The sequence below is a fragment of the Rhodopirellula sp. UBA1907 genome (assembly GCF_002337565.1).
Classification (GTDB): Bacteria; Planctomycetota; Planctomycetia; order Pirellulales; family Pirellulaceae; genus Rhodopirellula; species Rhodopirellula europaea.
The window spans coordinates 58,111-108,016 of the sequence record NZ_DDGH01000013.1 but is presented as its reverse complement, the minus strand read 5'-3'; the positions used below and the strand labels follow the sequence as shown (position 1 = coordinate 108,016).

The 49,906-nt window shown below is 56.9% G+C and carries 29 protein-coding genes and 1 pseudogene; 18 read left to right on the top strand and 12 right to left on the bottom strand.

Features of this window, described 5'->3' with window-relative positions:
• Nucleotides 1-201 precede the first annotated feature (201 nt).
• The 8 genes from B2R17_RS03455 (at nucleotide 202) to B2R17_RS03420 (ending at nucleotide 8,407) form a co-directional block, all read left to right on the top strand.
• Nucleotides 202-453 carry an acyl carrier protein gene (locus B2R17_RS03455; protein ID WP_007325818.1) on the top strand — a complete coding sequence of 84 codons (252 nt, stop codon included), beginning with the start codon at nucleotides 202-204 and terminating at the stop codon, nucleotides 451-453.
• Nucleotides 454-564: 111 nt separating this feature from the next.
• A complete protein-coding gene (locus B2R17_RS03450) occupies nucleotides 565-1,959 on the top strand; it encodes a phytoene desaturase family protein (RefSeq protein WP_286762860.1) in 1,395 nt (464 codons plus the stop codon).
• A gap of 162 nt (nucleotides 1,960-2,121) precedes the next feature.
• Nucleotides 2,122-4,353 (top strand): NADP-dependent isocitrate dehydrogenase, encoded by a 2,232-nt coding sequence (locus B2R17_RS03445; RefSeq protein WP_286762859.1) that lies wholly within the window; start codon nucleotides 2,122-2,124, stop codon nucleotides 4,351-4,353.
• A gap of 114 nt (nucleotides 4,354-4,467) precedes the next feature.
• Nucleotides 4,468-5,475 carry a class I SAM-dependent methyltransferase gene (locus B2R17_RS03440; RefSeq protein ID WP_286762858.1) on the top strand — a complete coding sequence of 336 codons (1,008 nt, stop codon included), beginning with the start codon at nucleotides 4,468-4,470 and terminating at the stop codon, nucleotides 5,473-5,475.
• A gap of 191 nt (nucleotides 5,476-5,666) precedes the next feature.
• Nucleotides 5,667-6,080 (top strand): hypothetical protein, encoded by a 414-nt coding sequence (locus B2R17_RS03435; RefSeq protein WP_286762857.1) that lies wholly within the window; start codon nucleotides 5,667-5,669, stop codon nucleotides 6,078-6,080.
• Between the two features lie 197 nt (nucleotides 6,081-6,277).
• Nucleotides 6,278-6,712 (top strand): hypothetical protein, encoded by a 435-nt coding sequence (locus B2R17_RS03430; protein ID WP_286762856.1) that lies wholly within the window; start codon nucleotides 6,278-6,280, stop codon nucleotides 6,710-6,712.
• A 150-nt stretch (nucleotides 6,713-6,862) separates the two neighbouring features.
• Nucleotides 6,863-7,165 (top strand): hydrolase, encoded by a 303-nt coding sequence (locus B2R17_RS03425; RefSeq protein WP_286762855.1) that lies wholly within the window; start codon nucleotides 6,863-6,865, stop codon nucleotides 7,163-7,165.
• A 345-nt stretch (nucleotides 7,166-7,510) separates the two neighbouring features.
• A complete protein-coding gene (locus B2R17_RS03420; protein ID WP_286762854.1) occupies nucleotides 7,511-8,407 on the top strand; it encodes an isochorismatase family protein in 897 nt (298 codons plus the stop codon).
• Nucleotides 8,408-8,930: 523 nt separating this feature from the next.
• Here B2R17_RS03420 and B2R17_RS03415 read toward each other — a convergent pair.
• The 3 genes from B2R17_RS03415 to B2R17_RS03405 form a co-directional block, all read right to left on the bottom strand.
• Nucleotides 8,931-10,085 carry a DNA alkylation repair protein gene (locus tag B2R17_RS03415; protein WP_286762853.1) on the bottom strand — a complete coding sequence of 385 codons (1,155 nt, stop codon included), beginning with the start codon at nucleotides 10,083-10,085 and terminating at the stop codon, nucleotides 8,931-8,933.
• Nucleotides 10,082-10,744: a methylated-DNA--[protein]-cysteine S-methyltransferase gene (locus B2R17_RS03410; RefSeq protein WP_286762852.1), complete on the bottom strand. Its 663-nt coding sequence runs from the start codon at nucleotides 10,742-10,744 to the stop codon at nucleotides 10,082-10,084. Before B2R17_RS03410 ends, B2R17_RS03415 begins: the two co-directional genes overlap by 4 nt.
• A gap of 95 nt (nucleotides 10,745-10,839) precedes the next feature.
• Nucleotides 10,840-12,009 (bottom strand): serine hydrolase domain-containing protein, encoded by a 1,170-nt coding sequence (locus B2R17_RS03405; protein ID WP_286762851.1) that lies wholly within the window; start codon nucleotides 12,007-12,009, stop codon nucleotides 10,840-10,842.
• A 309-nt stretch (nucleotides 12,010-12,318) separates the two neighbouring features.
• On the opposite strand from B2R17_RS03405, the gene B2R17_RS03400 reads away from it, so the two are divergent.
• Nucleotides 12,319-13,944 carry an arylsulfatase gene (locus B2R17_RS03400; protein WP_286762850.1) on the top strand — a complete coding sequence of 542 codons (1,626 nt, stop codon included), beginning with the start codon at nucleotides 12,319-12,321 and terminating at the stop codon, nucleotides 13,942-13,944.
• A 610-nt stretch (nucleotides 13,945-14,554) separates the two neighbouring features.
• On the opposite strand, the gene B2R17_RS03395 is transcribed toward B2R17_RS03400, so the two are convergent.
• Nucleotides 14,555-17,380, bottom strand: a complete 2,826-nt coding sequence (locus B2R17_RS03395; RefSeq protein ID WP_286762849.1) for a hypothetical protein — start codon at nucleotides 17,378-17,380, stop codon at nucleotides 14,555-14,557.
• A 496-nt stretch (nucleotides 17,381-17,876) separates the two neighbouring features.
• Here B2R17_RS03395 and B2R17_RS03390 point away from each other — a divergent pair, with 496 nt between their 5' ends.
• Nucleotides 17,877-18,170 (top strand): transcription regulator, encoded by a 294-nt coding sequence (locus B2R17_RS03390; protein WP_008653083.1) that lies wholly within the window; start codon nucleotides 17,877-17,879, stop codon nucleotides 18,168-18,170.
• Nucleotides 18,171-18,442: 272 nt separating this feature from the next.
• Here B2R17_RS03390 and B2R17_RS03385 read toward each other — a convergent pair whose 3' ends face one another.
• The gene (locus B2R17_RS03385; protein WP_286762848.1) at nucleotides 18,443-19,465 is read right to left on the bottom strand and encodes a phosphatase PAP2 family protein; all 1,023 of its coding nucleotides are present in this window, start codon (nucleotides 19,463-19,465) and stop codon (nucleotides 18,443-18,445) included.
• A gap of 382 nt (nucleotides 19,466-19,847) precedes the next feature.
• Between B2R17_RS03385 and B2R17_RS03380 the strand changes: the two genes are divergently transcribed.
• The 6 genes from B2R17_RS03380 (at nucleotide 19,848) to B2R17_RS03355 (ending at nucleotide 26,649) form a co-directional block, all read left to right on the top strand.
• Complete coding sequence (locus B2R17_RS03380) at nucleotides 19,848-20,510, top strand: DUF502 domain-containing protein (protein ID WP_286762847.1); 663 nt, start codon at nucleotides 19,848-19,850, stop codon at nucleotides 20,508-20,510.
• Nucleotides 20,511-20,655: 145 nt separating this feature from the next.
• A complete protein-coding gene (locus B2R17_RS03375; protein WP_286762846.1) occupies nucleotides 20,656-21,654 on the top strand; it encodes an ROK family protein in 999 nt (332 codons plus the stop codon).
• A 47-nt stretch (nucleotides 21,655-21,701) separates the two neighbouring features.
• Complete coding sequence (gene lepA / locus B2R17_RS03370) at nucleotides 21,702-23,516, top strand: translation elongation factor 4 (protein WP_008653068.1); 1,815 nt, start codon at nucleotides 21,702-21,704, stop codon at nucleotides 23,514-23,516.
• Nucleotides 23,517-23,873: 357 nt separating this feature from the next.
• The gene (locus B2R17_RS03365) at nucleotides 23,874-24,464 is read left to right on the top strand and encodes a hypothetical protein (RefSeq protein WP_007329453.1); all 591 of its coding nucleotides are present in this window, start codon (nucleotides 23,874-23,876) and stop codon (nucleotides 24,462-24,464) included.
• A 278-nt stretch (nucleotides 24,465-24,742) separates the two neighbouring features.
• Nucleotides 24,743-25,864, top strand: coding sequence for a hypothetical protein (locus tag B2R17_RS03360; protein WP_286762845.1), 1,122 nt, complete (start codon nucleotides 24,743-24,745; stop codon nucleotides 25,862-25,864).
• Between the two features lie 35 nt (nucleotides 25,865-25,899).
• The gene (locus B2R17_RS03355; RefSeq protein WP_286762844.1) at nucleotides 25,900-26,649 is read left to right on the top strand and encodes a polyprenol monophosphomannose synthase; all 750 of its coding nucleotides are present in this window, start codon (nucleotides 25,900-25,902) and stop codon (nucleotides 26,647-26,649) included.
• A gap of 105 nt (nucleotides 26,650-26,754) precedes the next feature.
• Here the strand turns inward: B2R17_RS03355 and B2R17_RS03350 are convergent, their stop codons facing one another.
• The 5 genes from B2R17_RS03350 to B2R17_RS03330 form a co-directional block, all read right to left on the bottom strand.
• Nucleotides 26,755-28,443 carry an FAD-dependent oxidoreductase gene (locus B2R17_RS03350; protein WP_286762843.1) on the bottom strand — a complete coding sequence of 563 codons (1,689 nt, stop codon included), beginning with the start codon at nucleotides 28,441-28,443 and terminating at the stop codon, nucleotides 26,755-26,757.
• Nucleotides 28,440-29,441: a calcium/sodium antiporter gene (locus B2R17_RS03345; RefSeq protein ID WP_286762842.1), complete on the bottom strand. Its 1,002-nt coding sequence runs from the start codon at nucleotides 29,439-29,441 to the stop codon at nucleotides 28,440-28,442. The genes B2R17_RS03350 and B2R17_RS03345 overlap by 4 nt, the downstream gene beginning before the upstream one ends.
• A gap of 141 nt (nucleotides 29,442-29,582) precedes the next feature.
• Nucleotides 29,583-29,963: a hypothetical protein gene (locus B2R17_RS03340; RefSeq protein WP_286762841.1), complete on the bottom strand. Its 381-nt coding sequence runs from the start codon at nucleotides 29,961-29,963 to the stop codon at nucleotides 29,583-29,585.
• A 293-nt stretch (nucleotides 29,964-30,256) separates the two neighbouring features.
• Nucleotides 30,257-30,532: a membrane or secreted protein gene (locus B2R17_RS03335; RefSeq protein ID WP_231846166.1), complete on the bottom strand. Its 276-nt coding sequence runs from the start codon at nucleotides 30,530-30,532 to the stop codon at nucleotides 30,257-30,259.
• 267 nt (nucleotides 30,533-30,799) lie between these two features.
• Nucleotides 30,800-31,849, bottom strand: coding sequence for a hypothetical protein (locus B2R17_RS03330; RefSeq protein ID WP_286762840.1), 1,050 nt, complete (start codon nucleotides 31,847-31,849; stop codon nucleotides 30,800-30,802).
• 72 nt (nucleotides 31,850-31,921) lie between these two features.
• Between B2R17_RS03330 and B2R17_RS03325 the strand changes: the two genes are divergently transcribed.
• Both B2R17_RS03325 and B2R17_RS03320 read left to right on the top strand, forming a co-directional pair.
• Nucleotides 31,922-32,905 carry a Fe-S oxidoreductase gene (locus tag B2R17_RS03325; protein ID WP_286762839.1) on the top strand — a complete coding sequence of 328 codons (984 nt, stop codon included), beginning with the start codon at nucleotides 31,922-31,924 and terminating at the stop codon, nucleotides 32,903-32,905.
• The gene (locus B2R17_RS03320) at nucleotides 32,898-34,415 is read left to right on the top strand and encodes an NAD(P)/FAD-dependent oxidoreductase (RefSeq protein ID WP_286762838.1); all 1,518 of its coding nucleotides are present in this window, start codon (nucleotides 32,898-32,900) and stop codon (nucleotides 34,413-34,415) included. Before B2R17_RS03325 ends, B2R17_RS03320 begins: the two co-directional genes overlap by 8 nt.
• A 34-nt stretch (nucleotides 34,416-34,449) precedes the next feature.
• Here the strand turns inward: B2R17_RS03320 and B2R17_RS03315 are convergent, their stop codons facing one another.
• On the bottom strand, nucleotides 34,450-37,077 hold the full coding sequence (locus B2R17_RS03315; RefSeq protein WP_286762837.1) for a diguanylate cyclase: 2,628 nt from the start codon (nucleotides 37,075-37,077) through the stop codon (nucleotides 34,450-34,452).
• 253 nt (nucleotides 37,078-37,330) lie between these two features.
• Nucleotides 37,331-48,565, bottom strand: a pseudogene (locus tag B2R17_RS03310) (cadherin domain-containing protein); the annotation flags it as partial.
• Between the last annotated feature and the right edge of the window lie 1,341 nt (nucleotides 48,566-49,906).

The following is a 49,906-nucleotide window of genomic DNA, read 5'->3' as shown; positions in this document are numbered from 1 at the left end:
GGACCTGTGGACCTGTGGACCTGAGCCACTTTCCCCTTCCTGCGTCGATCTGTCCCAATTCAATTGGCACAGGCGCCAAGTGGTGCCCCTTGTGTCGAATCCCGTTGCCGTCGAAACTACTCCATCCCGCGGTGGCGGTTGCTCCACGGCGGAACACGGACGTTTCTTCTTCCCGTTTCTCTCGCATCCCTGCTTCCTTTCATGACTCCTGCCGAAATTCGCCAAGAAATCATCGATATCCTCGACGACATTTCTCCTGATGAGGACCTCGACAACCTGGACGATCAGAAGGCGTTTCGCGAGCAATTGGAACTGGATTCGATGGACTTTTTGGACATCGTGATGGAACTCCGCAAGCGTCACCGCGTGCAGATTCCAGAGGAAGACTACGGCCACCTCGCTAGCATGCACTCCACGGTCACTTACCTGGAACCCAAGATGAAGGATCTTTAGGACAAGCGGAAAGAATTACAGGGGCACAGAACCACAGGGTGTGCCTTCGGGAAACTGCTCTCGGTCGTGCCTGTGGTCCTGTGACACTGAGCCCCTTTCCACTTTCGCTGTATGTACGACACCATCATCATCGGCGCGGGGATGAGCGGGCTGGCAGCCGGCATTCGGCTGGCCCACTTTGACCAACGCGTTTGCATCCTCGAGAAGCATTACACGATCGGTGGGCTCAATTCGTTTTATCGAATGGGCGGTCGCGACTACGACGTGGGTCTGCACGCGATGACCAACTTCGCTCGGAAGGGTGACAAAAAAGGCCCGCTGGCAAAGCTGATTCGCCAACTGCGATTCGGTTGGGAAGATTTCAAGCTTGCTGAGCAAAACGGGTCGTCGATTCGTTTCCCCGGTGTCGAGTTGGACTTCAACAACGACATCGCGATGCTGGAAAGCGAAATCAAATCGCGATTCCCCGATCAGATCGACGGCTTCCGAAGTCTGTGCGGATCGCTGCTCGACTACAGCGACATGGACGGTGACTCGCCCGATTTCATGCGGTCAGCTCGCGAGGTCATGGCGGAACATCTGTCTGATCCGCTGTTGATCGAAATGTTGCTGTGTCCGTTGATGTGGTACGGCAACGCTCGCGAAAACGACATGGACTTTGGCCAGTTCTGCATCATGTTTCGCGCCTGTTACTTGGAAGGTTTTGGTCGGCCATACAAAGGTGTTCGGGTCATCCTGAAAAACTTGGTTCGCAAGTTCCGCGGCCTGGGCGGCGAGCTGAAATTACGAAGCGGCGTTGCCAACATCCACGTCGAAGACGGCAAAGCGGTCGGTGTTGTGCTGGACGACGGGACTGAATTGCAGGCCAAGCGGATTCTGTCGTCCGCGGGGACGGTCGAGACGATGCGGATGTGTGACGACATCACCGAACCAGACGTCGCGAAAGCGGGCAAGCTTTCGTTCATCGAGTCGATCAGCGTGCTGGATTGCAAGCCAAAAGAATTGGGCTTTGACCGGACGATCGTGTTCTACAACGACTCGCCCAATTTTCACTGGGAGCGGCCGGATGACTCGTTGTGCGATGCACGAACGGGAGTCATCTGCAGCCCGAACAATTACATCTACGACGCCGAAGAAGGCGAGTTGCCCGACGGTGTCGTTCGAATCACGACGCTCGCCAACCACGATTTGTGGTCCGATCTGCCGGAAGAGAAATACCGTGCCGCCAAGGTGACGCAGTATGACGAAGCCGTCGCGTCGGCCGTCCGGTTCATGCCCGATTTTCGTTCACGCGTGGTCGATACCGACGTCTTCACGCCAAAAACCATCCGCCGTTTCACTTGGCACGACAACGGTGCCGTTTACGGTGCGCCCGACAAACAGTTGGATGGGACCACGCATCTGCCCAATGTTTTCCTTTGCGGAACGGACCAAGGTTTCGTCGGAATCGTGGGTGCGATCGTCAGCGGCATCAGCATGGCAAACCGCCACTGCCTTCAAGTTTGACCGTTTCGGGCGATCATACGCCCGCGGATGCGGTTTTTGGATGCAGCCTGGCCATTGAGGTCGCGCCGGCATTGACAATTGAGCGGTCGGGCAGCAGGCTTTCCAGTCGGAAATTCTTCATGATTCCCGTGATTTGGGGGTCTTTGTCCAGACGAGGTTCGAATGCCCAGCGAAACTGCCGCGATTGTTTACACGCACACCGATGAAGCTCCCGCACTGGCGACCCGTTCGTTGCTGCCGATCCTGCAAGCGTTCACCAGCGGCAGCGGTTTGTCGTTCGAAACCAAAGACATCTCGCTGGCCGGCCGTATCCTGGCCGGATTCGCGGATCGTTTGCCGGCGGACAAGCAAGTCCCCGACGCACTGGCCGAACTTGGCGAACTGGTCACGAAGCCACACGCCAATGTGATCAAGCTTCCCAACATCAGTGCCTCGATCCCACAATTGGTCGAAGCGATCACCGAACTGCAGGCTCAAGGGTACGACATCCCTGACTTCCCGCAGGATCCCAAAACCGATGAAGAAAAATCGGTTCGAGCGATCTACGCCAAGGTGCTGGGAAGCGCCGTCAACCCGGTTCTTCGCGAAGGAAACTCGGATCGCCGCGTCGCCGCTCCTGTGAAAGCGTATGCCCAAAAGAACCCACACTCGATGGGCGATTGGTTGGCGGATTCGAAGTCGCATGTGGCTCATGTGAGCGAAGGTGACTTCTATGGAAGCGAGAAATCGGTGATCATCGATTCCGATGACACTCTGCGCATCGAGCATGTTGATCATGACGGAAACGTCACGGTTCTTCGTGATGGTTTGGCCGTCATCGCTGGCGAGATTGTCGACTCCGCTCGATTGAGCGTACGTCACTTGCGAGCTTTCTATGCGGAGCAAATTGCGGACGCAAAGTCGACCGGCGTTCTGTTCTCGTTGCATTTGAAAGCGACGATGATGAAGGTCAGCGATCCGATCCTGTTCGGACATTGCGTTGCCGTGATGTACGATCGCTTGTTCGAAGAACATGGTGATGTGTTGACCGCCGCGGGTGTTGATCCCGATCAAGGTCTCGCATCGGTATTCGCGAAGGTGCAAGATTTGCCTTCCGATCAGCGAGCATTGGTCGAAGGAACCCTGGTTGAGATTCAGTCGAGCCTGCCTGAAATCGCGATGGTCGATTCGGACAAAGGCATCACGAACTTGCACGTGCCCAGCGACGTGATCATCGACGCCTCAATGCCCGCCGCGATTCGCGCTGGTGGCAAAATGTGGGGAGCCGATGGCAAGTTGCACGATATGAAGGCGGTCATTCCTGATCGTTGCTATGCGGGCGTCTACCAAGCCACGATCGATGATTGCATCGCCAACGGAAAGTTCGATGTCACCAAGATGGGCAGCGTCGCCAACGTCGGATTGATGGCAAAGAAAGCCGAAGAATACGGCTCGCACGACAAGACATTCCGCGTTCCCGCCGACGGCAAAGTGCGCGTGGTCAACTCGGCCGGTACGGAGCTGATGATTCACGAAGTGGAAAAAGGCGACATCTGGCGAGCTTGCCAAACCAAAGACGTTGCAGTGAAGGATTGGGTCCGATTGGCCGTCGTCCGTTCGCGTGCCACCGGTTCCCCCGCGATTTTCTGGCTGGATGAAAATCGGGCTCATGATCAGAACCTGATTGGCAAGGTCAACGAGTATCTGAAAGACCATGACACGGCAGGTTTGGACATCCAGATTCTGGCACCCGCCGATGCGACCCGTCATGCTTGCGGTCGCGCTCGTGAAGGCAAGGACACGATCAGCGTCACCGGCAACGTGCTCCGTGATTACCTGACCGACTTGTTCCCAATTCTGGAGCTCGGAACCAGCGCCAAAATGCTTTCGATCGTTCCATTGTTGGAAGGCGGAGGTTTGTTCGAAACCGGAGCCGGCGGTTCGGCACCCAAGCACGTCGAACAAATCATGAGCGAGAATCACCTGCGTTGGGACTCGCTTGGCGAATTCCTCGCGTTGGCCGTTTCTCTGGAAGACTTGGCGGAAAAGACCGGCAATGAAGAATTCGCGGTCCTGGCAAAGACATTGGATGACGCGACCGGACGTTTCCTGGACAACGACAAATCGCCTTCGCGAAAAGTCGGTGAGCTCGACAATCGCGGCAGCCATTTCTATCTGGCGTTGTACTGGGCCGAAGCGTTGGCGAAATCTGGTCACGAAGGGTTGAAAGCACGCTTCGAACCGATCGCAAAGGCCATGGCTGAAAACGAGTCGAAGATCGTCGGCGAGTTGAACGATGCTCAAGGCGTCGAGGTTGATCTGGGTGGCTATTATCATCCCGATGAAGCAAAGGCCAGTGCCGCGATGCGTCCGAGCCCAACGCTCAACGCCATCATCGATGGTCTGGCTGGTTAAGCTGGCGTTCACGCGTCGTCAACACTCGCGACGGTCGCCCAAGCCCGTCTTCCACCGGTACGATGGCCTTCCAAGGCCGTCGAGCCCAACTCCCCTCGCCGTCCGCTGCCCATCATGCCAGTCGACCCCACGCCAGTCCTTCAGTACATCAACGGTTTTCGTTTCTCGAAAGTCATGTTTGCTGCGGTTGAGTTGGGTGTCTTTGATCGGCTGGACAAGCAACCTCGATCGGCGGAAGAATTGGCGGCGGATTTGAAGTGCGAGCCCACGGCGATGAACCGTTTGCTCGATGGGTTGGTGGGGATGCAGTTGCTCGCCCGTGAATCGCAGGATTATCGCAACACCGACCTCGCCTCGGAATTGCTGACGACGACCAGTCCCAATCGGATGACGGGCTATATCAAGTTCAGCAACGATGTGAGTTGGAAGTTGTGGTCGCATTTCGAAAACGCGATTCGTGAAGGTTCGCATCGTTGGAAAGACGCTTACGGTTGGGACCAGCCGATCTTCAGCAGTTTCTTTGCCGACGAAGCTGCCATGCGAGAGTTCTTGATGGGAATGCATGGCTACGGCGTGATCAGTTCGCCCAAGGTGGTCCGCGCCGTCGACCTGTCACCGTTTAAACACTTGGTGGATCTCGGTGGAGCAACCGGTCACCTGCCGATCGCGGCTTGTGAGGCATACGAGTCGTTGACTGCAACCGTGTTTGATCTGCCCGATGTGATTCCATTGACCAAAGAGATCGTTGCGCAGTCATCCGTTGCAGATCGGATTGATGTGACGGCGGGAGATTTCTTTGCCGACAAGTTGCCGGAAGCGGATTTGATGTCGTTGGGCAGGATTCTGCACGATTGGTCCGACGAAAAGATCGATCGTTTGCTCGCGAAGATCTTTGACCGATTGCCGGAAGGCGGCGGTTTGCTGCTCGCGGAAATTCTGATCCAAGACGACCGTGGCGGTCCGGACTGGGGACAAATGCAAGACCTCAACATGCTGGTTTGCACCGAAGGTCGTGAACGAACGTTGGCGGAGTACGAAGCGATTTTGCGTCGTGCAGGCTTCAGCAGCGTGACCGGTCAAGTCACCGGCGCACCCGTCGACGCGGTGCTCGCGATCAAGTGAGTGGCGAGACATGGAGATTCGAATGAAGTCGCCACCGGGCGTGCTCGCTGGAACAAAACGCAATTGATGGTGGATCGCCAGCCCGCTGCTGCACGGGAAGCCACTGTTGACGAAAACAATTTCGGCCGTTACTTAAAAACAAGCATGGACGACATCTTGTCGTCCAAAACTTCGTTATCCACCGCAGCGAAATGAGCCGCAAGCCGACATTTTCGATTCGCAGCCTGTTGGTGCTTACAGCCACCGTCGCGATTGCCGTTACGGCTCTCGCCGTTTTGCTTCGCCGCACACCGCGACCATACAAGACGCTGGAACGATTCGCGAACTCCTACGAGGCTCGCGGGTGGACTGTGGAGGTTGCGCCCGATTTGGACGGCCCGTATCGAACTGCTGGTGACGACTGGTCTGGTGCTGCCGCCGTTCAATGCAACTCTGGGCAACCCGTAAAAGGCTGGGTCGAATCTGGTGGAACGCGGCGAGCAATTCACTATCCCGCCCGTATCGGAGCGTCGTATATTGTCGAATTCCTTGAAACCCGCGACGACAGGCCGACCTATCTCATTCTATCGAAACCAGATGGTCTCCAAGCATCAAGCGGCGGATAACATGGTTTTTACGCTAGGCCTTCGGCACACCTTCGTTTGTTTTGCAACGGGCGCTGGCATTGGTACAATCTCTCGTGATTCAAACTCCACCGCTTCGTTTGGGGCGGTGTCGTAAAAACCTTCCGCTATCCGCCGCGGGTTGATCGTTGGCCAACCTAATCATCGAAAAATCGCCGTCGATCAAATGGTATTCCGACTTGTTTCCATTTTTCGCGTTGATTGAACCAACGATCCGCGAACACCGCTGGCTCTGGACCGAAGTGGACGTGAACGCCGCGTTGCCGATTCCGGATAATGACATCGGTCGATACCTAATTGACGGGGACGCACTGTTTGACTTCGCCGTCGACCGCCCGCAGTTCAGGTGGTCCGTTCTGTCGGCTCTGCCCCCTGAATACGAGGTCGACCCAACTGCCATCCCGCGTGAATCCGTCCCTTACGCTGACGGTAATCCTGATTTCTGGCACGGTTCTCCTCGTCCGCAATTTTCGGAAGCGCTATTTGAAATCGTCTGCTGGGATTCGTCCGCGACACTGCTGATTGGTACTGACAACCATCTGATATTGGACGCTTTTCGTGCTGCGTACCCCGGTGCCGTCGATCTCGACGCTGAGAATCGCTCACGGGCCTAGCGGCGGACAACATGGTTTGTGCGTAGTCTTTCGGAACCCCTTGGTTGGTCACGCTGGCTGGCACTGGTATAGTCTTTCGTAGTTCAAACATCGCTCGCATCTTTCAAGGCGGTGTCGTAGCAACCTTCCGTTATGTGACCGAGGCGCTCGTTGGATCGTAAACGCGTAATCTACATTGACGTCGATGACACGTTGATCCGCACTGTCGGCACCACCCAAATTCCGATGCCAGCCAGCGCGGATTACGTTCGGCGAATGCACGCGGCTGGTCATACGCTGTACTGCTGGTCTCGCGGCGGTGGCGACTACTCCCGCGATGTTGCTACTTTCCTCGGTATCGCTGACTGCTTTGTCGGTTTCCTGCCCAAACCTGACATATGTCTCGATGATCGCGGCGACCGACTGCTTGACTATTGTGACGTGATCCTTCCCGGCAACGCGTCAAACCACTGACCGCAACCAAAGTCGCGGTCACATAACATGGTTTTTGCGTTATTTCTTCGGTGCACCTTCCATGTTTGGTCACGCGGGCTGGTATCGGTACAAACTTTCGCCGATCAGACATCACTCGCTTCGTAGAGGACGGTGTCGTAAAAGTCTTCCTTTTCTTAAGGCAGCGAATGGGACGGTCAGGGGGAAGTTCGGTGCGATGAATGCAGGTTCGGGCGAACTGACGCGAGTGATTGTTGCTCGAAGCAAACGGGCGGCTTCTAGATCCGTCGGCATTCATTGCGGTGACACCCGGAGTGATTGATTCAGGTTAGGATAAAGACGATTCATCCCAACTTGGAGATTTGAATGATGAAGACTCTGGCAATCTTGTTCGTATTTCTTGGGTCGTTGATTGGACAAGACGCCAGTGGGCAATCGAGTCTGGATCTGAAACTGCAATCGAAATCGAATTCCGATTCAGGCGACGTTGTCATTCAGCACGTGGACGAGACTTGGGAGACATCGAGAACAGCCATTATCGTTTGTGACGTGTGGGACTATCACCATTGTTTCAACGCGGTCGGTCGCTTGAACGAGATGGCACCGAGGATGAATGAGGTCATCGTGGAGGCTCGGCGACGCGGGGTGACAATCATTCATTCACCGAGTGGCTGCGTTGATTTCTACGCGGACAGTCCGGCGCGGAAGCGTGCAATCGAGGCACCCGTCGCTGCGAGTTTGCCCAAAGAGATCGTTGCGTGGTGTGACAGCATTCCGTCGGAAGAAGAGGCTGAGTATCCCGTCGATCAGTCGGATGGTGGCGAGGACGATGATCCCGAAGAGCACGCGGCTTGGGCCGCGAAGCTGGAGTCGATCGGACGCGATCCGAAAAAGCCTTGGCAGCGGCAACTGAAAACGATCGAGATCGATGACTCGGTGGACTACATCACTGACCAAGGCGACGAGGTTTGGAATGTCCTGGAATCGAGGAACATTGACAATGTGATTTTGCTGGGCGTGCATACCAACATGTGCGTGCTCGGTCGCCCCTTTGGGCTTCGTCAAATGGCAAAGAACGGCAAGAACGTGGTGCTGATGCGTGACATGACGGACTCGATGTACAACCCAAAGATGTGGCCCTACGTCAGTCACTTTGAAGGGACCCGGCGAGTGATATCGCACATCGAGCGATACGTTTGCCCAACGATCACCAGCGACCAAATCATCGGTGGTACGCCATTTCGTTTTGAAGGTGATGAGTGATCGTTCAGGCTTTCGCTGGAACCAAACCCGGATGTCGCGCAACAAGTAGCCGACGGAGGCCCTCCGTCGGCAAAAAGGCGTTCTTGCTGGTGAGATTTCGCGTTTACTGTGATCGTGTGCGCTCTTGCCGACCGAAAGCCTCGGTCGGCTACATGGGATGCTGACTGGGGGCTTTTCGTGACTTCGCAAGTCGTGAGGTTTCATCCGTCCGACGTCTGGAGGCGGTTCTTTCACTCGTACCAGGCTTGAATGGGCACGCAAAGCCAATGCCGTGGGGCCCTGGAAGTGGCGCAATGACGTAGCCGACGGAGGCTCTCCGTCGGCAAAAAAGCGTTCTTGCTGGGGAGGTTGTGCGGTTGCTTTGATTGTTTGCGCTCATGCCGACCGAAAGCCTCGGTCGGCTACATGGGATGCTGTCTGGGGGCTTTTCGTGACTTTGCAAGTCGTGAGGTTTCATCCGTCTGACGTCTGGGCACGGTCGGTGTGGAGAATCAGCCGCTCGTTGCGTCGTTTGTTTCTGGCGTCATGCTTCGCTGCTGGCAAGCAATTCAAATGGAAGTGTTCCGAAAGGTTTTCCGTTGATCTGCAACGTGACCGCGTGCCGGCCGGGATAGAGTTTGTACGTGGTGGCGTTGGCGTGCAGTCGATGGCGTTTGTTCAGTGCAGCGGTTTCTCCCTTGCTGAGAGAAAGACGCTTGAGTTTATGAACTTTGGGGGCAGTGGTTCCATTGGCTTTGACGAAGTCGATGACGTAGTCGATCATCAGTTTTTCGGATCGCTCCGCTTGGACCAAGAAGGAAAGCTCCAGTGAGTCGCCCGGCTTCAGTTCACTGGTCTTGAGTTCAAAATCCGCGACTTCAATCTTGGGATTGTCTCGATAACCAAGAAACTTCAGTGCGGGTGCATGACCTTGTTTGATCAGCGTTCGCAAAGCATGGCGGCTGATCCAATCCAATTCCTTTGTTGTTTGACGTTTGGCTTTCTTCCATTCGCGAAGGAGTTTCAGGACGAGTTCAGGGTGTGACTTTGAAATGTCGTTCAGGTGATTGGCGACGGAACGAGTGACATAGCGAGTCGGGTCGGCGTGCAGTGTTTCGAGCAACGGGATCGGTGCTGTGACATCGATCGTGAGGCGGCGTGACCACGGCAGTTTGGGGCGTGTTCCCTCGCTGGCCAAACGCCGTACGTGGTAGTTGGAATCGGTGGACCACTGCGTGAGTTCGGCCAGAGTCGCGTCGGGATGGGCGTCAATGAAGGCGCGGATGGCATCCTCCATCGAGAACCGCATGGTGATTTGTTTGAGCGTCCGAAGCGAGTGTCGGAGTTGTTTGCGGTCGAGCCCATTGCGGACGACAAATTCGCCAAGAGGAGCAAAGATGAAATCGCCAAAGTCATCGTCGGTGCGTTTGGGATCCAGGGGTGGCGGCAGTGCCTCACGAATTTGTTTGGCAGCGGTAGAAAAGTCATCTGACAGATGTTTTTCGAGCACACGCGCGATGTGGACGATGCGCTGTTTCAGTTCGAGATCTTGGAGGCCTCGCATGCATTGTCGAGTGAAGGCTTTGCCATCGAAGCTTGCGTCGGCTTCTTGGAATAGTCCGCTCAGGTAGCTGATGCGTTCTCGATTGAAGAGTTGATCCTTGAGGCTGAAGCCGCTGCCGGTGGTCGTTTCACTCATGTCTGCGATTGTCTCAGTGGTGTCGAGCAGGAGTGTGTTGGGGACTTCGGATTGGGGAACGGTGCATCAAAACCAGCCAATTGGAGTTGATTCTTGCCAGTAGGAAGGCTCGGGCCGTTGAGCACTCGTTCTCGATTGAGGAGTTCGCGTTTGCGTTCCAAACCCCATCGAAAACCGGAGTCTTTGCCATCGGATCGAACCGCTCGGTGACAGGGGACAGCCAACGCAATTTGGTTCTGGCCGCAGGCAGCTCCAACCGCGCGGCTGGAACCCGGAGAGCCAATCCTTTCGGCCAATTCGCGATAGGTGATCGTTTCTCCTGGCGATGTTTGAACCAGGGCTTCCCACACTCGTTTTTGAAACGAGGTGCCGCGAAGGTCCAGAGGAAGGACCAAGGGTTGCGTCGGTTGCTCGACAAATTGCCGGACGTCGGCTAGTTCCGTTTGGAAAGACTCAGGTGCTTCGACAAGTTCATGGTGTGGGAATGCGGCGGCCAACTCGGATAACTGACTCGACGGATCGTCACCAAGGGAGAGAGAGCAGATTCCCTTCGCTGAGTTGGCTTCGCAAACCCGTGCGATCAAGACGTGTCCGAGGACGCATGCGTCGGTCGCGAAATGCAATGTTGATTCGTTTTGCTTGGGTGGCGACTGGCTCATGCTTCGCTTTTGAATCGGCGGGGTGGAAAGTATCGTGTGGTTGGGATCGCCGGGGACATTCTGACGTTTGCATTCAAACGATGGGGCTTCCGCGATCAAGGAGTTTTTGATGTGCGGAGTTCTTGTGTGGCCCAGTCCGCGGCGATGGTCCCGATTTCACCAGCGAGCGAGTTGACGGAGCCTTTGCCATTCGGATGAACGCGATTGCTGAGGAAGATGACGTACAGTTTTAGTTCAGGATCGATCCAAATCGCGGTGCCGGTGAAGCCGCCATGTCCAAAGGCCGACTCGCTCATCGATTTGCCTCGATTGGACGAGTAACCCGATTGCTTGTCCCACCCAAGGCTTCGCAACTGAATCTGATCTCTCGACGCGCTGGGGACTTCGACGCCGGTGATCATCGCATCAAAGGTTGATTGCGAAAACAGGCTCACGTGTTCGTTCTTTCCCGAGTTCAGCAGAACATTGGCGAGTTTGGAAAGATCCTCTGCGGTGCTGAACAATCCGGCGTGACCGGCGACACCACCCAACGCGTAGCACCGAGGGTCGTGGACTTCGCCTCGCATCCAGTGACCTTCACGTTGTTGGGTGGTCGCGCAGCGTTCGTCGTCTTGTCCGATCGATCGAAAGCCGGTGTCGGTCATCTTCAACGGTTCAAAGATGTTCTGCTTTGCAAATTCATTCAGCGGTTTGCCGGAGACTTGCTCGACCAGTTCGCCCAGAACCATGAAGCCAACATCGGAGTACCGGAATCGCGTGCCAGGTGGACTGCGAAGTTTTTGGTTCATCAAATTTTCGATCGACTCGGCATGCGCGCCTTTGTAGTCAGACATTCCGTTGTCAGGAATCAGTCCGGAGGTGTGCAGCAGCAGGTGGCGGATCGTGACGGTTTCCTTGTCGTGGCTGGCGAAGTCGGGAAGGTATTGGCTGACCGGATCTTCAATCGAGAGTTTGCCTTGATCGGCCAGAATCATCACGCTGGTTGCCGTCGCAATCGGTTTGGTCAACGAAGCCAGATCGAAGATGGTGTCTTCTGTCATGGGGACTTTGGTCGGTTCGACTTGGCGGTTGCCGAACGCATCTTGAAAGACGGTTTGGCCGTCGAAGCCGATCGCGATCACTGCTCCCGGGCATTTGCCGGCTTGGATGCCTTCCGTCACGACCCGCTGCACTTGGTCGGCTGGGAAGTCATCCGAGTGGCCAGTCGCGGCGGTTGAGAGAACGAGCAGGAAAGCGAAGGCGAGTCGCGCGAAGGTTTGGTTCATGGTGTCGGGACAGAGAATGAAAGAACAGCGGGCTGGTGACAAAGATTCTGAGTCGCCGTTAGTTTACAATGGCCGGCCGACCCAGATCGACTCGGACGGCTTGGATCAGTCGTTCGATGCAAAATGTTTTGCGATGCGACCTGGAAAGAACCGTTTGGTTTCGTTTGGCCTGACGCTTTTGGAAGCCGCTCGGAACCGGATCGACTTGGAACGTTTCGAGAAATTCTTGCCGAATGATTCGATTCGCGTGCATCGTCGGACAACGCTACCCGCTCCACCATCCCCTACCCACCTATTGATTGAGTCAGCATGAAACGTGTTGTGATGGGAGCCTGTTTCTCCCTCTTTGCTTGTCTTTTCGTTCTGATCGCGGCTTCGCAATCGAGTGCCGCGGAAACTTCGCCACCGAACATTGTCGTGGTGTTGGTCGACGACATGGGGTTCTCTGACCTGGGGTGTTATGGCAGCGAAATTGAAACGCCGCACATTGATTCATTGGCAGAGAATGGTTTGCGGTTCACGCAGTTTTACAACTCCGGTCGGTGCTGTCCGACTCGCGCGAGTTTGATAACGGGGTTGCACCCGCACCAAGTCGGGATTGGTCACATGACCGCACCTCCCGGTGAGACCCTCGTCGCTCCACCGGCGTACCAGGGACACTTGAATGAGACCTGCGTCACGATCCCGCAAGTGTTGAAGTCGAAGGACTATCACACGTTCATGACTGGTAAGTGGCACTTGGGTCATGCGAGCCAAGATGATTGGCCGATGCAGCGAGGTTTCGATCGCTTCTACGGCGGGATCAGCGGCGCCTTCAACTACTTCAAACCGGGCGGTGATCGTGGGATGACCGATGGAAACGAAGCGGTCGAGACCGAGGACGGCTTTTATGCGACCGATGCATTCACTAACGTCGCTTGTGAGTACATCAGCGACGCTACCCAAGCCGACGACAAACCGTTCTTTCTTTACCTCGCATACAACGCACCTCACTGGCCGTTGAACGCGAAGGTGAAGGACTTCGAGAAGTACCGAGGACGTTATACGGATGGCTGGGAAGCAGTGATGAAAGCCCGGCAGACCAAGCAACGTGAGATCGGGCTGTTCGGTGAATCATTGCAACCGGCGCCCCACGTCGGTCCGGCTTGGGATTCATTGAAGCCAAAGAAGCGTGATGATTTGGATGCGATCATGGCAGCGTACGCCGGATGCGTGGACAACATCGATCAGAACATTGGACGGCTGGTCGCTCATTTGAAATCAATCGACCAGTACGAGAACACGTTGATCCTTTTCTTGTCAGACAACGGTGCTTGTCAGGAGGGCGGGCGATTGGGATTCGGCGACGAGAACATGGTCCGGAATCCACCTTTGGAAACGACCAACGGCGTGCGTCAAGGTTTGGCTTGGGCAAACGCGAGCAACACTCCGTTTCGTTTGTACAAGCACTTCTTGCACGAAGGTGGTGCGAACACGCCGTTGATTGCTCATTGGCCAGGTGGCATTCCTGAGTCACGTCGCAACTCGTTTGTGAGACAACCGGCGTACTTGCCGGACATCATGGCGACCTGTGTTGAACTGGCCGGCGCAGAGATGCCCAGCGATGTTCCTCCGTGCGTGGGCAGTTCGTTTGTGAACGCATTGAAGGGCGACTCGGAAGTCGCGAATCGACCAATCCATCATTCACCGATGTTCTTCGAGCACGAAGGCAACGCGGCGATGCGTGATGGGGACTGGAAGCTGGTTCGCGAATACAAGAAGCCTTGGGAGTTGTACAACATTGCCGAAGATCGGACGGAGCTGAATGATTTGTCGACCGCGGAATCGGATCGGCGTGACCGGATGGTTGCGGCCTGGGAGGCTTGGGCGACGAAGACAGAAGTCGCGTTTCCCGAGCGATACAACATGTATCAAGAGATGAAGAAACACGAGTGAGAGCTTGTGTGCATCGCTTTCTTGTTCGCTACGACAGGCAGCCGTCTTGGCTTCACAAACGGTTGTTTCACTGACGGGCGATCAAGTAGCCGACGGAGGCTCTCCGTCGGCAAAACCGGATGTGTAATGCTGCAGACAGCCGGGTAGGTTCGTTGCCTCGTGTTGCTGGTGAGGCGAGTCGCTTGTTGCGATTGGGTGCGCTCGAGCCGACGGAGAGCCTCCGTCGGCTACGGGTTTGCTGCGAGTTGGTGATGGCGCTGAGGGATTGGTGGGCGTCACAAGTCGTTGGTCTCATTTGCGACGTTGCTGAATCAACATCTCACGTGAGCTGTTGACGCAGTATGTCCTTTAGAGCTCAATGGCTTCAGTGTGCCCGAACTACCTGTGGTTGCTACATGCCGTGTTTGGGATAGCAGCTACGTAGCCGACGGAGGCCCTCCGTCGGCAAAAACGGATGTGTGATGCTACAGACATCCGGGTAGGTTTGTTGCCTCGTGGTGGCTGGTGAGGCTGGTTGCTTGTTGCGATCGGGTGCGCTTGGGCCGACGGAGAGCCTCCGTCGGCTACGGGTTTGCTTCCGTTCTCCTGTGGGACGCTGGATAAGGGAGTTCTACTCGGTTTGATGCGAGATGGGACGCATGGCGGGGAGCGGGTTGGCGTCGGTTTCCCAGGCTCGGACTTGAATTTCGTCGATGATCGCTTCGCCACCGCCGAGGACTTCGAACATAACGTGAATGGGTTCGTCGCTTACGGTTTGACGGTAGAGCGTGACCGGTGTCCAGTCGGGGCGGTCTTGGATGAGCACTCCAAGTTCTTGCGTGCCCAGCGAGTCGTACATCAACAAGCCTTGGTGGGGGCCGCCAAATCCTAGCGTGCGAACGACTGCATCGATCCGGACGGCTCGATTGGGTTCGACAAAAATTGGTGGGCTGCGTACCAACAACGCAGTTCCTTCGTAGCCGCCAGGCAATGAGTCGTCTCGTTTGGGAATGACACGAACAGCCAATGCTCCCGTGCCATGAAAGACTCCGCGATCAACGCACTGAGCAGCCGTCTCCGCCCACTCGGAGTGGCGACGACCAAAGGTCCAGCCCTCGGTTTGCAGGGCGTCGGGACGGTCCATGCCACCACCGCTGAGCAGGTTCACTCCCCAACGCGAACGTCCGTGCACATCACCAATCGGCGGCAGCTTCAACACCGAAGTTGTTGACAAGCCAGAATTCAACAAGGGAGCCCATGCGATTTGGGTTTCGTAGTTGCCCGCGTCCATCGGTGGGCTGCTGACGATGCCATAGGGATCTTCTCGGAACGCGTCGCAAAGCATCCAGTTGGCTTTCATGCACCAAGCATCCGCTCGAGCTGCCAAACGCAATGCGGATTGGGCGTCGTTGCTGCGGACCATGCGTTCGGAATTGTTGATCGTGCTGCGAGCAACCTCGAGCAGGTCATTCGGTGCGTCACGTGAAACGGCGCGGGCGGCGACGGCTCGCGACCAAGCGGTGTTGGATTGTTCGATGGAATCGCGAGCCAGTTGCCAACGATCCAGTGATGCTTGTTGAGCGAACTTGGAGAGCGACGATGCCAGTTGACCGCCTTCGGTGAGCTGGTCGCTGATCGCGATGACTTCGACCACGTCTGGAGAAACGATCTCAATCGAGGTTCCTTGGGTGGTCGTTTCCGGTTCGATTCGTTCGGCGGCGAAATGAGTCAATCGCCACATCAGCTTGCCTTGTTCAAAGGCGGGCAAGTCAATGCGAAGCGTCTTGCCATCGCCGCCCATGATTCGAGTCCCGCGAACCATTGCGGACGTGCAAATCAAAAACGTGGTGGAGCCGCTGCTGAGTCGATGAGCGGTGTAGTACGGACCCACAGGAACTGACGTGACGTCGGGCGTCCCGGTCGAGATCCATTGTTCGAGCGATGCGACGAAGCGGTTGATGAAGCTGATCGCCATGCCGCGGTTCTGGTCAAGTGTTTCGCCAGAAGCCAGCGACCGAGTCGAACGCACGAGGATGGCAGATGGAGCATCCGCCATCGCATCGGCGACTTCTCGCCACATTGGTTGCCAGGCAAATGTTTCTGTGGGTGGAGTGCCAATGCGATTTGAGATTGCGTTGGACTGAGCGATCGCGGCGGCATTGGGCATTCCGAGCACGCTGACGGCGATCTGCTTGCCACCCAATCGCAATCGTTGCTGTGATCGTTCGCTGCGAATCGCTTCGCTCGACAAGGCACGAATGCGAGGCGGAGCGGTCAGCACGGCGGCGTCCAGCATCGCGCCATAGTGTCGGAAGTCTTCGACGGGCGAGCCAACGATCGGCCGTTGCCAACGTCGAGGCAAGGCACGCAGGCGAGCAATCTTTTGAGAGATCTCTTCCCGGTGGTGGCTGTCCATCGCCAAACCTGGCGCCGCAATCCATCCGGCGACTGGTTCGAGCAACGGTTCGAGTTTAGGATCGGGAATGGTAGGACACGGCGCGTAGATACGCATGCGGTGAGCGATCGCGTCGGACAGGATGGCTGCTGTGGGAGGTTCAGCCAACCAGATCGCATCAAACCCCAACGATCGTATCCAGCTAAGAGGCTCGTTGTTGTACTGAATGATTCGGGTGACGCGTCCAATGGGAAACGCGGGTTGGTCAGCTGGAGAAACCAACGACCGCGGATTGGAGGCGGATTCGGAAAGGCCCGCTCGACGTTCACCTTGTAAGAGCGACAGGTCAACGCTCATCCGCGAGGATGACTGCAGCGGCTTGCGATTGGCGTTGGCTGTTGAATGAGGTGAGCTGTCCAGTTCGGTTACCGGGACCATCGCGTTGACGCGAAGATCATCCAATCGCAAGGTTGCGTTGCCGGGTTTGCCGTAAGCGTTGACGACAACCGCATCGACATAGGGAGACGACACGTCGGCTTGGATGCCGTATTCGTTTCGCAGTGCGATGATCTTCAACCGCAACGGTGCGGTGATGTCGCTCACGCCAAGACGTTGAAACTCACCGACGCGTCGATATTGAGATCCAAAGATATTGACCGATGCGGGACGACGCGTTTCAGGGTCAATCAGATAGGGGAACCGAACTCGAAAGCCAATTTGGATTCCGGTGTTAAGTCCTTTGACCGACACCATGGCGGACAGTTCATCGATTGGTCGGACTGGTTCGATCGGGTAAACCAGGATGGCTTTCGTGCCATGCCCCATCACCAATGTAATGGCTTCGCAGACACCACCTTCGGCCGATGGATCGTTCTCATGACCTTGCTCAGCAACCTTTGCATCGCAATCACTTTCGTGAAGTGACCATCGCGGCGGATAGGCATCGAGCGAATCAATCAACTGCGCCGACGAGACGTTCATCATCCAAAGCGAACATGCAATCGCGACAAAGATGGAGGTGATGTTCGCCCAAGTGGCCGTTCCGAGGCAGCGTTTTTTCATCGCGATCTTCGTTTGAGATGTGTGCGCACGCGGTGGCCACACCCGATTCGATCGGGGCCGCATCGGAATACTTTTCCTAGCCGTTTCAGCCATCGCGGGAAGTTCTGCAAACGTGTCGGCGAGCCGGATTGAACGTTGACCATCTTCGGAGCCAAGGGAACAATCCCTTGCAAGTGACCGGGAGGCGAAAACGCAACATCGCGTTGCAAAACCTCCCCAACTACGGGTTGATCCCCCGAAACGCACCTAAGTGCTTGGGATACCAAGTCTTGGGCAGGAAAGCCAGATCGAAAGTGTGTTGCCAGAACGCCACGTTGCGAAAACGCAACACACATTAACAAAAACCGTAAGTGCTTTTCCCGTAATGACTTCGGGATCACAACGTCGTTCCGGCAGGCGGCCGGCACCGCAAGTGCAATGGATGGCTATCACCAAACAAGCAACCACTCGCTGGTTTGGTCCCACACCCTGACGCCCTCGAAGGAAAGTCACTTTTATGACCAAGATCGCTGCCAACAACACCGCCAAAATCAACGACGAAACTCCTGTTGAATTGCAAGAAATGGCTGCCGCCATTGATGCCCTTCCCGCTCGCTATCGGGACGCCGTCGCACCCGCTTTGGCTCGAGTCGTGGAATGCAGCACGCGTCGTCGTCGCATCCTGAACTTGGTCCAAGAAGCCCTGTCGCAACTGCGTTTGGATATGAAGTATCTGATCTTCGATTTGGAAGCGACCCGTCGGGAACGTGACCAGTACAAAGAAATGTTGGAACAAGACGGCTCGCTCTAAGCCGCAACGAATCAGGACGCTTGTTCTGACTCAACATGGATCCCGCTGAGCCGGGATCCTGACATTGGGTGTGTCGTCAGCTAGGACTGGCTCGGAGTTTTTTCGAGCCGACAGCTTCGACGGACATCACCACTTTCGATTCGCTAAACGGAGTCAATCGCGGTATTCGCGATGATGCACCGTGCCCCAACGCGAAAACGAACTTCATTCAACGGCGTTGCCGATCACGATTTGGTGATCCGCTTTCCATGAGCCCATCGCACGTCGCGAAACTAGGCCGCTCGTTCGCTCGCGTCGCCGTAATTTTGCCGGTCGACATTTTGTTGATGGGGCGTTTGCTCTTCGCTTTGATCGCCATCGTTCGAACTGATCGGACGCGATTGCGAAGCATGCTGCGACGACATTGTGGACTGCATCGCTTCGTATTGTTCGGTCGCGCTCATGTGCGATGCGTGCATTGGAGAAGCATGCATCGGGAACGAAGGCATCCGTGTCGATGAGTCAGCATCATGCTGAGGGATGGCTTCGGTGGAATGGCTGCTATCAACGCGAGTTCGTCGGCCAACATCAGGGACCATCTTGTCGAACAAGTTGCCCAGCAAACGTGGATGGAAGCAGACGTAGGACCAAAACAGTCCAAACGCGACACCGCCGCATACGTCGCTGGCAAAGTGGGAGCTCGTGTTGACCCGATTGATCAGCACACCCATCCAGATCATTGCGAAAAGAACGCGGCCGCGGGGAACGACCACCCACAAACCGATCAGCATGGCTGTCGCGGTCACGACGTGTCCACTTGGAAAGGCTCGCATGGCAGCATCGAAGGATGCGACTTCGCTGAGGTCCCAATCAAAAGCCCACAGCCACGCCGAATCGTGGCCGGCGTGATTTAGATTGAGGTTGCTGGGGCGAGGCCGGATCACAAACATCTTGGCAATCGTTGCGATGGCACCGCCACCCATAGCGAGAGTGGCCAGTCGCGGCAAATGCCAACGCCGTTTCGGTGCCATCAGCAAAATTGCCAGCAAGATCACGAAGACGCCGTAGCCGTGCGATAGCACCAACGAAAGCTCGAGTGCCGAATCCAATTCCGCAGGCAACGGTTCGGTGCGGAAATACGAGGCGATGTTCACGTCCACCAACGTCATCATCGGCACCAGCATCATTGTCATGGCTGCCATGTAGAGCAGCGTCACGGGACGATACAGCGTGACCGCATCGTTGGTCGTGCTGGATTTGGTGAACGTTTGGTTTTCGCGAGGTTGTGTTTCGCGAGGCGATTCGATTCGGTTCACGATGGCGTCCTGTATCGCGACTGGTTCAGATCGACGGTCTGGAGGCCGGATTCGCGATCGGACAATCGGGGCAAGATCGAAATCATTCGGTCAAGCGGTCCGCGTCGATTGATGTGAATCCTGGACGATCCAGACGCTACGAAATGCCGGTGAGCGATGGGAACCCCAGTCGGGTTGAAGTTCCATGCGAGCCGCGATGAGTTCCGCGAAATCTGAGGTTTTCCCAACCGGCCGCGCCTTTGCAAACGACGCAATCGGCCCAGAGTTGGAGGTCGCGTCACGTGGTAACTAGGACGAGCAGCGTGGTGTGTTCCGCGTATTGAGTTCACCACCGGCGTGATACCATGCGATTTTTCGATTTGTTCCGTGAAACACTGACGCCATGAAACAGCACGTTCAAAAACACTTTTCGTTTCTTCGCACAACCGCGATCGGCGGAATTTTCTTCTTGCTGCCTTTGTTGGTGGTGTGCGTGCTGCTCGGCCAGTTGGTTCAGGTCATCTACGCCGTGGCAATCGCGTTGTTGCCGTTCTTGCGAGACTACACACCGTTTCATGACACAACGGGATACCTGTTGGTCTTTGGCATCGCGACGCTGTTGCTGGTGTTGGCGTGTTTCGTGTCCGGCATCATGGCTCGTCGATCGATCGCGAGGCAGTTCACTCGTTTCATCGAAAAGTATCTGTTGATGCTGTTTCCGCGTTACGCGATTTTCAAGGAACAACTCAGCGGCAACATTGGCGGCGACGTTGCGAAGAACCGGTTGCGTCCGGTGGTGGTGCAGTTGGAAGGGTATTCGCAGTTGGCGTTCGAGGTGGAACGTTATCGCGGATCGGACATCGCCAACGATCCACTGGGAGTGACGCTGTATTTGCCAGGGTCGCCGGATCCGTGGAACGGAAAGGTGGTGATGGTCGAAGCATCTCGGGTGCAGCGAATCGACGCACCGTTTGGCGACGTGGTCGGAACGTTCGAGCAATTGGGCACCGACACTCAGAAATGGGCGCGGGCCAACGCACTGGCTGTCGAAAGCGAAGAAGCCTAGCCAAGTCTATCGACATGGCTTTCGGTTTCGGCTGGGGAGCGATTCCCGCTGGGATTGGGGCGGTACGGCGATGCCAAAATTGGGCAATCCGCTATACTTCTCGCCAACTACTAAGACTCATTCCCAACTTCACTCAAGCGTTTGCATGACAACCGATTCACGTCATTACTGGGGCATCGACATTGGCGGCACCAGCATCAAGTGCGGACTGGTGAACTCAGGCGGCGAGACCGTCGCGTTTGAACAGGTCCCCACGTTGGAAGCCGAAGGCCCCCAAGCGGCGGTTGACCGGTTGGCCACAATGATTCGTGAAGTCGAAACGCGGACGAAAACAATCGGCAATGTGCCACGAATTGGTATGGGAGCCCCCGGGCCGATGGATCTGCCCCGCGGAATGTTGGTGGCTCCGCCCCAATTGCCTTCGTGGTGGGAGTTCCCGTTGTGTCAAAAGTTGACCGAGGCAACCGGACGTCCAATTTCGTTCTTGAACGATGCGAATGCGGCCGCATACGGCGAGTTTTGGCTGGGAAGTGGCGCTCAGGGATCGTCGATGATTCTATTGACGCTGGGGACCGGCGTCGGTGGCGGCATCATTGTGGAAGACCAATTGGTCAATGGTGTGAACAGTTTCGGCAGCGAGTGCGGACACATCATCGTTGACCCTTCGCCGGACGCCCAGCTTTGTGCATGGGGCGGCGGTCGCGGCCAATTGGAAGCTTACGCCTCGGCCAGCGGGGTGGTCATGCGGACTCGGCACCGGTTGGCCGAGTACCCCAAATCTTTGTTGCGGCCGTTTCTCGGCGAGAACAGTTCCCAGTTGACCGCCAAACGAATTTGGGAAGCGGCGACGGAGGGCGACGATTTCGCGAATTTGATCATCGATGAAACGGCTCATTGGTTGGGAATTGGCGTCACTAATTTGGTTCACACGTTGGACCCCGGACACGTCGCTCTGGGTGGAGCGATGAATTTCGGCGGGTCGGAGTGTGAGATTGGGCGTCGTTTTTTAGCGGGCGTGACCGAAGAATTTCGACAACGGACCTTCCCGAATGTCTTCGAGGGAACGACCATTTCGTTTGCGACACTCGGACACGAAGCCGGTTATTTGGGCGCCGCCGGGTATGCTCGCAAGCAAGATTCCTGAAACGGGTTCGCCGTTTGAACAATCATCATCACTGAAACTGAAACCGGATGGCATCGAAATCCTCTCGTTCGCAAGAACACATTCGCAACTTCTGCATCATCGCTCACATCGACCACGGCAAAAGCACGTTGGCCGATCGTTTGTTGGAGAGCACCGGAACGGTTGATAACCGCGGGAAGAAGACGCAAATGCTGGATGACTTGGCGTTGGAACAACAACGCGGAATCACCATCAAGGCTCGCGCCGTGGCCATGCGGTACAAACGCGACGGCGTCGAGTACGAGCTGAACCTGATCGACACGCCCGGCCACGTCGACTTCCAATACGAAGTTTCACGCTCGTTGGCTTGTTGCGAAGGCGCGTTGTTGCTGGTCGATGCTTTTCAGGGTGTGGAAGCACAAACGGTCGCCAACGCTTTCGCGGCGATGGAGCATGACCTGACGATTGTTCCGGTGATCAACAAAATCGACTTGACTCACGCCCGCCCGGATGAGGTGGCCGAGGAAATGATGAATTCGTTGGGCACCGATCCTGACGAATGCAAACGCGTTAGTGCGAAGACCGGCGAAGGCGTTGCGACACTGTTGGATGCGATCGTGGATTCGGTCCCCGCACCGACTGGCGATCCCGATGCGGTGCTGCAGGCCATGGTTTTTGATTCCAACTACGATGATTTTCGTGGTGCGATCACATACATCCGAGTCATGCAGGGAACGGTTCGAAAGGGGCAAAAGATCAAATTTCTGCGAGCTGGATCCACACACGATGTGGTGGAATTGGGCCAGTTTGCTCCCAGTCGCGTTCCTTGCGACGAGTTGGTTGCGGGCCAGGTGGGCTATTTGATCTGCAACATCAAGAGCCTCGGCGACGTTCACATTGGGGACACGATCAGCATCGCGGGCAATGATCCCGCGCCGGCGCTGCCCGGTTATGACCGCCCGAAACGGATGGTTTATTGCGGTTTGTTCCCCAGTGATGGGCAGGACTTCAGCGAACTGCGGGACGCACTCGAGCGATTGGCGGTCAACGATCCGAGTTTTGAGTTCGAACCCGAAACGAGTGACGCGCTCGGGTTTGGTTTCCGCTGTGGTTTCCTTGGATTGCTGCACATGGAAATCGTCCAGCAACGATTGGAGCAGGAATCGGACATCGATCTGGTCCAAACCGCTCCCAACGTGACCTACGAGATCACTGACAAACGAGGCGAAACAAAGAACATTCACAAGCCTCAGGATGTTCCCGATCCCGGGGACATCGAAAAGTTCTGCCAGCCGATTGTGCGTTGCAACGTGATCGTGCCGGAGGAATACATCGGCCCGGTCATGAAACTGTGCCAGGAACGACGTGGCATCCAAAAGGGCCACGAAGTGCTGGGGGCTTCGCGAGCGATGTTGACATATGACATTCCGCTGGCGGAAGTCATCTACGACTTGCACGACCGGATCAAGAGCTGCACGCGTGGCTACGGGACGCTGGATTACGAGATGGTCGGTTACGAAGAAGCGGACCTGTGCCGACTGGATATTCTCGTCAACGGCAACCGAGTCGACGCGTTGTCGGTGGTTTGTCACCGAGCCGATGCGGATCGTCGCGGGCGTGCGGTGGCGAAGAAGTTGAAGTCAGAGATCGAGCGACACATGTTCGAGGTTGCTGTCCAAGCCGCGATCGGCAGCCGCGTGATCGCCCGTGAAACCGTGCCGGCGATGCGAAAGAACGTGACCGCGAAGTGTTACGGCGGTGACATCACGCGAAAACGGAAGTTGCTGCAGAAGCAAAAGGAAGGCAAGAAGCGGATGAAGGCGGTCGGCAACGTCGAGATCAGCCAAAAGGCTTTCATGGCGGTTCTGACGGACGGCGAGTGAGCGGAGGCTCGCTGGTGTTTGGTGCCTAGTCGGTTCAAACAGTATTGGTCAGCGTCAGCTTGTCCGCTCTTGAGATTCTTTCGTATTCACGCCGCAGTGTTTCCGAGTCGACTCCGTGGTGGATGCGTTTGCGGAGTATCAGCTGGAAACGCGGCAAAAGGTTGAGTTTGCGTGTTGGTTGACGGATTGAGTTCCACGCGTGAAACGTTCCGATCAAAACTTTCCGAACGAATTTCCGGAATGACCCGCAAGATCGGAACAGTTTGACACGATACAGGTACTACGCAAATGAATGATCCTCTGCGGATCGGTTCAAGTGCGGATTTGCCAAGTCGGAAACCAAGGAAGGTTGCTCGGATGACCAGCAAGATGACCTCAACACTCACTCGTTTCGGGACGTTGTGCCTGCTCACCACTGTGGTGATCTCTAGCACAGGTTGCTACGGCCTGGGCGGCAGCAACTACAACTTGGGAATCCTCGGATTTCCAATTCCTGTAAGCCCGTACTACCAGCACAAACAAGAAGAGAAGTTCCACAACAAGGAACGCTATGACCGGGTGCCGATTCTCGGCCCCACCACGTCAGGCGGACCTCCAATCGCGTTGGATCCACCCAGCGATGACGAAGTGATGCAAGCACTCGAACAGGCTCGTCCTGTCCAAGGCGGCATCCCGTTGATCTGGGAAAAGCAACGCAACGATGTGCGAATCATCAAAGAGAAGATCGCGGATTACATCGATCCACCGCGTTTCTACCCTTTGATCGGTCCAGCCCAGCTGCACCACGCACACTACAAGTGCACGATCTACTTCGACGAGTCGACCATCATCGGCTACCCCGTTCCGCACACGCTGCGTGACCGCGAAGCGATTGAGGTCGTCTACATTGACCACAACCACTTCCACATGGTTGGTGACGTCGAGCCTTACACGACACCGAACCTGTAGGTCCTAGCCTGCTGGGATCGACGTTCCGGATGCAACACTCCGGTTGGCAATCGCACTGAACAAAAGCAACGGTCCGATGAGCATTTGAGCTCACCGGGCCGTTCGTTCGTTCAAGCCCGACATCTTTCCCACACCGCACGGTTTCCCCACGCGATGCGTCTGACTCGTGATGGCGTTGAGAAATCAGAAAAGGACGTCGGGATTCTTCCCGGAAGCATGGTCGGCGGGTTAGCGTATGCGGACTGAAATCACGTCCCGCTCCTCGCGAATCCCTGCACATGAATTCTGACGAAAACCCTTCTTTGACCAGCGACTCGCCACGATTCGACGCCGATGATTTGGGCACGCCCGATTCAGTGGAGTCGAACCCCACCGCCAATTCGGATGTATACGAAGACGTGCCGGATGACGAGCCCGTCGGCGAAGCTTCCGCCGCAACCGAGGCCGCTCCTGAGACGTTGACGGCCGAAATGCTGAACGAAGACGTTTCGGATTTGGCTGACGACGTCGAAGAGCTTTCGGATGAAGTCAACCAATTCGCGGTTTCAGCCGTCGCGGCGACGGACGCTCCGGAAGAGTCCGTCGACACGGAGCTGTCGCCCGAGTTGTTGGCGTTGCAGCAACCCTTCGTCGGACAATGGAACGGTTTGGTCAGCACGACCAACTGGGAAAAAGGCCGCATCATCAGTCAGTGGCGAGCCGCGTTGATCGAAGCCGGTGCTCCGTCGACCGAATATTCCGATGAGGCTTGGGCCTCTCGCGTCGGAGGTGTCACGGCACCCCACGTGGGGCGTTTGCGTCGCGTCTTTGACCGATTCGCGGAAGACCAGCCGAAGTACGAAGGTTTGTATTGGTCGCACTTCTTGGCCGCGTTGGATTGGGATGACGCAGCACTTTGGTTGCAAGGAGCCGTGGAAGAGAAGTGGTCGGTTTCGAACATGCGAGACAAGCGTTGGAAAGCCAACGGCGAAGTCGAATCGCAGCGTCCGTCGGCCAGCCAAGTCATGGAGGTTGATTTGGATGAGGACCAGCCTGAAATGAGCGATGCCAACTTGGGCACCGCTCCCGCGCAGGGCGACGACACAACGAAGGATTACGACGGCGATACCGATGGCGTCCAAGGTCCTACCTACGAGGGACCGGACTTTGGCGATGAAGAGGAACTGAACAAGCTCGGTGAGTCGGGCCGCGAAGAAGGGGAAGCGGGATTGGCGACGGAAACGCCGCCGTCACCTTTGCAACCGTTCGCTGGTTTGCCAGAATTGCCAGATGACCTCAGCGACGTCGTGGAACAACTGAAATTGTCGATCTTGCGACACAAGTCCGCTGGGTTCAACGACGTGTCGCCCGACGTGATTCGCCGCTACCTCGAAGCGGTTGCACTCCTGATTGAATCGTAGCCATCGAAACGACTTCCCAAGCCGCCAATGAAACCGTGCCCCATTCCGTTGCCCCTGACTTCGCGTCGGGGCAACGGATTTTAGTTGGGATCTGCACCTACAACGAAGCCGCCAACGTCAAAACGATGTTGACCAAGATTCGTGAGGCTTTGCCAAACGCGGTGTGTTTGGTCGTCGATGACGATTCGCCCGATGGAACCGCGGAGATCGCACGACGGTACGCGGAGGAATCCGGGGCCAGTGATTCGGTGCTGGTGAAAGTCCGCAAGGACGAACGCGGATTGGGTGGCGCCATTCGTGCCGCGATGCAAACTGCGATCGACGGGAAGTACGATTTGTTCTGCAACATGGACGCGGATCTCAGTCATGACCCAGCGGACTTGCCGCGGCTGGTTTCGACGTGTCTGGATGAGAACGCCGACGTGGTCGTCGGGTCTCGCTACATCGAAGGCGGCGCCATCGTCGGTTGGCCTTGGCGTCGCAAGGTGATGAGCGGTTTGATCAACGGGTTCACGCGAAAGATGTTGAGGTTGCCGGTGCGTGACGCGAGCGGTTCCTACCGTTGCTATCGCGTGCGTTGTTTGGCTGGGTTGGATCCGCCTCGCAATCCGAGTGACGGTTACGCGTTTATCCAAGAAGTCTTGCTGCGGCTTCATCGCGATGGAGCCAAGTGCGTCGAGGTTCCGATCACGTTTACCGAACGAGTTCACGGGACCAGCAAGTTGAATTTTCGCGAAGCAATGCGGAGCAGTTTGACAGTGTTCCGATTGTTGGCGGTTCGGTAGGCCATGTTTTACATGGCGACTGCGAATAGGGGCTTCGTTTGCGGTTTGGGCTGGTTTGAAGTGGTGCGTGAATTGGAACGCGGCGATCGCCAGGTGGAACCTGGCCTACGTGGATTTTCGTCCCACTTTGCTTTGTGCAACCTCTTGGGCGGCTCGGCGGCCGTGGTCGAAGGCTTCTTCGAAGAGGGCGACGCCGCTGAGATCTGATGCAGCGAAGTGCAGGTTGCCGATGGGTTCGCTGGCCTTTGCTCGGAGTGGATTGGAGCGACTGCCGATGGTGGGCTGGATCATGGCATGTCCCCACACCATGACGTCCAACGTCTCAATTTGATTTCGAATGTCAGGGTGCATGACTTCGAGATCGCTGCAAACGACTTCGGCGGCTTCTTCCCACGTCAGGTTCAATAGCTCGGTGCGGGTGATCGCGGCGTTGTCGGTGGTCAGGGCTTGGTACCAGGTCAGCACCGTTCCGCCGTGGTCGCGTCCGGTTTGATGTCCCGCGTTGACATAACCCAAGGAGGCGGACTGATAGCGAACGTTGTCCCAGCACATTGCGGGTTCGTTTTCCTTCGGTCGATCTCTCAGCACGATATTCGCAACCAACCAACTTCCGTACTGAAACGACTGAGCCATCTCGATGCGGTTTTGTTTGATTTCGCCAAGTGAATCAGGCAGCAAACGGCACGCGATGAATTGCGGGACCGCGAGGATCACCGAGTCGGCGGTGACGTCGGACCGCTTTTGCGTTTGAGTGTTCAATGCGTTTAACGAAAGCGTGCCAGAATCAAGTTCGCTCATTGAAAGGACCGCTTGGTCCATTTCGATTCGGTCGCCGATTTTCCGCACCAATTGATTGACCAGAAAGCAGTTGCCTTCGGGCCAGGTCAGCACGGGAGCGGACTCGGTCGAGTTGGACGGATCGAGCATCCGCGAAGCAAAGTAGAAGATACCCGCCCATGCACTGGTTTGGTCGGCGCGTAGTCCATAGTCATCTCGGCAGGAGTGGTCGACCAACCAAAGCAATCGCGGCGAATCAAATTCGCGGGATTGCATCCACTGTGTCATCGAAAGCTGATCGAGTGCGAGACACTCGGGATCATCACTCGCTTGCGAGGTTGGAAGCACGAACCATCGTTTGCCGCTCGCATCGGTTTGCTTTGCGAATTCCGACATCTCTTTTTGAAAGCGTTCGATTTGCGAGACGTCTTGGTCGGTCGCATCACGCATCGGGAGCAAACCGTATTGCCATTGGCCGTTTGCCCACACTCGTTCTTCCGGATCGCGACAAAGCATCTGCTCGGCGGCTTCACCGTCATCATTTAGAACGCCGCAATCACGCAAGAAGGCTCGCAGTGGTTTGTTGTGAGTGCCGGGAAGCGGCAAGTAGTGGGCTCCCCACGGCGCACGCAATGATCCGAATGAGTCGGAAGTGTACTGAGTGCTTTTCGAGGTTCCGCCGGGAGACGATTCAAGTTCGAGGATGAGGAAGTCATCGACGCCCGATTTCAGAAGTTCGTAGCCGGCGGCCAGCCCGGCGACACCGCCGCCGACGATGATGCAACTGGCGTGGCGGCTGATGTCGTCTGTTTGCGAAGCGAATCGTTCGGCGATGGGAACTCGCAATCGATGGCCGACGTCGCGATTCGGCGAGAGCATCGAGCCAGAAAAAGGCAGGGCACCCGACCATTTGGATGTCAGGGAATCGCAGCCGACGCAGGCGAGGGCACCGGCACCGAGCACCGAAGACAGCAAATCTCGCCGGGTGTAGCGAAGTCTTCGGGGCTGAGAATTCATCCGAATGCTCCGTTGGTTTTCAATAAGTAACCGACATAGCTGCAGTAGATCACAATCATCAACACGCCTTCCCAGCGAACAATCGTTCGACCGGTCCGGTACAGAACCCAACTGAGAATCGCGGCGATCACCATCAGTGGCATGTCCAGTTGTAGGATCTCGTCGGCAACGTTCAGCCCGCTCGGTGCGATGACGGAGGTGATGCCGAGGACCGCGACGATGTTCAGCGTCGTGCTGCCCACCGCGTTGCCAATCGCGATTCCTCGTTCGCCTTTGATGGTTGCGGCGACGGAGGTGACCAGTTCAGGAAGCGAGGTTCCCGCGGAAACGATTGTGAGGCCGATGACCAATTCCGATACGCCAAGAATGCGTGCCATCGAAACGGCACCGTCGACGAACAAGTCGCATCCGAAGACCAAGGCGGCAACACCGGCGGTCAGCATGATCAGTTGCCAAACGATGACGGCAACACGGCGCCCCAAGGTTTCGGCGGCTTCCTCGACAATTTCTGGCGTCAGCAGATCGTCGCTGATCGGTTGCTCGCCCGACTTTTTCCCAAGTCGGTACGAAATCGCGAAGTAGCCAATCATGATCAGGATCAAGACGATTCCGTCGAAGCGTCCGATGATTCCGTTCAAAGATGCGACCAGCATCGCGATGGTCGCGGCAATCATGACCGGAACGTCAAAGCGTGTGATCTGGCGATCGACCGGCAGCGGTGCGAACAGAGCGCTGAATCCAACGATCATCAACATGTTGAACAGATTGCTGCCGACGACGTTTCCGATCGTGATGTCCGCTTGACCGCGGAGGGCGGTTGCGAACGAAACTGCCATTTCGGGGGCGCTGGTTCCGAGCGATACGACGGTCAGTCCCACGAACAGGGGACTGAGTTTCGCCGCGATCGCCAAACGGGACGCGCCGCGAACAACCCACTCGCCTCCGACCAAAAGAAGGAGGACGCCGCCGAGAATCTGGAGTGCAATGATGCCATTCATAGGCCCGAAAATAGACAAGCGTGCCGTCTCGCAACAGGAGACGACACGCTTGAAAGTTGTTTCGGTGATCCAGAACGAGAATCACACGTCAGAATGGATTGGCTCGTGCGTCAGGCAATGACACCTCAGGCCAAACGCGAATCAATGGTGACCGCGATGACCACGACCATGTCGACCGTAGTGCAGGTCGTAGTGACCTGGTTGGTAATGGTAGTGGTTACCGTGAGGAACCAAGGTTGGCGCGTGGTAATCGTAGTGTGGTCGAGCGTAACCGCGGTAGCCGGACGAATAGCGGCTTGGGTACACAACCGGTCCGAAGGCTCGGTGCCCGTTGTTGTAGTAGCTGCCATAGCGGCTTCCGTAGCGACTGCTGTAGCGGCTCGGCCCATAGTTGCCATAGCTGAAACCGCCGGTTCCGATGCTGAGCGAAAAGCCTTGCGCGTTTGCTTCAGGGGCGTCGCCCATGAAGGTTGCGGCGACGGCGAGAACCGGGACGGCGATCCATTTGGTCAATCGAGACATTGTTTTTTTCTCCGTAGAAAACTTGTTCCGCCGCGTGATGCCGCCTTGGCATCGGTTCACAAAGTCGCGTGAAACTCATTTCGAAGGAGAATGAAAGCAAGCCTGGGGCCAAACGGTGCCAATTCGTCACGAAATGCGATCGAAAGCGTAAAACGCAGGGATTTTGGAGGAGATACCCTGTTTTCGATCGCTAGATGACTCGCGAGGGTGCTTCGGAGTGTGTTCGATGTGATGTCACTTCCGGTTGCATGTTGAGACGCCGAACACCCGAATGGGGGTGAGGCGAGCTGGTTTTATCGGCCCAACCAGGGCATCGCGTCGGCGCTCAGGCGATTGCGAACTGGCCCGGGCAGCGGTTGCTGATAGCTGGGCGGACGACTGCCTTGATCGTTCGGTCCGATATCAGTCAGCGGATAGGGATCGTGCACGATCGCGCGGGCTTGTTGTTGGTTCATTGTTCCCGGTGCAGGCAACACACCGCGACCGCGGCAACCAGCGGACAAGCCAGCGAGGAGAACCAGCGAAGACACGCCGGCGAGCGAACATACGCGCAGGGAGGAGTTGCGCATGAGATCGGTCCTGAAAAGTAGGAGAGACACGGATTGGGAGGGCGGCGTTGCCGGGGAGGGTTGGGAAGAGCAAGCTGCCGGCGGGTCACGTCATCAAATGAAATGACCCTACAGGAATTCATCGAACGATCGCGATGCCGCCTGGAAGGCTTCCCGTCCCGCGAAGCGAAAAGGACGGGCGGCAGGTTGGGTTGATCCGGTCGATTCCGGTTGAAACGTTTATTCGAATGGCGTGTCGATATGACGCTGGTTCGGCCTTGCGATCTTTTAAAACGAGAAGTAACGCAACCAGTTTCTGAATCCTTGACCGGGAACGTATGCGACCGGTTGGCCCCAGAGTCCTGGTCCGACTTGGACGGCGTTGGTGCCTTGGCCGAAATCAATCAACGCACCAGCGGGACCGGCGGGTAGCGTCGTTGATGCAACCGGTGGAACCGTTGCAACGCCAGGGTAAGTGCTGGCGGGAATCGCGGCGGGAGCGGCGATCTGCGCCGGTGGCGCGATGTAGTTGACCGGCGACACTCCGGCCGGCGCCGCACAACCTTGCCCGTATCCGTAACCGGAATAGGGACTCATCGCGGAGTACTCGCTTGGTGCTGTGATGAGTGCGCAGTTGCTCATCGTTGCAAAGCCACCGTTGCTCAGTTGTGGAGGCGGAACAGGGGCGTAATCCGATGGTGGAGGACCGATGGTGTTGGGTGCAAACGTTGGGTTGCCACCCAAGACGTCGTTTGGAACGGGACTGGGCTGCGGCAACGATCGGCCTTGCGAAAAGTTGTCGTTTCGCAGCGTATTGCCGGGAGCAGCGTTTCTCGGGGCAACATTTCCCGGAACGACATTTTGAGGGGCTACCGCATTCCCACCGGGTTGCGACACACCTGGATTCGGTGACACCGCCGAAGGTGGAGGGTTGTTCAAAGGCGGGGCAGCAAACGAGGGCTGCGTCGGCACCGGTGCGGAATCCGCAGGTGGCGTGAATGTTTGTGGTCCGCCCACATCGCCGGGCAATGAGAATCCGTTTGACTGCATTGCAACCTGTCGCACGTTGGGATCATAACCGCGGGACTGGTTGTTTGCTCCAGTAGTGGACCGGTAGGAGGTCGGCGTGATGTTGGTGCTTTGGTTTGCTCGTTGGCGACGGGCGGTTTCGGTTTGGTCGACCGCGCTGGGTGAACCGATGGGGCGGAACGGCAGTGATTGCTGGGCCCACAACGTTTCGGGCGAAGCAAGTGTTGCTCCACCGGCCAACACAACGATGGCTGCGATGAGCTTGCGGGCGCGTTTGGGTTGCGAATCGTTGGTCAGATTGCGGTTCATGGTATCCCGTTCGTAAAAGCGTGATCTTGTTGGGGGTATCAATCTGTGGCGGACTGCATCAAGATCAATTCCATGACACGCAGGGAATCGAACTCGTTTACCAAACCCTCACCACAAGAAGTGCTGGCATCGCGCGGTGACGCGGTGGTTGTGGATTTGGAACGTCGCAACCGGGATGCCAATCGACCCAATTCCGTCTTCGTGGAACTGGAAGCTGCCAATCGCCATCGAGGTCAGCAGCCAGAGATGACTCAGGTGTTGACGTTGTTGCTTGCGTCGTCGGAATGTTCGCTGCGATGCACGATGTGCGATTTGTGGCGAAACACGCTAAACGAACCAACGCCGCCAGGGGCTCTGCCCGAACAAATTCGATTTGGTTTGCGGCACTGGCGAGAGCAAACCGGTCGCGAATCGGGCGGAACGATCAAGCTTTACAACAGCGGGAATTTCTTCGACCCGCGAACGACACCGTCGGTGGATGACGATGAGATTCTCCGTTTGTGTGAACCGTTTGATCGCGTGGTGGTCGAGAACCATCCGCTGATCGGGACACGACGTTTGTTTGAGTTCGGGAAACGTTCGCGCGGGAAACTGGAAATAGCAGTCGGTTTGGAATGCATCGCACCACGGATGTTGGATCGATTGAACAAACGACTTCGTCCGGGGCAATTTTTTCAATTCGCAAAACACCTGAAAGAAGCGTCGATTGATCTGCGTGTGTTCTTGATTCATGGTCTGCCGTGGTTGGCTCCGGCGGAATCGTACGCATGGACGATCGCATCGGCACGGTTTGCCGCCGCGGCGGGGGCTCGTCATATCAGTTTGCTGCCGTGTCGAACGGGCAACGGTTTCATGGATCGTTTGGCTCGCGAAGGCATGTTTTGTCCGCCAACGCGAAAACAGATGCGGGTGGTCATGGACGCTCTCGAAAACGATCCGCGATTTGATCACGGACCGGTGCTGACTTTGGACACTTGGGGATTGGAACCGGAGCCAGTTGAATTGAGTGAGAGCGTTACCGCTGAACCGAAGAGCGATGCGACACAAGATGTCTGAATCATCGAACCACTATGACGTTGCTATTTTGGGCGGCGGGTTTTCCGGAGGGCTGCTTGCCTGGGTGTTGGCTGCTCGTGGCATGCGAGTGTTGTTGGTTGAGCGAGATCGATTTGGTCGCTTTGCCATCGGGGAATCAAGTACGCCAATGGCGGATTTGGTGATGCGGCAGCTTGCGGAGAAGTATGCCTTTCCGAAGCTGCACGCCTTGTCGACCTATCCGAGTTGGAAACAAACGTTTCCCAATTTACGATGCGGAAAGAAACGCGGGTTCAGCTACTACCATCACGGCGCAGTGCGAAGTGACGAGATCGCCAGCGATGGGTTTCACGATCACATGGACGGAAAGGCCGGTGCGAAGCGAAACAGTTTGCTGGTAACGGCGAGTCCCAATGACACTTGGGCGGACACGCATTGGTTGCGAAGCGATGTCGATGCGTTTTTTGTCGAGCAAGCAACTCTCGCGGGAGCGGATTGCCGGGAGTGCACCCAGGTTGTTTCGGCGGAGATCGGTGAGCCAGCTCGGCTGATACTTCGCGAATGCACGGAGAAAGAAGACGAGCGAACAAGTCAGGCTGTATCGGCTCGGTGGTTGATCAATGCGTCGGGGCGGTTTGGTGTGTTGCCGGAGGACTTGGCCGCGTCCATTGGGCTGCGTCGAGTCGATCAACGGTTGCAGACAAACACTCGAAGCGTGTTCGCTCACTTTCGCAACGTGCGATCATGGACGGACGAATTGCGACGAACGAACCAGTTGGGCGAGGATGAACCCTTTGATCCCGATGACGCGGCTCAACATCATCTGACCGCGGATGGTTGGATGTGGATGCTGCGTTTGGATCACGGCGTCACCAGTGTCGGATGGACTCAGCCGAACGGTCGCGATTCCGTGGATTGGCATCGGTACCCAAGTCTGAAGAGCATGATGCAGGATGCGACTTTCGACGAGGCGACTCCTGATTGGATCAGCGTTGACCGAGTTCAGCGAATGCAAACGCCGATCAGATTGCGGAACTACATCGCGATGCCGACCGCGGTGGCAACGATTGATCCATTGCACAGTACCGGGATCGCTCATGGATTGATCGGTGTCGCGAGATTGGCGGACACGCTGCTGAGTGAGCCGGCACGCCAAGCGGATCTGTTGGTGAGCTACGCTGTGACCGTCGAAAGCGAATTGCTTCGGATCGATTCGTTGGTGGCGATGTGTTACCGATGCTTGCGCAGCATGTCGCGGTTTGAGGCTGTTTCCATGTTGTACTTTGCAGCCGCAATCAACTCAGAAGAGTTCCTGGCATCGGGCGGTGACGTGCACTCGCCGTTGTGGTTCTTGGGCAACCCCGAATTCGGGCGTCTGATCGATGCGACCAGTCGGCAATTGGATCACGACGTTTCTGACATCGAGTTGTGGGATTGGTTGCGACCTCGATTGCAACCCTTCCAAACCGCGGGTTTGCTCGATCCGGCCGTTGATGGACGTTATCGTTACACCGGCGAGGCGAAGGTGTAAGCGTGCCGCGAGGGGATGCCACTTCCGCATTCACTTAAGACTGGAACAACTCTTCTTCTTCGGTTTGGTCGACTTCGATGAGGTGGGCGTTTTGCGTGGCTCGGCAAAGGTCCAATAATTTTTGGGTCTGACGTAGCAGAGTGATCCACTCGACGTTTTCACCGTTGGAGGCCGCCTCTTCGATTTGTCGGGCGGAGTCGACGATCGGAGTCAGGTAGCTGGCGTCCGCGATGTCGCACAGGTCTCGAGCAAGGTCCCGCAGTTCCGTGATATTTTGCGCGTCCATGGCTTCGGCGATGCGTTCGATTTGCTGTCCGATCTTCAGCGCGGTTGGCTTCGGCACGGCAAACGAGATCCCCGTCGCGGTCGGCACGCCCATGGCGCTTTCTTTGACGTCGGCTTCGATCTTGGTGAGGAAGTGGTTCACCAGTTCAGTGTCGAATTGTTTGCCCGCGCATCGTTTCAATTCCATCGCCGCGGTGGAGTGCGGTCGGCCTTGCCGATAGGCATGGTCCGAAACGATGGAATCGTAGGTGTCGGCGATCGTGAGGATGCGTGCTTCCATCGGAAGTTCATCCAGTTTTAGATGCCGTTCGGTGGTACCGCGTTCGGAGATCGCATGGTGGGCTCGAATGATGCGTTCGAGTTCGGGGCAATGGAAAGTGCCCGCGACCATGTCCAAGCCGATCGTGTTGTGACGCCGCATGACTTTCCATTCTTCGTCAGTCAGCGGACCGGGTTTATGCAGAACATCATCCGGCACGCCGATCTTTCCGATGTCGTGCAGCAGAGCGGCGATTTCCAAAACATAAATGTCACGCTGGCAAACCAATCCATCCGCGGCTTGAACGCAGAGGTTCGCAACGCGTCGGCTGTGTTCAGCAGTCGCGGGGTCTCGGTAGGCCAATGCGGAAACCAGTGCCGTGACGGCATGGAACGGGAGGCTGACCAAGTTTGGATCGGCGACTTCTTCTGGAGGAGCTTCTTCTTCGCCAAGCACATCGACGCGATCAGGATCGAATGCGACCGACTGGTTCCGTCCGCCGCGTTTGGCAACGTACAGGCAACTGTCGGCTTGGTTGATCAGCGATTGGACATCCGTGGCACCGAATTTCAGTTCGCTGACACCGAGTGAAGCAGTCAGCCGCAACGATTCGGGGTCTTCGAGGCGAATGTTCATCACCGCCAATCGAGTTCGCTCGGATTGTTCCATCGCTTCGTCCAGGTCGTGACCTGGCAACATCACGCAGAATTCTTCTCCCCCGTAACGGCAGACAACTTGATTCTCTTCGTGGAGGTCTCGCAGAACCTTGCTGACCTTGCGAAGCACTTCGTCACCGGCATGGTGACCGTAAGTATCGTTGACGCTCTTGAAGTGGTCGATGTCGACCATGAAGCATGACAGCGGACGCCCAGCGTTGCGATAGTCCGTCAGCATCTCTTCCATGCGCTCAAAGAATGCACGACGGTTCAAACAACCGGTCAAAGCATCTCGCGTCGCAAGGATTTCGAGCTCTTGGTTTTTCTTCTGAATCTCGTCTTTGCTCAATCGCAACATCGACAACATGTTTTCGAGTTCGAGACGATGTTTCTCGACGTGCGTGACGTCCTGGAAGGTGACCAGAGCACCTTTTTGTTTTTCATCTTCGCCGATCGGTCCCGCGTTGACGCTGAACACTCGGTGGATTCCATCACGCCCGGTCAGTCGAAGGATCTCGCCGACGACGGATTTGCGTTGACTGATGGCTTGCGTCCATGGCAGCTCAGCGTCCTTCGTCGACTTATCGCCGTTGCCGAATACCCAGGGCAGATCGGCGGCCAACCGTTCTTGCAGTTCTTCGGGTTCGTATCCGTTGGTGGCCAGGAAGTTGTCATTGGCAAGAACGATCTTGCCGTCTTTGTCCAAGACGAGCAGACCTTCAGCGAGTGTGTCGAGAGCCTGACGGACGCGATCGGGAACAACCTGCGTTCGTGAGAAGACGCCGAGGATTCGCATCATCAAGAATGAATACGACCCCATGCCGATCACGGTGAAGAAGATCAGCAGTCGAAGGATTCCTTCGTCGAGCAATCCGCCGAACGGCCCCGCGAGCTTGCTTCGGAATGTGAATTCGAGATTGCCCCATGTGCGTTCTTGGACGGTGATTGGGATATCCAACCGAATGATATCGCCATCGAGTTCGACGGTGGATTGTTTGGAGCCGGGTTCGGTGGGCTCGACCCAGGTGGGAACTGACTCAGCGGGAGCGGGATCGTCCGAGAGGAACAAGTCGCTGTCTCGCGACGTGGCGTCCTGAGAATTTGCGTTGGGTGTGCCGGCGGACTTGGCTTCGCCAGTTGATTTGGATTTGTTCCAGCAAATTCGGTGATGTTTTGTGTTGGCTTGCAGGATGCCAGATTCGGTCCGCAGCCCAGCGGAGAGCAGGGATTCGTTTTGGCGAACCAGGGCGTCCAGGGTGGTGTTCAGCTTGGCCCACCGGTGCTGGCGAATGTCGTCGATCGATGCGATCGCAACGGTTTCGCAGAATTTGCGCCGCGCAGCTTCTTCGGCCAGCCGTGAATCGGGGATAAACCCGAGCCACTGAGCTCCGAGGATGAGACCCAGTCCGACGCACACTAGTGCGAAGGCGAGTCGAAGCGATGCGAATACGGCCTGGAACAAGAAAAACGATCGTTGGGAGAGGGATGGTTGACGTCAAATTCCACTCTGATTCGTCACACGCATGCGGTGACACGCGACCCGTCGGCCGCGAGAAATCAGTCCAGGAATTCCCTTTGGGTAAGTCTTCGCCATGAAACGTGGCACACCTGCGTTGGGAGGTGTACATCTGAGTTGACGCTAAAAAGTTGTGTCGTTACTGACGGTTCAGCCGGCTGGTCCGGCTGTTCGTTTCGTAGCGAATTGTCCGGTGGTGCTAGTCGAGCATTTCTTCCACTTTGTCGTGGGCTGCGCCGTCGGCCCCGCGGTAGGCAGAAAGCAACGATGCTGGGTCGAGCATTCGCCAACTTGGGATGCCCGCGTACATCGTCGCGATGAACATTCCGCCTCGCAGTGCCCAAAGCACATAACCGATCGAGGCCAAGCCCAAGGTTGTGCCAACGGCACCGACGTGGATTTCTTCGTTGTCGTATGTTTGGTTGATTTGGACCGTGCCGTTGTCGGAAAGGTGCCAACTGAGCAACGTGCTGAGTTCTGAGTCGCCATCCAATCCGTCGAGCAGTCCACTTTCACCATTGAGAATGTCATAGATGAACATGGAGTCGCCGAAGCCAAAGCGTTGAGCGACGCGTCCGGATTGGCTGGATGTGGCACGGACTCCTTGTCCACGAGCGTCGTTGCCATTGCCAGCACTCTCTTCACCCGACTCGGAGCTGCCGCCGTCGCCGGGATTGGCGTCTGAGTTGCCTCGGCCGGCTCGAGTGGATTCGTTTTCTGACGAACCAGTGGATCCACCGGGACCGACCGGGGTGGTAGCGCCGTCGCCGCCACTATCGCCACCTGAATCGCTGGAGCCATCTCCACTATCGGATCCGCCGTCACCGTCGGAACCACCATCGCCGCTTCCCGTTGATCCACCGGAATCGCCGCCGCTGTCGCCACCGGAACTTCCGCCGCTGCCACCGGATGACCCCGGGATCACGTCGATCGTGACCGTGGCTGTGTTGCTGGTCAGCGATCCGTCGTCAGCTTGATAGCTGAACGAATCGGAGCCGAAGTACCCGGCGTCGGGCGTGTAGGTGACGTCGCCGTTCAGATCTATCTGCAGCGTTCCGTTGGCGGGATGGGCGATGATGACGACTCGAAGCGGATCGGAGTCGACATCAATGTCGTTGGCCAGCAAGTGCGGTGATTCGAGTACGGTGCTTTGCCCGACGATGACCGTGTAGACACCGTCACCCAGAGCGACCGGTGCTTCATTGACATCGCGCACTTGAATCGTGAACGTTTGGTCGACGAATGAACCGTCGTCCGATGTGGACCGAACAATCACATCGTGTGACGTTTGGTCTTCGAAGTTCAGCGAAGCTCCCGACGCGACGGTGACCACACCGGAATTCAGATCGACGTCGAAACGTCCACCCGCATCGTTGAACATCGTGTACTGGATGTTGTTGTTGGTTGCATCAGCGTCCGTGGCAATGACGGTGATGCCGACAGAGGTTCCATCGGCGGCGTTTTCGTTGACTTCGTTGACGTTGCCGTCGACATCTCCGCCTGCGACGACAACAAATTCGTCGACGTCGTTGATGTAGATCGTGAAGGTTTGTGAAGCTGAGGATGTGTCACTGGATGTCGCGGTGACGGTGATGTCGTAGCGATCGGATGATTCTCGGTCGATGGATCCAGCCACGGTGACTTCGCCGGTGCCAGAGTCGATCTGAAACAATCCGCCCGGGTTGGAACTCAGGCTGTACGTGATGGTGTTGTTGGTTGCGTCCAAGTCGAACGCGTCTGCAGTGATACCAACGGTCGTTCCAACGGCTACGTTTTCGTCGACATCGTTTGTTCCGAGGTCGCTGTCGGTCGGAGTCGAAACATCGAACTCGTTCAAATCGTTGATTGCGATGTTGAACGTTTCAGTCGCGGTGGATCCATCGGAACTGGTGGCCTGAACGATGATTGTTCGGGTCGGTCCATGCGTTTCGCGATCGATCGCATTGGCGGATGTGGTGACCTCGCCGGTATTAGGATCAATTTGGAACAACCCGTCCGGATTGCTGGTCAAACTGTAGGTGACGGTGCTGTTGGTGGAATCCAAGTCAAACGCATCGGCTGTGATTCCAACGGAAATTCCCTGGCCAGAGTTTTCATCGATTTCGTTGGCTGCCGTATCGCTATCGGTTGGGGTGCTGACAGCATGCTCGTTGGCATCCGTGATCGTCACGACAAAGGTTTCGTCGTAGGTGGCACCGGCGTTGTCCGTCACTCGGACGGTGATGTTGTGGGTGGTGTCAGTTTCATTGTCCAGTTGGGATGTGTCCGCAACGGTGACTTCACCGGTGTTGGGATCGATCGCGAATCGTCCATTTGCGTCGTCTGTCAGAGTGAAGTTCGCTGTATCGCCCGAATCGACATCGCTGTGTGTGATCGTGCCGACGGACGTTCCGTTGTTAGCGGTCTCGATGACGGTCAGGCCAGTGGTTGCCAAATCATGAGGATTGTCATTGGTACCCTGAATGGTGATCGTGATTTCGGCGGTGCTGTTCGCTCCGTTTGAATCTTCGATCGTGTAGGTGAAGACATCCTGAAGTGTGTCGGCTGTCGTTCGAAGAGCTTGGACCGACGCGTTGTTGTCATCGACAACAAAGGTGTACGATCCGTTGCTCGCGATTTGGATGGTTCCGAAAGTACCAACCACATTGTTGGCGACGGAACCCGACGCGGATCCCTGCGAACCTGCAGCGACACCAACAACCGTCAGCGAGTCAGTCACATCCGCATCGGCGTCATTGTCCAAGACGTTGCCGGTGGCATCGCTGCCGACTGTAGCATTGGCGATTCCGCCAGACTCAGTCGAGGTGCCGCTATCGACCGAGGCAATCGGTCCGTCGTTCGTGCCGGTGATGGTGACCGTAACGGTTTCGGTGTCGGACAACGGTGCGCCGTCATCGTCGGTGGCACTGATGGTGTAGGTGAGGACCAGCGTTTCGCCGTCGGCCAGGAAGTCGAATGCTTCGGCGCCGCTGTTGAAGTCCCACGTTAGCGTGTCGGTCGTTTCGGTTCCGTCCAGGATCGCGGTTGGTGAGACAGACAGGTAGCCTTGTAGGGTCGCGTTGTTGAGCGATCCGGGAACGCTGGCGACGCCGCTGCCGGAAACGGCAACGCTGTCGACCGCAGCGGCGACGTTGTCGCTTCGGTCCAGGTCTTCGATCGTGACCGTTCCAGTGTCGGTCAGTCCGCTGTCGGTTTCCGTCAAGCTAGACGAGTCAGGGCCGCCGGTGATGACTGGGGCGTCGTCCGTTCCGTTGACGGTGATGACGACGGTTTGCGTGTCGGTGGCACCTTGGCTGTCGGTGACTTCGATCGTGTAGGTCAGCGTCAACGATTCACCGTTGGCGAGGTAATCGAAGGCTTCTGCGCCGCTGTTAAAATTCCACGTCAGTTGGTCAGAGGTTTCGGATGAGTCCAAAACTGCGCCGGTCGATGTCAGCATCGCTTGCAGCGCAGCATTGTCGCTTCCCAACCCCGTGGTGGTCCCACTGCTGACGACCCCGGTAACAGTCGAGGAGACCGTGTCGCTGAGGTTGGCGTCGGTGACCGTCAGGGTGCCCGTCGAAGTCAGTGTCGCATCGGTTTCGGCGAGTGTCTCGGCTGCACTGTCACCGGTTTCCACGGTGATCACAGGAGCGTTGTTGTTACCGGTGATGGTGATCACAACGTTTTGTGTGTCCGTCGCCGACTGGCTGTCCGTGACCGTGATGGTGTAGGTCAGTGTCAGTGATTCGCCCGTGGCGAGATAGTCAAACGTCTCGCTACCCGAGTTGAAATCCCATGTCAGTGTGTTAGTCGTTTCAGTTCCGTCGATCACGCTGGCGGTCGACGCAAGCATCGCCAAGAGTTCTGAGTTGTTGGATGCCAATCCCGTGGTGTCGCCAGAAGCCGCGACGTTGCTGATGGTCGAACTGACCGAGTCGGTTAGATCAAAATCGTCAACCGTTAGCGTCCCCGACGTTGTCAATGTCGCTCCGGTCTGACCAAGCGTTTCAGCGGCACTGTCACCGGTGTCGACATGCACGTCAGGCGAGTCGTTGGTTCCGGTGATGGTGACCGTGACAGTTTCGGTGTCGGACAACGATGCGCCGTTATCGTCGGTGGCACTGATGGTGTAGGTGAGGACCAGCGTTTCGCCGTCGGCCAGGAAGTCGAATGCTTCGGCGCCGCTGTTGAAGTCCCACGTTAGCGTGTCGGTCGTTTCGGTTCCGTCCAAAATCGCGGTTGGTGAAACGGACAGGTAGCCTTGTAGGGTCGCGTTGTCGAGCGAACCGGGGACACTGGATAATCCAGTTCCCGAAACGGCGACACTGTCGACGGCGGCGTTGACGTTGTCGGTATGATCCGAATCGCTGATGGTCAGCGTTCCGCTGTCGGTCAGTCCGCTATCGGTTTCCGTCAAACTGGATGAGTCGGGGCTGCCCGTGATGACAGGTGCATCATTGGTTCCGTTGACGGTGATGGTGACGTTCTGCGTGTCGGTGGCGCCTTGGCTGTCGGTGACTTCGATTGTGTAGGTCAGCGTCAGCGATTCGCCGTTGGCGAGATAGTCGAACGCTTCGCCGCCGCTGTTGAAATTCCACGTCAACGTGTTGCTGGTTTCACTCGCGTTCACAACCGAGCCGGTCGATGACAGCATCGCTTGCAATGCGGCATTGTCGCTGGCCAACCCCGTTGTCGTCCCGCTCGCGACCACGCCGGTGACGTTGGAGGTGACGACATCGGTCAGGTCGAGGTCGGCGACGCTGAGCGTTCCGGTGGTGGTAAGCGTTGTGTCGGTTTCGGTCAAGCTTTCCGCTGCAGAATCACTGGTGTCGACAAAGACGTCAGGCGAGTCATTGGTTCCCGTGATGGTGACCGTGACGGTTTCGGTGTCGGAGAGCGTTGACCCGGAATCGTCTGTGGCGCTGATGGTGTAGGTCAGGATAAGCGTTTCGCCGTCGGCCAAAAAGTCGAAGGCTTCGGTGCCGCTGTTGAAGCTCCACGTCAGCGTGTCGCTGGTCTCGGTTCCGTCGAGGATCGCGGTTGGTGAGACAGCCAGGAAGCTTTGCAGGGTCGCGTTGTTGAGCGATCCGGGAACGCTCGAAGCTCCGGTTCCCGAGACGACAACACTGTCGACGGCGGCGGTGACTTCGTCGGCGATGTCGGAATCGCTGACGGTGAACGTGCCGGAGTCGGTTAGGCCACTGTCGGTTTCGGTCAGCGACGATGTGGCGGGACCGCCGCTGATGATCGGGGCGTCTTCGATCGAGTTGACGGTGACGTTGAACGTCACGTCAGTGGATTCGCCGCGAGCATCGGTGGCTCGGACGGTGATCGTCGTCGTGCCGTGTTGCTCGGCGGCGTAGTCCAGCGTCAACGTGCCGGCGCCGTTGTCGATGTTTGCCGAATCCAGGAATGTGGGACTGCTGTAGCCGATCAGACTGTATGTCAACTCGTTATCGGAGTGTTCCAGATCGCTGAAGGCCGCGTCCAAGTCGATCACTGTGTCGGGGGCGTCTTCGTCAACTGTGACGTCCCCGATGCTGCCGGTCGGATTGCTGTTCAGGAAGATGTCGACGGCACCGGATGGTGAGTCGTATTCGTCGTAGACGGTGAAGCCGACCGAGTCGTTGACCAACGTGATGGAGTCAAACGTTCCCGCCAGCGTGGTGGACGTGAAGATGTCTTGGAGGTAGCCGCCGGCGGTCATGCCGGTGAGGTCGAGTTCCAACTGCGCGCCGAGGCCCAGCGTGAATGTTCCGCCGACCGCGATCGATTCGTAGACGCTGGTCGAAGATGCCGACAAGCGAATGATCGCGTCGTCTTCAATAGTCAGGTCGTTTGTAATGGTGCCATCGCCGGTCAACACCGAGTCGTTGACCACCACCTCGCTAGTCGCGTTGATCGTGTGACCGTTTAGGTCCAACGTTCCCGAGATCACATTCAGGCCTTGCAGGGTACCGTTGAGCACCAAGTCATCGGCCAAGATCGCGGTACCGGAGGTCTTGTCGATGTTCAGCTTGCCATCAGAAAGATCGTCGCCCGAGATTGTTTGGGTGCCAGTGCCGTTGAGCGTGATTTGTGAGTTGCCACCGACACTCGTATCAGACGACGTGATATTGCCCGCGACGCGAATTTCGCCGACGTTCAACGCGTTGACGCTGGTGATGGTCAGATCGCCACCGACGTTCAAGACGCCGGAGATGTTTTTGCTGTAGTTGGAATCAAAGATGACGTCGTCGAAGTTGATCGCCGACGCGGTGATGGTTCCCGAATTGTTACCGAACGTGATCGTGTTGGTCAGATCCGCTACACTGCCGGCGACATGGTTCAACGTGCCGTTGATGGTCAAATCGGTGCCGAACGTCAGCGTGCCGGACGCTTTGTTGATCGTCAGGTGTTCGGCTTTGGCACTGCTGTTGCTTGCCGTGACCGTTTGGTTGCCCGTTCCGTCGGCAATGATCATCGTCGTGCCGCTGTAGCTGTCATCGCTGTAGGTGATGTCGCCTGCAACCGCGATTTGGCCGCCGTTCAGCGTGCCGGCGTTGGTGAACGTGAAGTCGCCGTCGACGTCCAGTGTTCCGACGATCACGCGAGATCCCGCGACCGTGCTGTTCAGGATCACATTGTCGAACGTCGCCGAACCTGAATCGATCGTGGTGTTGTGACCTTGGAATTCGACCGTTTGCCCGTTTGTGTCCCATCCGCCGGATGTGTAGGTGAAATCGCCACCCAGTTCGATGTCGTCGAGCAGTTGCACTGTACCGGAGGCTTTGTTGATGACCAAGTTGCCCAGTTCGCCGGCACCGCCACTGGTGGAGATGGTTTGGACGCCGGTTCCGTCGATCGTCAGCACACTGGTGCCCGACCAAACGCTGTCGATCGTCGTGATATTGCTCGCCGCGGTCACACCGGCACCGTTGATCGTGACGGCGTTGGTGTAAGTCAAATCTCCATCGACATCGATGCCGCCAATGATGGTAACGGTGTTTGAATTGTTGAATTCGAAATCGTCAAACGTGAGTCCCGACGCGTCGACGGTTTGGCTGGTTGTTCCGGCGACGCTGACTTCGTGACCGCCAAAGTCGACGGTGCCTTGGCTGTGCGTGAAGTCGCCAGCAAACGATAGGTCGCTCAGGAAAGTCAACGTGCCGACGTGATCGATTTCGATGTTGTCGATCTGCGCCGACGTTTGCAGGCTGCGATCACCTGTGCCGTCGAAATACAGCGTCGAACCGTTGGTGCTTAAAGTCCCACCGGAGTGAATGAAGTCGTCTGCCAGATTCAGCGTACTGCCGTCGATGGTCAGCGTGCCGCCGGTGACGTTGACGACACCGTCCATGTCGACGGCTTGTCCGTTCGTGTCGACGGTTCCATCGGCAACGGACATGTCACCCGAGTTCGCAAGTGTTCGATCGAACGTGAGCGTTCCGGTGTATCCCGAGTTGACTTGGATGTCACTGATTGCACCGGCAAACGCGGCGTCCAGCGTCGAGTCCTTGGTGCTGGTCGCGTCAAACACCACGATGTCATCGGCTTCGGGAACCAAGTCGTGATTCCAGTTGTCCGCATCGGTCCAGTCGTTGGTCGCTCCGCCGCCGTCCCAGACGAAGACGGTTTGGCCAGGATTGACCGTGATCGCGACGGTGGTCGAATCGGTCAGTGATCCGTCGTCGACCAAGACAACCAGGGACGCGCTGCCGTTGTAGCCGGCTTGGGAGTCATAGTCCAAACCGTACAACGCCGCGTCGATGTCGGCGGTGCTGCCGCTGAACTGCAACGTTCCGTCGCTGCCATCGCCATCGATGATTGTCAGTCCGGTGGTTTGCGAGAGAGCGATCGCGGCGTGGTCGGCGGTGACGGTGACGGTCAGGTTGTCACCGTCGATGTCGGCGGTATCGAGAATGCCGGCACCCGAAATGTCGAACGACAGCGAACCGCCTTCGTCGACGGTCGCGTTGGCGGGGCTGGCAACGGTGGGGGCATCGTTGACATCCGTAACCGTGATGCGTGCGACGGCGACCTCGTCACTGAACGCGGTCGTGCCACCGGTCGTGGTTGTGTTCACTTTCGTACCAGCAGTGGATCCGTCGGTTCGGTCCCAGCCGATGATTGTCAGGTTGCTTTGTTCACCGTTTTGTTCGTCGGGAATGAATCGAACAAGGTCAATGTCACGCAATAAAAGAGCGCTGGTCGATGACACGGTTCCTACGTCGGTCCAGTTGCTTCCGCCGTTGGTTGAGAATTCCCAGTGGCCGTTGCTGGCGCTGATCGAACGGATTGCGATTCCTTCCAACGCACCGGAGTCGGCGTCGGTGATTCCGGTGCCAGCGTTGCTGGCCAGAATGGACGCAACCGTTTGACCGCCGTTGGACGTGTCGTCTTCGGTGATCGACGTCAGCGTGTACAGGGACGAGTCGTCCAGAACCGGAGCGTCGTTGACGTTGTTGACGGTGATGTCGGCGGTCTCGGTGGCTGACGAGAACGCGGTCGTGCCTCCGTTGATGCTGGCGTCCTGTAAAGAACCATTGCTGCCGACGGTGCGATCCCAAGCTCGGAACGAGATCGCGTCGCTGACCGTGCCGGCGAAGTCGGCGTTGCCCTCGAAATAGATCCGCGTGTTGCTGTTGGCGTTCAGAACTCGTGCCGAAGCATCGCTGACGCTGCCCAGCGTGTTCCAGTTCGTTCCGCCGTCGGTGGTGTACCACCAGGTTCCGTTGGTCGTGTCGGCGGCAGTGATGGCGATGCCGGTTTGTGACGAATTGTCGACGTCGGTCACGTTGCCGCCAAGATTGACCAGGTCGGTGATGACCGTGCCAACGGCGCCCGATGGTGCACCGGCATCTTCGATTTGCGTGGTCAGGCTGAGGTCGCCACTGTTATCCAGGACGGGAGCGTCGTTGACATCGGTGATTGTGATCAACGCGGTTTCGGTATTGTTGCTGAACGCCGAATCGCCGCCGGTATTGGTGATGTTGTGATAAGTTCCAGCGGTTCCGGCTGTTTGATCCCAGCCACGGAAACCGATGTTGGCGAGCGTTCCGTTTTCACCGTTGGGGTTGAAACGAACGAGGTCGGTCGATTCCAGCAACAGGGCTTGGCCATTGTTGACGGTGCCGACATCGGCCCAGATGGTGCCGCCATCGGTGGAGTATTCCCATGTCCCGTTTCCAGGGTTGGAAACAACGATTGCGATGCCTTCGGGATCTCCATCGACGTCCGTCAAGATGTCTTGCCCCGACGAAGCGAGAATGTCGGCAACGGTTTGTCCGGCATTGTTGATGTCGTCTTCGGTGATCGTGTCGAAGGTCGTCGAATAGTTGTAGTCGAGCACCGGGGCGTCGTTGACCGAAGTTACGTCAAGGTCGGCCGTTTCGGTGTCTGACGAGAACGCGGTCGTGCCTCCGTTAGTGCTGGCGTCTTGTAAGGAACCGTTGCTGCCGACGGTACGGTCCCATGCTCGGAAGGTGATGGCATCGGAAACCGTGCCGTCGAAATTGGCATCGGATTGGAAATAGATTCGCGTGTCGCTGGCGGCTTCCAACACGCGTGCTGAAGAATCGCTGACGGTTTCCAATGCGTTCCAATTGGTTCCGCCATCGGTGGTGTACCACCAAGTTCCGTTGGTTGTGGCTGCCGAGGTAATCGCGATACCGGTTTGTGGCGAACCATCCGCGTCGGTAACGTTTCCACCCAGACTGACCAAATCGGTGATGACGGTACCAACAGCGCCCGACGGAGCGCCAGCGTCCTCGGTTTGCGTGGTCAGGGTGAGGTTGCCACTGTTGTCCAAGACGGGGGCGTCATTGACGGCGGTGACTGTGACGTCGTGTGTGATCGCCACGGAGTTGCCGTCTCCATCGTTGACGATGTAGCTGACCGTCCGCGAGGAAGTATCAGGGGCGTCGCTGCTGTTGGCGTAGGTGACGCTCTGGAGAACGGTTTCGTATTCGAAGAGGCTTGCTGTACCGGACAACGTCAGGGTGCCGGTGCCGCTGTCATAGCTGGAGGTGATGCCGTACTGGTCAGTGGCAGCCAGGATGTCTTCGCCGGTGGCAAAGTTGCCGGTGACCTGAACGGTGGCGGATTCGATGTCGGTGTCATCAATGTCGCCCAGTTCGATCTTGGTCGTGATGACCGTGGCCGAATCATTTTCGGTGTACGCGGTGGCGGTTTCGGTGGGGATCGTTGTCGAGCGGACTTCGACGTTGTCCAGGTAACCGCGAACTCCGGAGTGATCGGCCGACGTGTCGGTGAACGTCAATGTGGTGGAGGTCGAGTCGGCGGTGAAGCGGAACGTGTAAGCTTCCTTGGCATCTGCCGCGACGCCGGACTGGATCGATTTTGTCAGTAAGCTTGATCCGCCCACTACGTCGACGTCGAGCGTTTGGTCAAGTGTTCCGCTGTAGTCGCCGTGTTCGAATGTCAGGTAATAGGTTTCACCAATGACGGTGGTGAAGGTTTGCGTGATCGAACCGTTGGCTCCGCCAACTTGACCAAAACGAATCTCCCCACTGTCCCAATCGACGTTGTCATTGAGCGTCCAGGAACTCGCGTCGGAGGCGAAATCGCTGTTGGTGATTTCGTTGTCTGCGAGGAAGTCGGCGACATCGTTTTGAGCGGTGACGTCGAAGGTGATCGTGTTGGCGACCGGATCGATGTCGCTGCCAGAGTTCGCTGTGCCGCCGTCGTCTTGGACGCGGAATGTGAAGCTGGCGTAGCCGCTGCCGTTTTCATCGGCGACTGGCTCGTAGGTCAGCAGGCCGCTGTTGATGTCGTTGTAGTGGACATCGTCGGTAGCGGTGACAGCAGATCCGTTGTACAGAAGACGGCCGCTTCCTGGCAGTGTGTCGATATGCACGAACTCGAACTGGTCGCCTTCGACATCGCTGTAACCAAAGTCAGCCAGCGTGAACGTGTGCGAGTTGTCTTCGTCGATCGTGATGGTGTTGTCGCTGCCGCTGGGCGCGTCGTTGATGTTGGTGATGTTGACTTGGACCGTGCCGAGCGTTTGGTCGGTGCCACCTCCATTGCCGGTGTTTCCGTTGTCATTGGCGACGACGGTGATCGTGTCGCTGGCCGTACCTTCGGTGTGCGTGACGCCATGTTGGTATTGCACACGACTGCTGCTGGTGAGGAACGTGTTCAAGTCCGCTCGCGTTCCTGATAGCGTCATCGTGTCGCTGTTGTTGCCGGTCACGGTCACGCCACCCGCGTCCGATGCGAACAGCAATCCGCCGGTTGCGGTGGTGAGCTCGATCGTCAGCGTTTCGCCGTTTTCACCATCCGCATCGCGAAGGTCGAATCCGGTGAAGATGAGGTCGGACAATGTGTCTTCGAGGATCGTGAAGTTGGCGGGCAGCGTGCCGTTGTTATACGGATCGTCGTTCAACCCAACGACGGTGATGGTTGACGCGGTGCCGATCGTTCCCGTGTCGCTTCCACCGTTTGCGACTCCGCCATCGTCGGTGATCGTTTCCAGCGTGATCGTCCGGGTACCATTGGCGATGTTTTCGCTGGTGTTGTCGTATCGCAGATTGTCGAGAACAGCGTTTGCGTCCATTTCCGAGAAACCGCCAGTCTTTGAAATGGTGACCGTTGCGGTTGTGCCGGTGATGGAAACGTCGACGTCGTAGCTGCGATTCGTCGTCGTCTCGCTGTTCAGATCGGTCAACTCAATCGTTTGGCTGTCAATGATCAGTGACTCACTGGATCCATTAGCCAGATCCGACACGGTGATGACCATCGAGTTGATAACGTCCGTTCCTTCGATCGTGTCTGTCGACGAACTGCTAAAGACGCTGACGTCAGAGCCGTTTTCGGTGAAGGTGGAATCGTCTGCGGTCAGTGTGGCGGTTGGCGCATCGTTGACTTGCGTCACGTCCATCGTGCGGCTGATCGTGTTGCTGGTCCCGCCATCGCCATCCGAAATGGTCATTTCGATGGTGCGTTGATTCGTCGACAGGGTGTCACTGAGGTTTCGATAAGCGACTTGGCGTGCAACAGCCTCGACGGCGGTCTCATCGCCGTCGTGATTGAATGTGATGACGAGTGCGGTCGTGCCATTGCCTCCGGTGAATGTTCCGACTTCGACAGCGCCGCTTCCTGAGTCGTAGTAGACGCGGTTGCTCGCGGTGGTGACGCCATTTCCGTCTTGAACGAAGAGGCGGTCGGAGGACTGGCCGTTGGTGACAATGTCGGTTGTCAGCATCCCGCCAAAGAAATCAACGCTGTCTCCGTCGGTGATCGTCAACGCGTTTTCGATGTACGTGCCGGTTCCGTTTTCGATGTAAGTGTCACCACCCGCAGCCGCGGAGATGACCGGAGCATTGTTGGAAACACCGACGTTGATACTGGTCGAACGTACGAGACTGGTTCCACCGTCACCGTCTGTCAATTGGAAATCAATATGACGAACCGTTTCCGTTGCGGAGATGGTGTCGATGTTTTCGTAGGTGATGTTTTGGACCAATGCCGTGACCGCGGTTGTGTCGGCGTTGGCATTGAGCGTGATGACCAATGCGACTCCGGAAGATCCACCGGTGAACGACCCGATGGTCGTGCCTTCATAAGTGATGTTGCTGCCGGAGACGCCGATTTGGCCGGCGCCGGTGCCTTGGTTCTGGACCGCTAGGATGTCTTCGGCGTCGTCGCCGCCGGAAACGATATCCACCGTCAGAGTTCCGGTATCAAAGTCAGCGCTGTCGTTGTCGGTGACGACCACAGCGGTGCCTTGGTCGATCAGGACCGGACCTTCACCTTCTGTGTAGTTGTAGGAATCGCCGTGCAAGTTGTT

Bases quoted from the DNA above. Each gene is read 5' to 3' on its own strand.
- B2R17_RS03455 (WP_007325818.1), top strand. From the start codon at position 202: ATGACTCCTGCCGAAATTCGCCAAGAAATCATCGATATCCTCGACGAC.
- B2R17_RS03450 (WP_286762860.1), top strand. From the start codon at position 565: ATGTACGACACCATCATCATCGGCGCGGGGATGAGCGGGCTGGCAGCC.
- B2R17_RS03445 (WP_286762859.1), top strand. From the start codon at position 2,122: ATGCCCAGCGAAACTGCCGCGATTGTTTACACGCACACCGATGAAGCT.
- B2R17_RS03440 (WP_286762858.1), top strand. From the start codon at position 4,468: ATGCCAGTCGACCCCACGCCAGTCCTTCAGTACATCAACGGTTTTCGT.
- B2R17_RS03435 (WP_286762857.1), top strand. From the start codon at position 5,667: ATGAGCCGCAAGCCGACATTTTCGATTCGCAGCCTGTTGGTGCTTACA.
- B2R17_RS03420 (WP_286762854.1), top strand. From the start codon at position 7,511: ATGATGAAGACTCTGGCAATCTTGTTCGTATTTCTTGGGTCGTTGATT.
- B2R17_RS03415 (WP_286762853.1), bottom strand. From the start codon at position 10,085: ATGAGTGAAACGACCACCGGCAGCGGCTTCAGCCTCAAGGATCAACTC.
- B2R17_RS03410 (WP_286762852.1), bottom strand. From the start codon at position 10,744: ATGAGCCAGTCGCCACCCAAGCAAAACGAATCAACATTGCATTTCGCG.
- B2R17_RS03405 (WP_286762851.1), bottom strand. From the start codon at position 12,009: ATGAACCAAACCTTCGCGCGACTCGCCTTCGCTTTCCTGCTCGTTCTC.
- B2R17_RS03400 (WP_286762850.1), top strand. From the start codon at position 12,319: ATGAAACGTGTTGTGATGGGAGCCTGTTTCTCCCTCTTTGCTTGTCTT.
- B2R17_RS03395 (WP_286762849.1), bottom strand. From the start codon at position 17,380: ATGAAAAAACGCTGCCTCGGAACGGCCACTTGGGCGAACATCACCTCC.
- B2R17_RS03390 (WP_008653083.1), top strand. From the start codon at position 17,877: ATGACCAAGATCGCTGCCAACAACACCGCCAAAATCAACGACGAAACT.
- B2R17_RS03380 (WP_286762847.1), top strand. From the start codon at position 19,848: ATGAAACAGCACGTTCAAAAACACTTTTCGTTTCTTCGCACAACCGCG.
- B2R17_RS03375 (WP_286762846.1), top strand. From the start codon at position 20,656: ATGACAACCGATTCACGTCATTACTGGGGCATCGACATTGGCGGCACC.
- lepA (WP_008653068.1), top strand. From the start codon at position 21,702: ATGGCATCGAAATCCTCTCGTTCGCAAGAACACATTCGCAACTTCTGC.
- B2R17_RS03365 (WP_007329453.1), top strand. From the start codon at position 23,874: ATGACCAGCAAGATGACCTCAACACTCACTCGTTTCGGGACGTTGTGC.
- B2R17_RS03360 (WP_286762845.1), top strand. From the start codon at position 24,743: ATGAATTCTGACGAAAACCCTTCTTTGACCAGCGACTCGCCACGATTC.
- B2R17_RS03350 (WP_286762843.1), bottom strand. From the start codon at position 28,443: ATGAATTCTCAGCCCCGAAGACTTCGCTACACCCGGCGAGATTTGCTG.
- B2R17_RS03345 (WP_286762842.1), bottom strand. From the start codon at position 29,441: ATGAATGGCATCATTGCACTCCAGATTCTCGGCGGCGTCCTCCTTCTT.
- B2R17_RS03340 (WP_286762841.1), bottom strand. From the start codon at position 29,963: ATGTCTCGATTGACCAAATGGATCGCCGTCCCGGTTCTCGCCGTCGCC.
- B2R17_RS03335 (WP_231846166.1), bottom strand. From the start codon at position 30,532: ATGCGCAACTCCTCCCTGCGCGTATGTTCGCTCGCCGGCGTGTCTTCG.
- B2R17_RS03330 (WP_286762840.1), bottom strand. From the start codon at position 31,849: ATGAACCGCAATCTGACCAACGATTCGCAACCCAAACGCGCCCGCAAG.
- B2R17_RS03325 (WP_286762839.1), top strand. From the start codon at position 31,922: ATGACACGCAGGGAATCGAACTCGTTTACCAAACCCTCACCACAAGAA.
- B2R17_RS03320 (WP_286762838.1), top strand. From the start codon at position 32,898: ATGTCTGAATCATCGAACCACTATGACGTTGCTATTTTGGGCGGCGGG.